The following is a 57,671-nucleotide window of genomic DNA, read 5'->3' on the forward strand; positions in this document are numbered from 1 at the left end:
TTCCTGCCCGCCGGGCCAGAATACCGTTACCGTGTTCTGGTCACTGTTGAACCCCATCCCGGGGACGGAAACATCATTGGCAACAATCATTCGCAGGTTTTTGCGCTGCATTTTATCCCTGGCATAGCGGGCAACGTCTGACGTTTCCGCGGCAAAGCCCACAGTAAAAGGCGCATCCGGGCGCGCGGCAATGGTCGCCAGAGTGTCCGGGTTGCGCACCAGTGAAAGCGCCATTGCCTCGCTGGATTTCTTTATCTTGTCACTGGCAAGGTTCTCTGGCCTGTAATCTGCCACCGCTGCGGTGGCAATAAACAGATCACAACCCTCATCAACAGCCCGGCAAGTGGCCTTCAGCATGTCCTCGGCGGTCACCACGTCACGCACCTCTACCCCTGCCGGAGCCGGCAAATTGACCGGCCCGCTGACCAGTACAACGCTGGCACCGGCATCCCGGGCGGCAACCGCCAGTGCATAGCCCATTTTGCCGGAACTGTGATTGCTGATATAGCGCACCGGGTCTATCGGCTCCCGTGTAGGGCCCGCAGTAATCACCACGCGCTTGCCTGCGAGTTTGCCAGTGTCAGGCTGTTTGTCGATAATCAGCCCGGCAATCACGGCAGCTTCAAGCATCCGGCCGGGGCCTTTGTCACCACAGGCCTGCTCGCCCTGGTCCGGGCCCCAGAGTGTAATTTGCGGGTCCTCTTCCAGCAGGCGAATGTTGCGCTGCGTTCGCCCGTTACTCCACATTGCCTGGTTCATGGCGGGCGCCACGGCAATAGGAGCCTCGGTTGCGCAGCAGACGGTGGTCAGCAGATCGTCCGCCATGCCCTGGGCCAGTCGGGCGATGAAATCCGCAGAGGCCGGGGCAATCACAACCTGATCAGCCCATTTGGCCAGTTCGATGTGACCCATGCCGGCTTCGGCCTCAGGATCCAGCAGGGAGGTACGTACCGCCTCACCGCTGAGCGCCTGAAACGTCAGCGGCGTAACGAAAGCTTCCGCGCCCCGGGTCATGACAACCTTTACTTCGTAGTCCGCCTTCTTCAGCAGGCGCACGAGCTCGGCACTTTTATAGGCCGCAATGCCACCGGTTATACCCAGCAGTATTTTTTTCGCCATAAAGGCTCCGTATCCACTTATTTTAAATGCTTACACGATAGCATGCTCTGGCAACGCCGGCAGCCTGTACGCAGCCTGGCACGTTTACCATTTGTTACTTTTTGGAGTAGTCTTTGTAACTTCCCGGGCGCCGGCAAAGAAAAACTGATACCGGTAGCACGCCCGTTCCCCCGGTTGCAGGATGCATCCGGATTCTGAAACCTGCTGCAAGGAAGCGACAATGACTCACCCCACCTGGCCCATGGACGAACGTCCCAGGGAACGATTACTGACGCACGGGGCCGAAAGCCTCTCGGACGCTGAACTGCTGGCCATCTTCCTGCGTACAGGCACCACCGGTATGCCGGTAATGGCGCTCTCGCGTTTCCTGCTGCAGGAGTTCTCCGGGTTGCGCGGGTTGCTAACCGCTTCCCGCAGGCAGTTCTGTGATGTAAAAGGCCTGGGTACCGCAAAGTATGCTCAGGTGCAGGCTGCCATGGAGATGGCCCGCCGGGTTATGGACGAACCTCTGCGCCAGGGTGATCCACTGCGATCACCGGAGGATACCCGCCGCTTTCTCACCAGCCGGTTGGGCACCTACCCCCACGAGGTTTTTGCCGGCCTTTTCCTGGACAACCGGCACCGGGTTATCCAGTATCGCGAATTGTTCAGGGGCACCATTGATGGCGCCGCCGTGTATCCGCGGGAAGTTGTGCGACAGGCCCTGGAAGATAATGCCGCCGCCGTTATTTTCGCCCATAATCATCCCTCCGGGGTGGCCGAGCCCAGCCAGGCGGACATTTCACTCACACGGCGCCTGAAAGAAGCGCTTGGGCTGGTGGATATCAGGGTTCTTGACCATATGGTTGTTGGCCACGGTGAGGTAATATCCCTCGCAGAACGCGGGTTGATGTAAGCTGTCACCGTCAGATGCGAGAAAACTGGCCAAATTCCCAACAATTTTTTGCGTTAGGGAACTGGTTCTGGTATAAAAGCGTCCCTTTCTGGCGGCGTCTGGCGAGCAGCGTTCAGTTTAGAGGCGCAAACAGGGGCGTAACCGTTCCTCGGCAACCAGAGACGCATTAAAATAGAATTCGCATTTATCAAGACCATTGCTCAGGTCGGAGGCAAGTATGTCCAGAGTTTGTCAGGTTACCGGTAAGCGTCCGGTCACCGGTAACAACGTATCCCACGCGATGAATCACACTCGTCGTCGTTTTCTGCCGAATCTGCAGAACCACCGTTTTTGGGTTGAAACCGAAAAGCGTTTCGTGAAGCTGCGCGTATCCACAAAGGGCATGCGCATCATCGACAAAAAAGGCATTGACGCTGTGCTGGCCGATCTTCGTGCCCGCGGCGAGAAAGTATAAGGAGCCGCATCATGCGCGAAAAAATCAAGCTGGTATCTTCAGCAGGCACTGGTCATTTCTACACGACCAAAAAGAACAAGCGTAATACACCGGAAAAAATCGCTATGAAAAAGTACGATCCGGTGGTTCGCAAGCACGTTGAGTACAAGGAAGCCAAGATCAAGTAATTCCTGATCGGCATCCACAAAAAAACCCGGCAACATGTCGGGTTTTTTTGTGGAATTTTTTAACCAATTCAGCAATACCTCAGAACTTCTCCAGGTACCCGTCCGGCAAAGCAATATCCATGGCAATCGGCAAATGGTCAGACATGGGATAACTCACCACCCCGGAGTTCCGTATCTCCAAACTCGGGCTCACCAGAATGTGATCAAGCGCTTTCTCCGGGCGCCAGCTCGGGAAACTGTGGGCAGTGTCCGGCAAAGGCACCAGGTCCGTCTCTTTCAGGGGCGTCTGGGTGAGCAACTGCTCCGCATGGGCGTTCATATCTCCCATCAGCACCACATGCCGGTATTTTGAAATCAACTCACTGATAAAGCCCAGTTGGCGCTGCTGCGCCGACTTGCTCAGGGAAAGGTGCATTATCACCAGAACAAGCGGGTCTTCTTTGGTGCCGTAGCGGGCAACAATGGCCCCTCTGCCAGGAACCCGCCCGGGCAATTTGTACTCTTTTACATCCAGAGGCCGGAACCGACTGAGCAAACCATTGCTGTGCTGGGCAATCTGCCCCAGATTACGGTTCAGTTGCTGATGCCAGTAGGGAATACCAGCTGCCTCGGCAAGATATTGCACCTGGTTGATATAACCGCTGCGCAGGCTACCACCATCACACTCCTGCAAGGCAATCACATCGTAGTTGCGAAGAAGCGTGGCTATTCTGTCAAGATTCTGGATGCGGTTCCGGTGGGGAAGAAAATGCTGCCAGCTTCGGGTCAGGTAGTGGCGATAGGAGGAGGTACTGATACCCACCTGAATGTTGAAGGTCAGCAGCCTGATATGGCGCTGAGGCTCAAACGCGGGCACATGCTCAAGGCCCGAGCTCGAGCCTTTCGACTCGCCCCGGGCGCTGATGATGCCATCTACCTGTTTTCTGAAGCGTTTATACATAGTGACTCTGCTGCAAGACCTCGCTTGGCAACGTTGAACCAAAACACACGGCCCAAAGCCTGGCGTTACTGCTGAGCAGCGTGTTCTTTCTCCACCAGATAATCCACAACCGCCAGCATGGCTTCCAGACTACCGGCCATAGAAGCGCTGACCGTGTACTTGCCATTTACCAGCATAGACGGTGTACCGGTAATGCGCGCGCCGCGGATTTTCGATTGCGCCTGTTGCATACGCGCATTCACACCGAAGCTTTTGAAATTATTCAGGAATTCGTCGCGATCAACACCATGATCGGCAACAAAATCCGCCAGGGACTCAGCATCATTCAGCGGCCGGCGCTGACCGGCCAGAGCCTCAAACAAGGGATCGTGCAGCTTTTCACGGGCATTCATGGCTTCCAGCGCGTAAAAAGCCCGTGCGTGTGGCTCCCAGGAGCGGCCCAGGGCCGCAGGGATGCGCACATAATCTACGTAATCCGGAGCTTTGCTTTCCCAGTCCTCGGCCAGCGGCTTGAAGTTGTAGCAATGCGGGCAGCCGTACCAGAACACCTCCGCCACCTCAATTTTTGAGCCGCTGTCGGTGCGCACAGGCGTATCCAGTTTCTTGTAATGCGTACCTTCCTTCCAGTCGGCAGCACCGGCCTGGCCGAATACTGCCAGAGCTACCACCAACAGGGTGACTGTTCTGAGCGCTCGAAACATGAGATATCTCCGGGTTTTATGAATGTCATTACAGGGGAATTATGACCCGCTGAACCAGAAAAGTTCCACCGTTCGTGGATTATATGATCGAAATAATCGAAAAACCCCGCTCGTGGCGGGGTTTTCGTCAGGTTCCGAACTGTTAAATCAGTTCAGACCGGAAATGTAGCTGGAAACCGCCTCAATCTCTGCGTCGGTCAGCCGGGTGGATACATCCACCATGATCGACGCATTGGCACTGTTAGCCCGGGTGCCGTCACGGTAGGCTTTCAGTTGCTTCGCCAGATACTCGGCGTTCTGACCGCCGAGATGCGGATAGCCTGCCGGCTCGTTACCCTTGCCCTGCGGGCTGTGGCAAGCCGCACAGGCCGGAACGCCGGAGGCCATATTGCCACCACGATAGAGCGCTGCACCTTTATCGACCAGATCAGGATCTGCCTGGCTGACCACCATCTCCTGCTGCGCAAAATAGGCGGCAAGATTTCGCAGGTCCTGCTCTGACATATTATCAAGCTGGCCGGTCATTTCCGGAATAGGGCGCGAATTGTTCTTGATGGCAACCAGCTGATCATACAGATATCTCTCTCCCAGCCCTGAAAGCTTGGGGTAAACCCCCATAATCGGCTTTGCCCCGCCCTGGCCATGACAGGCCTGACAGGCCGCTGCATTCTGTTTACCTGCTTCAGGATCTCCTGCTCCGTGCGCCATAGCTGCAAGGCCAACGCCAAAAACAACTCCTGCGATCAGTTTCTTCATGCTCGCTCCGCTTCTCTCATCTCGAAAATATTCTTGGTATACAGCCGGCAGGCGCTGACCAGTCACGCTCAAGACCCGGACTGACAGCGGTTACGCCAAGCGTACCGCCCGGAATTGGTGTAGCATTATACATTAATCCCTGATAACTGAAATCCAAAGGAATGCCAACCGCTGTGGACTCTGATCTGACTCAAAAAAGCATCTCATTTAACAGCGCCCGCTTTATGGTCAGCGCTCCCCGGCTGGAAGACTGTCCACCGGATACCGGCGCCGAAGTCGCCTTTGCAGGACGCTCCAACGCTGGCAAATCCAGTGCCCTTAATGCAATCACCGCAAACAGCAAGCTGGCCCGAACCAGTAAAACTCCCGGGCGCACACGCCTGATCAACTTTTTCTCCCTGAACCGTGAAAATGCCCGCCTGGTTGATCTGCCGGGGTACGGCTATGCAAAGGTATCCCGGGACATGAAAGACGACTGGCAAAAACATCTGGGGCACTACCTGAATGACCGCCGGTGCCTGCGTGGTCTGGTTCTGGTGATGGACATCCGCCACCCACTCACTGATTTCGACCAGATGATGGTGGAGTGGTGTGAGCATAACAAGCTGCCACTGATGATTTTGGCCACCAAAGCCGACAAACTGAAATTCGGGCAGGCGAAAAACAGCATGCTGGATATAGCTCGCCGACTGGAGAACTTCACCTGCGTGCAGCACTTGCTGATGTTCTCATCCACCTCCAAACGCGGCGTTGATGAGTGCCGGGCTGCGCTCATTGACTGGCTGGAAGCTGGCGCAGAAGAGCAGGCATAAAACAGCGGGAATAAAAGGAATGGCATAAAAAGCAAAAAACCGGCCTGCAAGAAAACAGGCCGGTGAAACGTCAGGGTTTGCGACGTGCTAAAACCTGAGGGTCCTCCAGGGAGACTCAGGAGGCGCCGGAAATGTCCGGATTGCCAGCGCCACTTCTTCTGACCACGGCAGACTGTAAAAGTTCCAGAAGCACCGGATTGCGATTCAACACACTCAGTTCACCGGCGCTTCCTGTTCACCTTCCTGCTCCGGCATTGTTGGCCGGTACTTCTCTCTCAGCTCCAGTACCTGCTCACGATAAGCCGGGGTCAGGTAGGGAATTTCCAGCGTAAGAACCTGATAAATGCCCTGCTTCAATTCCCGCAGGGTCAGGCAGGCGGATGCCTGTTCCGCATGGGCAGTTTTCAGAAACGCCATCCAGTTGGTAATGACCAGCCAGACATTCAACGACATGGCAGCCCTAAGGGATTCCGGTTGTGGCTCGATGATACCGCTATCAGCCAGTTTCTCGAAAATCAGGCTGATGGACGCCAGGCAACGGTTGGTAAATTCACGATAATCCTTGCGCAAGCGCGGATCCCGGTCCAACAGGTATTCCAGATCCCGGTGGAAAAAACGGTAGCTCCACAGGCCATCAAACACAGACTCCAGATAAAACGTCATATCCGCCAGCGTCATTGGCCGGTTTTCCGGGATGTCCAGATAGAAATCCACCAGTTTTTCGTACTCCTGGAATATCTCGTAGATGATGTCGGACTTGTTACGGAAATGGTAATAGAGATTGCCCGGCGATATCGCCAGGTTAGCAGCTATGTGGTTGGTTGTGACGTTGCGCTCACCCTGCTCATTAAATAGCTCAAGGCTCGCCAGCAGTATTTTGTCTCTGGTTTTCATAAGCTCATCGACGTTTGTTGTAGTACAGCTGACAGATGGCCTGATTCGCCATAAGGCCCGCTTGACTACCTAGAGTATATACTCTAATAATACCCCCAAGTGCAAATTGAGCGTTTTTTCGCCAATACCAGACAGCAGGCTGCCGGAGCATGATGACGGCGCCGGGGGGAGGATATTATGAGTGCCAGTGTTGTTCAGCTCACCGAGAGCAAAAAGCACATTCAGCATACCCACAGGGTGTTTGAGAACCAGAAGAAAGCCTTTTACGATAACCCGACACCGTCACTGGCCGAACGCCAGGAAAACCTCAATCGTCTCAAACAGGCGCTGCTCACCTACCAGGATCGCTTGGTGGAAGCCATTGACCGGGATTTCACATGCCGCTCCCGCGATGAATCCCTGATCGCCGAGGTCATGCCTTCAATCCAGGGCATCAACTATGCCCTGAAAAACCTGGCGGGCTGGATGAAGCCTTCCCGCCGGCACGTTTCCATACTGTTCCAGCCCGCCAGCAACAAGGTGTGCTATCAGCCCAAGGGTGTTGTGGGTGTGATCGTGCCCTGGAACTACCCGCTCTATCTGGCTGTCGGGCCTCTGGTTGCCTCGCTTTCGGCAGGTAACCGCACCATGATCAAGATGTCCGAGTTCACGCCTCATACATCAGCACTTTTCAAAGAGCTTATAGAGGCCACCTTCCCGGAGGACCTGGTATCGGTCATCAATGGCGAAGCCGATGTTGCCGCCGATTTTTCCGCACGGCCTTTCGACCATATGCTGTTCACCGGCTCTACCGCCGTGGGCAAGCTGGTAATGCGGGCAGCCTCCGAGAACCTGACCCCGGTCACTCTGGAACTGGGCGGCAAATCACCGGCTATTGTCTCCGCGGATGTTCCCATGGAAGACGCGGCGCAACGCATAGCCTTTGGCAAGGCGTTCAATGCTGGCCAGACCTGTGTGGCACCGGATTATGTGCTCTGCCCGGCTGACCGGACCCAGGCATTTGTCGACGAGTTCCGTGCCCGGTTTTCGGAAATGTACCCCTCCCTGCGGGATAACGACGACTATACGGCTATCATCAACGAGCGCCAGTACAACCGCCTGCAGGGCTACCTGGAGGACGCCAGGGCCAAGGGAGCGGAGCTTGTTGAGATCAATCCGGCAAACGAAAACATGGCCGATGGCACCCACAAGATTCCGCTGACTCTGGTACTTAAAACCACGCCGGACATGAAACTGATGCAGGAGGAGATCTTCGGCCCTATTCTCCCGGTTGTGAGTTACGGCAAGCTCGAGGAGGCGATCCAGTTTATTAACGACCGGCCTCGCCCCCTGGCCCTGTACTTTTTCGGCTACGACCGCGATCAGCAGAACCAGGTAATTGACAATACGCTCTCGGGAGGCATGTGCATCAACGATTCGCTGATGCACGTCGCCCAGGACGACCTGCCTTTTGGCGGCGTAGGCGACTCAGGCATGGGCCACTATCACGGCAAGGAAGGCTTCCTGACCTTCTCGCACCAGCGCGCGATTTTTGCCAAGCAGAAGTTCAACAGTGGTAAATATGTCTATCCTCCTTACGGAACATCGTTCCATAAAATGGTTTATAAATTCTTCATCCGCTAGGCATCCCATGCCTGGGCCGGGGCGCTCGCTCGTCCCGGCAATCGCCATAAACAGAACAACAGCGAGCCGCCTATGAGCAACCTACTCCCCCGACATGAAAATCAGGATGCAGCGTCCCTCAACCGTCGCAGTTTTCTGCGCACCGGCCTGGGTGGCGCGCTGTTTCTGGGCACCGTCAGTGTAACCGCCAGCCTCAGCGGCTGTGCCACAGCCCCTGCGGATCGGCTTGGCGCGGTTGAAACCCGGATGGACGCCAGTTACCGGTTCCGGTTTCTGACAGCCGACGACATCGACCTGTTCGAAGCCCTGCTTCCGGCCATTCTTGGCTCTGCACTCCCGGCGCAACCCAACGCCAGGCGCATGGCAATTGCCGGCACTGTCGAGCGCATTGACGCCGGTATTCACCAGTTCGGGCCGGCCAATCAGAAAGAGCTGCGGCAGTTGTTTGATCTTCTGAATTTCGGTCTTACCCGCATCACCATTGCGCGGGTCTGGTCACCCTGGCCACAGGTCTCCACAGAGCAGGCCAACGGGTTTCTGGAACGCTGGCGCTCAAGCGGTATCGGGCTATTCAACAATGGCTATATGGCTCTCACGAAAATCAGCAACGTGGCGTTCTATGGCTACCAGGAGAACTGGCATCTCTCCGGCTATCCAGGGCCACCCGACTGGGCCGTCCAGGCCCTGCCACAATTTCGCACCAGCTGATCTTCTACCCGTTTTCTTCAGTTTCTTTATACGGAGCCACCACCATGTCGTTAAATGATCGTATCGCCCGGGGTCTGGAATCCGGCTGGAAAGTGACCGATGGCGCAACGCTCACTGCAAACCACACCGCTGAAGCCGATGTGGTTATCGTTGGTACCGGAGCCGGCGGCGGCACTACTGCAGAAATTCTGGCGAAGCGTGGTCTTTCGGTCATTCTTGTTGAAGAAGGCCGCCTCTACTATCAGAAAGACTTCAAAATGGACGAACTCACGTCCTACGCAAACCTTTATCAGGAAGGTATGAGCCGGGTTACCAAAGATGGTGCCATTGCAATTCTGCAAGGGCGTTGCGTCGGTGGCTCAACCACCGTTAACTGGACCAGCAGCTTTCGCACTCCGGATGCCACTCTCAATTACTGGGGCCGACAATTCGGCCTGGAAGACCTGAGCCCCGATGCCATGGCACCCTGGTTCGCTGGTCGCGAAGAACGCCACTCCATGTCACCCTGGGACATGGCCCCCAATATCAACAACGATATATTGCGCCAGGGCTGTGAGAAGCTGGGCTTCAGCTGGCAGATTATTCCGCGCAATGTAAAAGGTTGCTGGAACCTGGGCTACTGCGGGGTAGGTTGCCCCACCAACGCCAAGCAGGGGGCATTGCTGACCACCATTCCCGGTGCGCTTGACCATCAGACTCACATGTACCACGGCCTGCGCGCAGACCGGTTAGTGATGAACCAGGACCGGATTGAGTCACTGCAGGCCACCGCCATGGCCAGCGATGGCATCACCCCGACCTCTGTTCAGGTTACGCTGAAAGCCAGGCATTTCGTGGTGGCCGCCAGCGCCATCGGTTCGCCGGGGCTGCTGCTGCGCTCCCGGCTGCCAGACCCTTATGAGCGGGTGGGCAAACGGTCGTTTATTCACCCGGTGAATGCCAGTGTCGCGAAAATGCCAAAGCTGGTGGACCCGTTCTACGGTGCCCCACAGTCCGTTTACTCCGATGAGTTCAACTTCAGCAGTGGCGTGGACGGTGATGTGGGCTACAAGCTGGAAGTACCGCCTTTGCACCCGGCCATGTCTGCCGGCGTTGTGCCGGGCCATGGCGACGCCCAGGTAAAAAACATGGCCAGCCTGCCCTGGATGCAGTCTGTAATTGCGCTGTTACGCGACGGTTTTCATGCGGACAGCCCGGGCGGTACCGTATCACTGCGGGATGATGGCAGCCCGGTGCTGGATTACCCGGTGACTGACTACCTCTGGCAAGGTCTCCGCAGGGCCTTTTATACCATGGCGGAAATCCAGTTTGCTGCCGGTGCACAGAGGGTTCGCCTGATGCACCTGGATTCCGACTGGTACTCCAGCTGGGCAGACGCAAAAGCTGCCATCGACGCCTTGCCCATGGAACTCCACCGGGTTCGCCTGTTTACCGCGCACCAGATGGGAGGCTGCGGCATGGGGAGTGATCCGAAACAATCCGTGGTCAACAGTTTCGGTGAGCATCATCACGTCAGCAATCTGAACATACACGACGCATCGATTTTCCCGACCAGTATCGGGGCCAACCCCCAGCTGTCGGTTTATGCACTGGCGGCCCGAAACAGCACGCGGCTGGCACAACGACTGAGAACCTGATGTTCTCCTGCAGGCAAGCACCGGCGCAACAGCGCCGTGCTCCGGGTTGGTCTTCAGCCGGTCTACAGAAACGGTGAAAATGCTGATACTCTGAGCGCCTGTTTCAAAAGGAGCTGTGCATGCCTAAAGTCATTTACCCTGGCACCTTCGACCCCATTACCAATGGCCACACGGACCTTATTGAACGGGCCAGTCGCATGTTTGATGAAGTGGTGGTTGCCGTTGCCTATAACTCGAAGAAGAAACCGTTGTTTGACCTGGATGAGCGCTGCGAACTGGTTCGACAGGCAACCAGTCACATTCCAAACGTCAGCGTGACCGGCTTCAGCTACCTGCTTGCCGATTTTGTCCGCGACCAGGGCGCCACTGTGATCATCCGTGGCCTGCGCGCCGTGTCGGATTTCGAGTATGAGTTTCAGCTTGCGGACATGAACCGGCGCCTGGCGCCGGAACTGGAAAGCGTGTTCCTGACACCCTCGAATCACCTCTCTTATATTTCCTCAAGCCTGATCCGGGAAATTGCGTCACTTGGCGGGGATGTATCCGAGTTCGTTGACCCTGTTGTGGAAGCGGCTCTGAAAGAAAAATTCAGCGAAGCCTGAAACCTCAGCCCCTCAGCCAGTGACAGAAAAGCCCCGTCCGGGGCTTTTCTGTTAACCCCACCGTTTAAAAAAGTGGAGGCAGTGGGATTTCCTGGCCATTCACCTGAATCACCAAATCGTTCAGCGTTGCTGCCAGTATTAGTCGTTCTCCCTCAGGCACCAGCAATCCCTGCTTGATCAGCGGCGCAAGCTGCAGGCGAACAGCGGGGTAATTTTCTGCCAATGCCAGAGGCACGCTCAGATCCATTGTCCCGGTCAGCCCCTGCATCACCATCAACATTTCGGCTTTCCGGGCTTGGTTCAATTCCGGATGGCTGAGCATCAGGCTGCCGCTAACCTTGCCCTCGGGCGTATTCAGGGTCAGTTCCGGGAGCCCCGCGGAAAACCCTGCCGCCACCAGGTCACGCATGGCTGTATTCACCTCTCCCATGGCCGCCATCTGCCGTTCAAACGCCTCCCGGCCACCCGCATCCGGTGACTGCACCATGCCCTGAAGCTCAGCCATGCTGGCGGTCAGCCGGCTCCAGCTTGAAACATCCAGGTTTTCCAGCGCAAAGACCAGTTTATGCGGCCCCCAGGCTTCGCCTTCAAAACGAACAGTCTCTGCTTCAACCGACAAGCGGGAATCCAGGCGCTGGCCGTCATCACGGGCCTCGGTGCTGCTTAGCGCTCGCAAGCCCTCTATGGTGGCCGCCGGCGCATCGGGGGATGCCAGGGCAAGAGAGGCGACAGAGGCCTCCATACTGCCTGTCCAGACATCACCATCCAGGTGAGTCATGCTCTGCTCTACACGAAAGTCGTTAACACGGATACTCATATCCGGGCCGGTGAGGCTGATCTGGGGCCACACAACCAGTGTTTCAGCCCGGGATCCGGTATCACTGACTTCAAGCCGGGCAACACCGCCGCTGGTTCTGAGTGTCTCTCCGCGCTCGGGATTGTCAATGGCGATGGCCGGGGCTTCCAGCTCAAGTGCAGCGGTACCCCAAAGCCGGGTTTCCAGAGTCAGCCTGGGCCGCTCCTGAAACCAGTCAGCGCCTTCCGGGGCCCAGCCGCCCACCGGTTTGAAGTCGATGAAACTACCGGTGATGCCATGGGTCACGTTGGCCCGATACGCGATCAGGTGAGTTTCACCGTTCTCGGGGTTGAGCACCCTTAGCGCGCCGGCCAGCTCCGATCCGAAAAAGCCCCGGCGGTACTCTTCGGTCTGCATCTTCAGGAAGGGCTGGGACTGGTTCAACTCATGGGTGACCTGCTGCCACTGTTGTTCGGTTACGTAACCTACCACCCAAGGCATTGCACCAGCGACAACCAGCACACCGGCGCCGGCAATGATCCACTTTGCTTTCAAGAATTCTCTCCATCTGAAAATATCAGGATTTACCCGTCAGGCGTTCAAGCAGCACCAGTTGCGAAGCGATCCGCTCCTCACCCTCCGCCGGCTGGTTCTGAATATAACCGCCATCCGGCTGTAGCATCCATGACTGGCAGTTGTCGGCAAGGTAAACGTCCAGGTCCTCACGCACCCGTGCAATCAGTTCCGGATCCTCAATGGGAAATGCTGTCTCGACCCGGCTCAGCAGATTACGTTCCATGCAATCTGCGCTTGAGCAATAGACCTCCGGTTTGTCATCGTTGCCAAAGTAGTAAGCCCGGGTATGTTCCAGAAAACGCCCGACGATGGAACGCACTCGAATGTTCTCCGAAAGACCGGGTACGCCAGGTCGCAGGCTGCAGATGCCACGAACAATAAGATCAACCTGCACCCCGGCCTGTGAGGCCTGGTAAAGAGCCTTTATCAGCCGGATTTCAGTCAGCGCGTTGATCTTGATTATGATGCGCCCCTTTTCACCCAGGCTGGCTTCACGCTCAATCAGGCTGAGTAATCGTTTGTGCAGCGTAAAGGGCGCATGGAACAGTTTCTTGATCTTCAGGGCCTTGCCCATGCCGGTTAGCTGCTGAAACAGCTTGTTGACGTCGTCACCAATGGATTCATCGCAGGTCATGAAGCTGTAATCGGTGTACAGCCGCGCGTTGACCGCATGATAATTGCCGGTTCCCAGATGCACATAACGGCGCAGGCGACCCTCCTCACGGCGCACAATCAGAATCATCTTGGCGTGGGTTTTATAGCCCACAACGCCGTACACCACGATCACACCGGCTTCCTGCAGCCGGCTGGCCAGCTCCAGGTTCTCCGCTTCACTGAAGCGCGCCCGCAGCTCGACCACCGCAGTGACTTCCTTGCCACGCCGGGCCGCATCCGCCAGAGCCTCAACAATCTCGGAATTGGCACCGGTACGGTAAAGGGTTTGCCGGATAGCCAGCACCTGCGGGTCTTTCGCGGCCTGGCGCAGCAAATCCACTACCGGACTGAAGTTCTGAAAAGGATGATGCAGAAGGATCGGCCGCTTTCGAATAGCGTCAAATATGGTTTCCTTGCTGCGAATCTGCCGGGGTATGGAGGGCGAGAAGCTGGAATAGGTCAGATCAGGACGATCCACCAGGCTGGTGACCGCCATCAGCCGGGTGAGATTCACCGGCCCGTTCACCTGGTACAGGTCTCTTTGCCCCAGACCAAACTCGGTCAGCAAAAACTGCACAAGCTCTTGCGGGCAGTTGTCGGCCACTTCCAGCCGCACGCCATCACCAAACCGGCGGCTGAGCAACTCGCCGCGCAGCGCGGAAGCCAGGTCTTCCAGATCGTCTTCCAGCTCGAGATCCGCGTTACGGGTAAGACGGAACTGATAACAGCCCTTGACCTCCATACCCGGGAACAGTTCATCGGCGTGGGCGTGAATCATGGAGGACAGAAAAACCAGATTCTCGCCTCCGTTGCAGATCTCATCCGGCAGCCGCACCAGCCTTGGCAATGAACGTGGTGCCGGCACTATGGCCATACCTGTCTCACGGCCAAAGGCGTCCTTGCCGTCCAGCTCGACAATAAAGTTGAGGCTTTTATTCACCAGGCGCGGGAACGGATGCGACGGGTCCAGCCCGATGGGGCTCACCACCGGCAGGATTTCCTCCTCGAAATACTTGCGTACCCACTCTGCCTGCTCCGGCGTCCATTCCCGGCGGCGCACAAAGTGAATACCCTCCTTTTCCATCTCCGGAATCAGGACATGGTTCAGGATGTCGTACTGCTCATCAATATATTCGTGGGCAACACGGCTGATTTCACTCAGCGCCTGTTCCGGCATGAGACCGTCAGCACCCAGGGTTTCGCGACCGTACTTCATCTGCTGGCGCAGGCCGGCCACCCGTATTTCAAAGAACTCATCCATGTTACTGCTGAAAATACAGCAGAAAATCAGCCGGTTGATCAGAGGGTGAGTTGTATCCAGCGCCTGTTTCAATACCCGGTAGTTGAACTGCAACTGGCTCAGTTCACGATTGAAGTAGTTTTCACTGGCGTCCAGATCGATCACTTCACCCACGGGCGGAATTTTTATTGGTGCAGGTACACTCCGCTCCCCGTGTGCGGTCAGATTTCTGGCGATTTCCGTTCTCATGGCGTTCCAATTCCTGTTTGATGTACCACCTGCAGACTACCGGCAGCGGCCCGTCCGCAAACGGCTTCAGCGCCGCTGATCCCGCATCAGGCGGGCCGCACGCACTGCGAAGTAGGTCAGGATTCCATCGGCACCGGCGCGGCGCATGGACATCAGGCTTTCCATGACCACGGTATCGCCGTCGAGCCAGCCGTTCTGCTCCGCTGCCATGTGCATGGCGTACTCACCACTGACCTGGTATACGAAGGTCGGCACCTGCAGTTCGGTTTTCACCCGATGCACAATATCGAGATATGGCATGCCGGGTTTGATCATCACCATGTCTGCACCTTCCGACAGATCCATCATCACTTCATGAATCGCCTCATTACTGTTGGCCGGGTCCATCTGGTAAGTGGCTTTATTGCCTTTGCCCAGGTTCGCGGCAGAACCGACCGCGTCGCGGAACGGACCATAATAACCGGATGCATACTTGGCAGAATAGGCCAGGATACGGGTGTTCACATGCCCGGCAGATTCCAGTGCATCACGGATAGCCGCAATCCGACCGTCCATCATATCGGAGGGCGCCACGACATCAGCACCCGCGTCTGCGTGAGACAGAGCCTGGTTCACCAGGGCCTCAACGGTGACATCGTTCAGTACATAACCATCGTTATCTATAATGCCATCCTGACCATGGGTGGTGAACGGGTCCAGCGCCACATCGGTAATAACGCCCAGCTCCGGGTAAGCCTTCTTCAGTGCCCGAACCGCACGCTGCGCCAGGCCGTCAGAGTCCCAGGCGCCGGAGCCGGAGAGGTTTTTCTTCTCCGCGGATACCACGGGGAACAGCGCTACCGCGGGGATACCCAGCTCCACCAGTTCAGCCGCCTGCTCAACCAGCAAATCAATGCTCAGGCGATCAACGCCAGGCATGGAGGGCACCTGTTCATGCTGCCCTTCGCCTTCAAGAACGAAAACCGGGTAAATCAGGTTATCCGGTGTGAGCTGGTTTTCCCTCACCAGCCGGCGGGAAAATTCGCTGGCCCGATTGCGGCGCAGACGGGTAGCGGGGAAAACGCGAGGGGTTGATAGCGGCACAGAAAACCTCCTGAATGGCACTGCAAAGGGTTGGACCTGAAATTCCGGCACTTATGGCGTCACCGTTTGCCCCATCATACACTGCCAGAGCCTCTGCTTGCAGGCTACCGGACGATACAGGTTGCAAGCCGGGGCGGCAGGTAATGCAAACCGGTCCGGCGGGGCCTCGGTGAGCCTTGCACTATTGAATGGAATCCAGCGCTTTGGCTCTGATGCGTTCGGTGTCGCTGAAATACTTTTCCCGCAGCCGTGCCAGGCTCTCTTCCCGTTCCGGCGCCGCCAGCCCGGATGTATTCAGCGCGTCCCGCTCCCTGGCGTACGACTGCCAGCGCCGGTTCCAGTCGCTCTGCTCGGCATCCAGTTCCTCCAGCTTGCGGGCAGCCTCATCGCCGAATGCCTGTTGGCGCCAGGAGCGCAAGGCTTCCGGATCCCCGGCCAATGCCTCTCGCGCCTGCTCATACCGGGCAAACTTGCGGGTTTCCTGCCGGGCCTTGCGCACAGGCTCAGGCAAAGCCCTTTCTGCAGCGGCCAGCGCTTCTTCCCGTTGCTGATCTGTCAGGTCGGGATTGCTGCCAATACGCCTTCTTTCCAGCTGGTAGCGATCTACAACCTCTTCATCAGCAAAGAAGGCCTCGACTGTATCCGCGTCCATCCAGGTTCTGCGCAGCGCCTGGATTTCCGCCATTCTGCGCTCCAGCTCACCTTGCTGCAAAACATCGGTATCGCCATAGGCGGCTTCCAGATCGGCCAGTGCAAGCTTGTAATCCAGATACCGGCCAAGCGTCTCAAGCGCCTGACTCCGGGCAGGTTCGTCCAGTACCGAGACTGCAAGCCGGATCCTGGCCAGCAGTTGTGCCAGTGTTTCTTCCCCCAAAGCAGACAGGTAGTACTCGAACAGCTGTCGCAGTTCGCTGGTGGGAACAAGATTGCCCAACCGGTCTGTTTTCGCCCAGCCTCCAGGCTCCGACGTTCCTTCAAGCGATGGCGGCCGCTGCTCCGGCACACCGGTCTCTGCGGACTGGCCAACCAGTTCCGAAGGCGCCGGCTGGCGCGGTTGCGAAAAACCGGTGTCACCGGTTCTGGCTTCCGCGGGGTGGCCCGAGGAACGGGTTGATGCCGGTTGCTCCTGAGCGCCATCGGCGAGCAGCCAGAGCGCAATTACAACTGCTATAATCACCGGTATTGTGAAGGAAAGTCTGGAAACAGGTTTCATATTGAGGGGTCAATCCGGCCATCGGTGACTTGAAAAAGAGCCCGGAAACGGGGATCAAGGCGTTCACACGGGCTATATTAGATACAAATGAGGCTTTTGACCGAGACTGACCGCAAAAAAACAGGCCGGGGTGTGCGCCCCGGCCAGTAAAACGATGCTCAGAGTGAGCGGTTGTTAAAGCCTGTTTCCACCTTGCGCGGAGAGTCGGCACGGAAAGCCGTCTCAATCTGCTGGATTTTTCCGCCCTGGCTCAGGAAGGCTTCGATATCCTGCTGCAATTGTGCTCGCACCCGTGCCCGGCCTGCGATTGAATGCGCATCGGCGTTGTCGTTGCTTTCGTTAACCCAGTTCCCGGATTGCTCCAGGTTGCTTTCGTCGAACTCACTCATAGTTTTCTCCATCAACGAAAACAGTGTTACAAATGCGGCCACTCCGTCGGGGGCCGCACTCCGTCTCGACCAACCGCTACTGCGGCAACGTCTTGGCGTCTTTATAATCTGCTTTTGAAGGCAGGGCTATTCCTGACAAGACTATTTTTGTAATTTTTTGTAACAGGGCATAAGCACCTGAATTTCAATTATAAAATATGGACAGGAAATCAGGATTCGCGTTGACACAAAGAATGAACAATGATTCAATTAATACAAGGAGCCGGCATGGCTTATCGTGAAACTGAAAAGATGCGGTTGCGAAAGGCGGCAGCTCGTCAGCGAATAGCTGAATGCACTTATCAATGTGTTGCGGAAGGCGGTTTTCGCAATGCAAAGATTACCCGCATCGCCCAGCGTGCGGGTGTCGCCACGGGAACGATCTATCGCCATTTCGAGTCAAAAGAGGACCTGTTTGCGGAAATATTTCGCAAAGCAACCCAGCGCGAAGTGGACAAGGTAGCCGAAGCCCTGGCCGTACCGGGCAACGCAACCACCCGGCTGGAAACGGCGTTGCGGCAATTTGCCGAGCGCGCACTTAAAGGCCCGGTTATGGCATGGTCATTGATTGCCGAACCGGTAGACCCGAAGGTTGAGGAAGAACGGCTGATCTACCGCAAAGCCTATGCCAACCTGTTTGAACAAGCGATCCGTGAGGGCATCGAAGAAGGGTGTATCCCGGATCAGGATGCCCGTCAGAGCAGTACCTGCCTGGTGGGCGCAATCGCGGAAAGCCTGGTCGGCCCGCTGTCACCGACTCAGACCAACCAGGAAATCGCGGACAAAACCGACAACCATGACCCGCTGGTCAACACCATCATCCGCTTCTGCATACAGGGGTTGACCGGCACCAGGAGGTAGCTATGAACGCGCCGCAACCAAAGCCAGGAATACCCGCAACCGAACATGGTGACCGCTATCTGGCGGTCACCCACGAAGTGATCAACCAGCCACCAGCACTGGAAAACTACAACCTGTACGAACAGGATATTGCACTCCGGGAAGCAGTAAAGCGCGAGGGCGCCGCAAAATCCGAAAGCGACCTGAACGCTTTCGGGGCCCATGCCGGCAAGGCGTCAACCATTGATTTGGGCTTTCGAGCCAATACCAACAAGCCCGAATTCAATACCCACGACCGCTTCGGCCATCGTATCGATGAGGTAGACTTCCACCCCTCGTATCACGAACTGATGCGCATTGCCTTTGAAAACGGCCTACACAGCAGCCCATGGACCAACCCGGGCGCAGGCGCGCATGTAACCCGCGCGGCAAAATACTACATGCACTCCCAGGTGGAAGCGGCACACTGCTGCCCGGTTACCATGACCTTCGCCGCCATACCCTCCATCCGCAAGCAGCCGGAGGTGGCATCGCTCTGGGAGTCCCGGGTACTGGCCAACAGCTACGACGCCCGCAACGTCCCGGACACCCAGAAAAGCTCAGTCACCATCGGCATGGCGATGACCGAAAAACAGGGCGGCAGCGATGTGCGCTCCAACAGCACCCTCGCCTACCCGGTCGGGGACGGCGGTTCTGGCCAGGCTTACGAACTGGTCGGGCACAAATGGTTTGTCTCCGCCCCCATGTGTGATGCTTTTCTGGTACTGGCCCAGGCACCCGGCGGATTATCCTGCTTCCTGATGCCACGCTGGCGCCCGGATGGCACAAAAAATCCCTGGCAGATACAGCGCCTGAAAAACAAAATGGGCAACGTCGCCAACGCCTCCAGCGAAGTGGAACTGCGCGGCGCACTGGCCTGGATGATCGGTGAAGAAGGCCGTGGCGTGCCCACTATCATAGAAATGGTCGCCATGACCCGCTTCGACTGCATGATCGGCAGCTCCGCCGGCATGCGCCAGGCCGTGGCCCAGGCCACCCACCACTGCCGCCACCGCAGCGCCTTCGGCAGCCGCCTCAGCGAGCAGCCTCTGATGCAAAACGTGCTTGCCGACCTGGCCCTGGAAAACGAAGCCGCCCTCGCCTACACCATGCGAGTGGCCCGCGCCCTCGACAACCAGAACCAGGAACACGAACGCCTGCTGGCCCGCCTGGCCACACCCGTGGGCAAATACTGGATCTGCAAACGCACACCCAACCACGCTTACGAATCCATGGAATGCATCGGCGGCAGTGGCGTAATGGAAGACTGCATCATGCCCCGCCTGTTCCGGGAATCGCCGGTGAACGCCATCTGGGAAGGCAGCGGCAACGTCCAGTGCCTGGACACCCTGCGCGCCATCCAGAAAGAACCGGAAACCCTCGACGCCTTCTTCCGGGAAGCCGCCGAGGCCAAAGGCGCAGACCGCCGCTTTGACCAGTTCCTGGCGCAACTGCAAAACGACTTCGCCGACATCAGCGATTTCCAGTACCGCGCCCGCAACCTGGTGGACCGCATGGCGCTGGTCATGCAAGCCTCCCTGCTGCTGCGCAACGGCGACAAGGCCGTAGCTGACGCCTTCTGCGCCTCACGGCTGGAATCCAGCGGAGGCATGAACTACGGCAACCTGCCCTCGGGCATTGATGCTGCGGCTATTATCAAGCGGGCAACGCCTGTAGTAGGCTAGCGTTTGTGTCCACCAAGGCATCAAGATATAAGCTTGGTGGACTCCACTTGAATTGTTCGCGAACCGGCGGATGGAAGGCTGTTCAAAACTGTGCGGAGCCATGGATGGCGGAGCCCAAGCGCCACAGGGATGTGCCGCAAGGAGCGTGTTTTGAACAGCCTTCCATCCGTCGGTTCCAGCACCAATGCCGGATCCCCTATGTCTGAAGCTCTGAGAAAACTACTCAAAGAAGGCAACGCGCCCCAACAAAACACCGCGATTACACCCCACGTAGGCATACTCACCCTGCACTTCCAGCTCTACGGCTGCGAAGACCTCAAAGCCAAACGCAAAGTCTTTACCCCACTACGGGCCATATGGGGCAGGGAGCCCGACCTGGCCGTGGCGGAAACTGCCGATCTCGAAGCCCTGGATTGCGCCACCTGGACAATCGCCGCCCTAGGCACCTCCTCACAACTGATCACCCAACGCCTCGACCAGATCGAAAAAGCCATCGAAGAACGAATCGATGCAGCCATACTCGACATTCACCGGGAGATTCTCTGATAACGCTCTGTAGCGCATCACTGCCTCAGTCCGTATACTACTGCACCTCAGGGATGCCAGTGTGCCTGCAAGCGACAGGTAACAAGTAACCAAAGCCGGACTCAGCCTCCGGCGGTATCCGTAGGGCATCCGGACCTGCCCTTCGGATGACCACTGAAAGCGTGTGGTACCTATGACCGGCAAGAAAAAATCCGCCCAGGCTTCGGTTGAAGCCATGTACCGCGTGTTCACCGTGCCCGAGGCACCGGAGTCCACGCTCAGTCGGATTGACCAGAATATATCCAGCAATCTTGCAGGCTTCCTGCAGGAACACATTGTTGCGGTTGAACGGGACCTTGCAGACGTCGAGAAAAACTTCTCCGACTACGCCATCCCCGAAAAGCCCGTATTCGTTTCCGAACAGGCCCAGTTCCTCCTGGACAAACTGGTCGCCAACTCCGTTCATACCGCCTCACCCGCTTTTATTGGCCACATGACTTCAGCGCTGCCCTACTTCATGCTGCCGCTGTCGAAAATCATGATCGCCCTGAACCAGAACCTGGTAAAAACCGAAACCTCCAAGGCCTTTACACCCATGGAGCGGCAGGTTCTCGGCATGATCCACCGGCTGGTGTACCAGGAAGACGGTGCCTTTTACCGGAAGTGGATGCACGACCCCCGCCATGCCCTCGGTGCCATGTGCTCCGGTGGCACCGTGGCCAACCTGACCGCACTCTGGGTGGCCCGCAACCGTGCCTTTCCCGCCGAAGGCAGCTTCCGCGGCCTGCACCAGGAAGGCCTGTTCCGCGCATTAAAATATTACGGCTACGAAGGCGCCGCCATCGTGGTGTCGCGCCGTGGTCATTATTCTCTGGGCAAAGCGGCCGACGTGCTGGGCCTGGGCCGGGAATCCCTGGTGGCGGTGGATACCGACGACAGCAACCGGATCCAGACCGACGCCCTGCGCGACAAGTGCCTGCAACTGCAGAAACAGAAAATCAAGGTTATGGCGATTTGCGGCATAGCCGGCACCACCGAGACAGGCAACGTAGACCCCCTGGACGCCATGGCGGATATCGCAAGAGAATTCGGTGCCCACTTCCACGTGGATGCGGCCTGGGGCGGGCCTACGCTGTTCTCCAGAACCTACCGCCACCTGCTGCGGGGCATAGAGAAGGCCGATTCAGTTACTTTCGATGCCCACAAACAGCTGTACGTGCCCATGGGCGCCGGGCTGGTTGTGTTCAAAGACCCGAGCCTGGCCAACGCGGTTGAGCACCACGCCCAATACATCATTCGCAAAGGATCCCGTGACCTGGGCACCACCACGCTTGAGGGCTCACGCCCCGGCATGTCCATGCTGATCCATTCCGGCCTGAAGATCCTGGCCCGGGAAGGCTACGAAATTCTGATTGACCAGGGCATCGAGAAAGCAGCTACCTTCGCCGACATGATTGAGGGGGAACCGGATTTTGAGCTGGTTACCCGGCCCGAGCTGAACATTCTCACTTACCGCTACTGTCCGGAAAACGTGCAGCAAGCCCTGGCTCTGGCGGACCCGTTGCAGGCGGAAAAACTCAACGCCTGCCTGAACCAAATCACCAAGTTTATTCAGAAAACCCAGCGGGAGCGCGGCAAGGCGTTTGTTTCAAGAACCCGGCTGGAGCCCGCCCGCTACTACAACTTCCCGTGCATTGTGTTCCGGGTTGTTCTGGCGAACCCGCTGACCACGCCGAAGATCCTGGCGGACATTCTGGAAGAGCAGCGTGAGCTTTCAGGGGAAGAAGGCATTCAGGACGAAATCAGGATATTGCTTCAGATGGCAGATGTGGTGCTGAAGCAGCATGAGCAGGGTCAAAAGCAAGCCTGACCTATTGGAACTACCCTTCAGGAACCGCAAGGGAGGGGATCAGGCTTCCAAAACACGCTGTAAATACATCCCTGTACGCTCGGCTCCGCCATCCATGGCTCCGCACGGTTTTGGAAGCCTGATCCCCTCCCTCGCTCCGTGCTAGCCTCTAACTGCCACTTACAAAAAGCTTACTCAGTAAAGCGCCTCTTCGTCATCCAGCACTTCGTCAATAATTTCCAGGAACATGCGATCCGCTTCGCTCCACTTCTCCGGAATACGGATAGTGGTGTTGGCGCTGATCTCCCGGGCGATCAGTTCGTCGGAATCGGGCTGCGACCGATACTTCCGGGCAATGTCGATGGACTTTACCGCAATCGTCGGATCACTCAGCACCTTCTTGATGAACACTCGCAGCTCATCAATTACCCTGGCCTGACGGCTTTCAATTGGTGTACTCATACCTCACCCTCCGGGCAAATGAATTTTACATACGCACAGTATGAACAAACCCGTGCGTTACAACCAGCCAGCGCGTTAAACGAAGATTCCGCGCAACGTGAAGAACAGAGTAGCCGCCATAACGGCTGACGCAGGCACGGTGATAATCCAGGCCGCTGCTATGCGTACCAGATGCGAGCGCTTGACCATTTCCTCTTTGTAGATCTTCTTCAAACGCTTGCGGTCCGATTTCGTCAGGGGTACATGCTTCTTTTTCTTGGCACGCTTGAGGAGTTTTTCCATTTCCTCAACGGAAGCATTGCGGAAATCGTCAAGGAAGGGTTTGAGGCGCTCCTGATCGTCCTCGTCACGCTCCTCCATAATCTTGTGCAACTGGGTGGCGTAATTGGATTTCAGGTATTCGCGCAGGAAGCCAACACCAAATACGCCGCCAATGGCAATGTGGGTCGAGCTCACCGGCAGGCCCAGTTGCGAAGCCAGAATGACTGTTAATGCCGCAGAAAGGGCAATACAAAAGGCACGGGTTTTATCCAGTTCGGTAATCTCGCTGCCCACGGTTTTAATCAGGCGCGGGCCGAACAACATAAGACCGACTGTCAAACCCAGAGCGCCAATCATCATAACCCACAGGGGTATGCTCGAAGCGGTCGCGACGCCACCATTTGCCAAGGCATCATTGATCGCTGCAAGCGGGCCAATGGCGTTAGCCACGTCATTTGCACCGTGGGCGAAGCTCAGCAGGGCAGCAGCGAAGATCAGCGGCCAGGTGAACAGGGTGTTGACCCCGTCTGCGCTGTTTTCCATGGTAGCGGCGCGGCGTATGGCAAGGGCCCGCACAACAAAGAACGCTACTACGGCCGCAACCAGGCCAACCAGGGATGCCTCAAAGAAATCGACCATGACGATTTTCTTTACGCCCTTGATCATCAGGTAGGTGCCGAACGCCCAGGCCATAATGGCAACAAGCCAGGGCACAAACGTTCGGGCAGCGGGTACTACATTTTTCCGGTATAGCACCGTCTTGTTGATGATGAACAACAAAAGAGCCGCAACCGCGCCACCCATTACCGGCGAAATAACCCAACTGCCAGCAATCTTGCCCATGACGGCCCAGTCTGCAATACCCCAGCCGCCGGCTGCGACGCCTGCTCCAAGTACGCCACCCACAATGGAGTGCGTGGTCGATACAGGCGCGCCCATCCAGGTCGCCAGGTTGAGCCAGAGTGCACCCGCCAGCAAAGCGGCAGTCATCAGCCAGACAAACTCGCGACTTTCATCCAGCCGTGTTGGATCAATAATCCCTCCCTTGATGGTAGAGACCACATCGCCACCGGCAATGAGCGCACCGGAGGACTCAAAAACACCGGCCAGAATGACCGCTGCACCCAGAGACAGGGCGCCGGAACCGACAGCCGGGCCGACGTTGTTGGCAACGTCGTTGGCACCTATGTTGATAGCCATATAGCCACCAATAACGGCAGCGGCCATGAGCAGCGTGCCATTCGGCATGCCCTCACTGAAGGCGCCCACCACCAGCCAGATGCCCAGTAAAAACAACAGGCTGAATCCGATCCGGTATCGTTCCGTAGAGTCGCTGGTCAGCAGGGTATCCAGAAATCCGCTTGAACGGGCCATAACAGAAAAGGTCTCATTTGGTCTGAATGGAGAACGTACCGTTGTGCTGCGCGCAACTATAAGTTTTTTGCCCTGAAAATGAAACTAATGTGCGACACAACGACAGGATCACACAATGCACCTGCAATGGATGCATGCATGCCGTTTTCTGATTCATAATAAACGCAAAACCAGAGCGCTACGCAGGCGTTCTGCATATCGGGACAGGGCCACCATGAGCAGAGATTCCTCTTCGGGCTACCAGGCCGCGCGGGAACGTGAAGATGCCCAGGTTTCACTGGTGCTAACCTGGCTGTCGCTGGCGGCAATCCTGTGCCTTCTGGGCATTGGCTCAAAAGCCTGGCATTCCGGCCATAGCACCCACGCCCTGATCCTCTGGTTTTTTATCCTTCCGATCGTGGTCAATATGGTCTGGTTCGCCTTTTCAGGCAACCGTGATATACAAAAAGCCGGGCTTCTGGTCACTGTCAGCGTGCTTTTTACCTACCTGATAGCTTCCGGTGGAGAAGGCAACACCGGTCCTCTGTGGTTCTACGTGTTCCCGCCCCTGCTGTTTTTCCTGACCAGCCTGAAAACCGGTACCATGATCCTTCTGCTGGTGTACCTGATTGCGCTCATTGTGTTCCAGTTTCCTGAGCTGCCCTTTGTATTTGCCGAGTACGAGAGCGACTTCAAAGTTCGTTTTTTCGCAACGCTGACCTTTGAATCGATTTTCTGTTTCGTACTGGAGGCCAGCCGGCTGAAGGCCCGCAACGAGCTCCTGGACCTGGCTCTGACTCACGAACACGCGGCCAAAACCGATGAGCTTACCGGGCTTTCCAACCGCCGGGACATGTTGAACCGGTTATCCGGGGAATTTTCACGGTACCAGCGTTCCGGGCATCATTTTTCCATCGTTCTGATTGATCTGGATCTGTTCAAGACGATCAATGATCAGTTTGGCCACAACACCGGGGATGCGGTTCTGATGCAATTTGCCGAACTGGTGCAGACCGTCATCCGCCAGACGGATATTGCGGCTCGCTGGGGCGGGGAGGAGTTTCTGCTACTGCTGCCGGATACCTCCCTGCTTCCGGCACTGAAACTGGCCGAGCGCTTGCGCAGCGAAGTGGCAGGGAACAGTTTCCGATTTCAGGGGCAGGACTTACCCGTCACCATGAGTGCCGGAGTTTGCTCTATCGCTCAGGTCAACTCCATCGACAGTATGCTCAGGCAGGCAGACCTTCAGCTCTACAGCGCCAAGGGGGCAGGCCGCAACCGGATTGCCCCCAGAGTGCGAAGCCAGGCTACAGCCACCCACAGCGAATCAAACACTTGATGTCATCTGTTCTCGCCGCTATTGTCCAGCGCCACAGGACTCTTTTGGTGCAATAAAAGGCAACTTGAATGACAGATATCAGAATTCTGGTAGGCAGCGTATACGGTGGGGCACTGCTGACCGCCAGGGCCATCAGGCAGGCCCTGGAAAACGAAGGCTATTGCGTGCAGGTTCTGGAAAACCCGGTGCTGGACGATATAACCTCCGACGACTCGCCCTTGCTGGTTTGTACGTCCACCACCGGCCAGGGAGAAGTTCCCGGCAACCTGCTGCCCTTTTATGTAGCCCTGCGAGAGCAGCTGCCACAACAACCAGGACGCCCCTTCGGCATTATTGTTCTGGGAGACAGTTCCTATGGCGACACCTTTTGCGGTGCAGGCACACTGATGGAAGAAGCGCTCTATGAAACCGCGGCCCGCAAGGTGGGAGACACCCTGCGCATTGACGCACTGGAAACCCAGGAACCGGAAAGTGAAGCTTTGCCCTGGGTACGTGAATGGATAGCCGCTGTATCAATCTGAGTCCCACTTGAGAGGCTCTTGGCGAGCGCGCATACTGCTGCGGACAACAACCATGACAAGCGGTGAATGGTGACAAGGTTCCAAGGGTCTCGTGTTCTGGCAGTGCTGATGCTGCTTCTGCCCCTGGCGTTTGGCAGCCGTGGCGCCGAGACATTCCGCTTTCCCGATATCGAATTTCTGCGGGTGCCGCCTGGTGTGCACCTGTCCCCCAGCGAAGTTATAGCCTCCGATGATTGGCTGCCGCTCGGGAACAGCAGCCCGAATTTCGGTTACACCCGGGATACTGTCTGGTTCCGCTTTGACGTTCCTGCAAATCGCCAGGCAGATTTACTGGAAGTTGCCTACTCCCAGCTTGACTACATTTCGTTCTACCTGCTTGATAGTGGCGAGCTTGTGGACACCGTCACTACAGGTGACCGGTATCCGTTCGCCCAGCGCCCGGTACTGAATCGCCATTTTCTGTTCCCGTTCAACCCGGATGGCGGCAAGAACCGGGAAATTCTTCTGGAAATCCGCACCGAAGGCACGCTTCAGGCGCCCATGAGCCTCTGGAATACCCGGGCTTTCTTTGCACATGCCTCGGTTGAAGAACAGTTGCACGCGGTTTATTACGGCATACTGATCAGCGTTATTTTCTTTAACCTGTTCGTCTTTTTTGCCCTGCGAGAGCCTGTTTACCTGCTTTACGTGCTGTCAACGCTGGGCTACCTGCTGCTGATCAGCAACCTGAACGGCACTGCGTTCCAGCTACTGTGGCCCGAGAGCCCGGAAATACAGAACCGCGCTATGCTGTTCACAGTACCTCTGGCGGTGGTGTTCACGCTGCTGTTTTCACGCTCCTTTCTCAAGCTTGAACAAACTGCTCCAAACCTCAACCGCATTGTACTTGGCTTTATTGCAGCGAACGCCCTCGTGGCGGTTGTAACCGGCATTATTGATTACAGTAACGCCATCCGGATCACCGTTGCCATGGCCATCCCGAGCACCTTGCTGCTCACCGTCATCGGCCCCCTGCAATGGATGCGGGGCAAGCCACAGGCCAGCTACTACACCATAGCCTGGGGCGCACTGTCTCTTGGCAGCGCCATCACGGCAGCCAACAAGTACGGCATGCTTCCCAATAATTTTATTACCACTTACGGCATGGAGATTGGCTCCGCGTTTGAAGCCATGCTGTTGGCTCTGGCTCTGGCTGCCCGGATTTACCAGGAGCGCCAGGAAAAAGTGGAAGCCCGGGAAGCAGAGCTTGCGGCCATAGCGGCCAGACGCTCAGCGGAACTGAAACTGATCGAGAACGCCCTGCACAACACTCTCACCGGCCTCCCCAATCGCGCCAGTTTTGAAATGCATGTGAATGACCTGATCCACCAGGCACCGCACACACGACACGGCATTGTCGTCATCCACATGAACAACCTGCAGTCTGTAACCAAAACCCTGGGGCACCAGAACACGGATCGAATACTGGAGCGGGTCTCGCAGAACCTGAACGCCATTATTGGAAAGCTCCCCGGCATTATTCCTCTGGGGCAGCACAATGGGCGCAGTTTTTTTGTCGCCTGTCTTGATCCGGAGACCTTCGCCTTTGTGGTGAATGCAAACCTCACAGAAAACGCAGGCCGATCCGTGATGCGAGCGCTGGAAGCCGTACGCCGACCGGTGGATTATCTGGGTATGCAGATACCGCTTGGCGCCCAGCTTGGCATCGCTGTCTCACCAGCCCATGGCACGGACGCCACCTCTTTGATTCGCAGAGCCTCAATAGCAGAAAGCTCCGAACGCGCGAAAGAACGCGGAATGGCGTACTACAAACCATCCCGGGACTCCTACAGCGCCGGCAGGCTCACAATGGTTTCGAAGTTACAGCAAGCTCTGGCAAACAACGAGCTCGAACTCCACCTGCAGCCCAAGCTGAATCTCGCAAGCGGTCAGGTAGCCGGGCTGGAAGTACTTATACGCTGGCCTGCGCGTCAACCCTCCGTGTGTGCGGACGAGTTCATTATGCTGGCCGAGCAAACCGGACTGATCAAACCCCTGACCCGCTGGGTACTGGAACGTTCATTGCAGATTCGAAGCTGCCTGCTGGAACACGGGCATGTTCTCGATCTTTCGCTGAATATCTCACCCGCCAACCTACGGGAACCGGATTTTCCGGATTTCGTAAACAGAACGATGAACGCGCACCCGGGGCACGTGGGCGCTGTTATTTTCGAGGTTACGGAAACATCGATGATGCAGGATCCCGCCAATGCCCTGACAGCACTTAACTCACTGGCAAACGCAGGCATTCCGGTTTCCATTGACGATTTCGGATCCGGCTACTCGTCGCTCTCCTACATCAAGCAGCTACCGGCGAGTGAAATCAAGATTGACCGGTCGCTGATTACTGACCTGGTTACCGGGGAAGAGGACCGGGTTATCGTCCAGACCACTATCAACATGTGTCATAGCCTCGGCTACCGGGTTGTAGCCGAGGGCGTGGAAGACGAAGCCACTGCCAGCCTGCTCAAAGGAATGGGCTGCGACATGATTCAGGGTTACCTGCTGAGCCGGCCTCTGCCGCTCGAGCAGATGCTGGTCTGGCTCGCTCAAAGGCAGGAAACGGCCGTCAAACAACAACTGCCCGGGTAACCATCAACAGTCATCAACGCTGGCGAATCAACGCTTCCTGTGTTGTGGATGCAACCAGAACGCCTTTCTGATTGAAAAAATTGCCGCGATTAAAGCCGCGCCCGGACGACGCGCTGGGGCTGTCTTTATCATAAAGCAGCCAGTCTTCCATACGAAAATCCCGGTGAAACCAGATGGCATGGTCCAGGCTCGCAATCTGCAGCCCCTTGTTCATGAACGACACGCCGTGGGGGTTAAGGGACGTTCCCAGGAATGAAAAATCCGACGCATAGGTAAGCAGGCAGCGGTGCAGAACCGGATCATCCGGCAGTGGTCCCAGAGCACGAATCCAGCTTTGCTTGCAGGGCGGGCGCTTTTCAGGCTGAAGCGGATTTACCGGGTTCACCGGGCGAATTTCAATGGGGCGGTCACGGGTCATGATCTCGCGCAATTTCTCCGGCACCTGTGGCGCCATCAGCTTGCCCCATTCCTGCTCGGAGCGCAGGGTTTCCGGGTCTGGCGCATCGGGCATCTCCGCCTGGTGCTCGAACCCCTCCTCAGCAACATGAAAGGACATGGAGCCGGTCAGAATTTCCTTGCCGTCCTGGCGGGCGATCACCCTGCGAACAGAAAAACTGCGGCCATCGCGCACCCGCTGAACTTCATAATCAATGGGCATATGCTGGTTGCCAGGGCGCAAAAAATAAGCATGCATCGAGTGGCAGAGACGGTCTTCAACCGTATGACTGGCTGCCATCAGCGCCTGCCCGAGAACCTGGCCCCCGAATACGTGGGGAAACCCAAGGTCCTCGCTGTCGCCCCGATAGTGATCTCCGCCAGCGGGGGCCAGATACAACAACTCCACCAGTCTTTTTGTAACATCAAGCATGCCTGCTCCTGTTTATTCGTTAGCACACGAACAGGTTTCTACCGCAAGCGGAGGAAGTTCGCAACGAAAAGCTGCCCGGACCCGCCCCTGTTGGGACAGCACAGGCGGGCCGAATCCGCTCAGATACTGCAACATTGCCTGTCGGAGACAGGCTATTCAGGAATGAATGGGTGGTACGATTTTGGACAGCGCCTGTTTTTCCAAGGCAAACCGACCGGTAACGGCAAACCCCAGCACTTCGCCGTCGGCATTTTTGAACAGGGTTTTTACGTGGCTGCCATCCTGCTCGGTTTCCCAGTACCCCTCCGCATCGGATGGTGGCGGGCAAACCGCTGCCGGGCAACAGGGGGTTTTAACCATCACCGGCATGGTGCCGTAGGTCACTTCAGTGGGCACACCGGTCAGGGTTTTTGCCAGGGCGCGGGCACAGGCCATTAGCGGCAGAACATAGAGCAGCACATGGCCATCCACCTCGGCGCAATCCCCCAGGGCATAGACATCCTGGGCCGAGGTTTCCAGCAGCCTGTTCACCTTGATTCCGCGACCCGTATCGATTCCGGCAGCACGGGCCAGTTGTATACGGGGGCGCAGACCGACGGCTGATATCACGATATCCGCCTGCAGTTTTTCACCATTCGCCAAAAACAGGGTTACGCCCGTTTCTGCCGGCTCAATGCGCTCAACAAGAGTCTCCAGGTGGAAGTTCACACCCAGCGCTTCCATCTCTTGCTGCACCGCGTCGGCAGCAACGGCCGGCAGCAGGCTCGGCATGACAGCGTCAGAAGGGGCAATCACCTCTACCTCGTAGCCGCCATTACGCAGATCGTTCGCAAACTCACAACCAATAAGCCCCGCGCCCATAATGGCTACCCGGCTACCCGGCTTCAATGCCTTGCGAAACACACGGTAATCCCCCAGATCGTTAATGGGAAAGACCCGTTCCTGACCGTCGCCGGGTATGGTCAGGCGAATCACATCTGCGCCCCAGGCCAGTACCAGCTTGCTGTAAGACAGGCTGTCGTCGCCCAGCAATAACCTGTGGCCTTCGGTATCTATACCGGTCACGGTTGTAAAGGTCCGCAGCTCCAGATTGAGCTGCTCTGCCATGGTTTCTGTGCCCGCCTGGGCCAGGCCTTCCGCATCCTTACCCTTGGTAAGGCCGGTGGACAGCATGGGTTTGGAGTAGCTGACGCCGTCATCGGCGGTCACCATCACGATCCGGGCGTCTTTGTCCTGCTTGCGGATTTCCCGGGCCAGGGAATAACCGGCCAAACCCGTTCCGACAATAACGATGGGGTGCTGCTCTGTCATAACCATGCTCCGTTCGGGCTCAGCCGATCTCGATCATTTCAAAATCTTCCTTGCCCACTCCACAATCGGGGCAAACCCAGTCTTCCGGTACATCGTCCCATGAGGTGCCTGGCTCGATACCATCCTCGGGCCAGCCCTCTGCTTCATCATAAATCAGACCACATACCACACACTGCCACTTCTTCATAAAACCTATCTCCACCACATTTTGTGGCCGCAATGTTAATTGTCGAACAATACATCAATCAAGCATTTTCCACAAACCTGCTCCAAAGCCTGTTATGCCATGTTTTTTTGTCTGCATTGCAACACAATGATACCCGGCACTCGCGGATTGACCAATGCCAGCGCAGACGCAGCCATCCGGCATTTTCTGCCAATCCCCCGACACACCCCCCCTCCCCACTGCCAGCCCTCTCCGGTATAATCGCCGGTTTTACGACAGGACCGACCGTTATGACCGATACCGTCGCCGAAATGAATCAGGTTATGGCCGAAGCTGACTGCCTGGTTGATGAGCAACAGGTACAGACTGCAATCCGCAACCTTGCCAGCGACATCAGCGACCGCCTTAAGGACAGCAACCCACTGCTGTTTTGTGTCATGAATGGTGGCCTGATCTTTACCGGGCAGCTTCTGCCCCGGCTGAACTTCCCCGTGCAGGCGGAATATCTTCATGCAACGCGCTATCGGCAGGAGACTACCGGCGGCATCCTGGAGTGGAAGCTTCAGCCCGAAGCCGATATGAAAGGCCGGGTTGTGCTGATTGTTGACGACATTCTTGATGAAGGCACAACCCTCTGCGCCATCGCAGACTATTGCATGGCCCATGGCGCAAAAGAAGTCCTGACGGCGGTGCTGGTGGACAAACAACACGATCGCAAGGCCCGCCCGGATCTCAAGGCTGATTTCACCGGGCTAAAGGTGGAAGACCGCTTTCTGTTTGGCTATGGCATGGACTACAAAGGGTACTGGCGAAATGCCCCCGGAATTTACGCGGTCAAAGGCCTCTGATATCGGTACGCTGACGGACAACCCCCACCTGGTCATCCCGCCGACTGACTGGTATCAGTCGCTTGCCGCTGCCGGGCTACGCAACCCGGAGGTTCTTGGACCGGCGCGTTACTGGCTTCAGGTGGAAGGTTCCTTTACCCGGGCTTTGCAGAACCGGTGCACGAGTTCGTTTCACGTGGAAGTGCACCGTGAAGGCTTTACCACACCCACCCTTGAAGAAGCCCGGCGCCTTGGCGTATCTCCGCGCCAGCAGGCGTGGATTCGTGAAGTGCGCCTGTGCGGTGACGGCACGCCCTGGGTTCTGGCTCGCACCGTCATCCCCCTTGCCTGCCTGACTGGCGAAGGCAGGCGTCTTCTGCATCTTGGTAACAAGCCGTTGGGCGCCTATCTGTTCAGCAGCCGCAACTGGCAACGGGGGCCGATTGAAACCGGGCTCTGTCACCGCCCGAACCGGGGCCGGCCAGCATCCGGCAGGCCGGAGATTGCCCGCCGCTCCCTGTTCAGCAACAAAAAAAGTGCGCTGCTGGTGGGCGAATACCTGCTTCCGGTGCTATACCGCCAGAGCTGACCGGCCACCCAGACGCACCCGGCTTTCACCCCTGCCCGCCCACTGGCTATAATCCCTGCACGTTCGTTTTCCACTCATTCTTTTCCCATGCCCAAAGGGATAGCCCCATGCTGCCTGAAGCCGTGCCAGAACACATACGGAGCCGACTGACCGATTACGCACAACTGCTGCGCATCAACCGCCCTATCGGCACCCTGCTCCTGCTATGGCCCACTTACTGGGCGCTCTGGCTTGCCGGTGATGGCAGCCCCGGCATTGGCAATGTCATCATTTTTACTCTCGGCGTGTTCTTCATGCGCGCCGCCGGTTGCGCCATCAACGACTTTGCCGACCGGGACTGGGACAGGCACGTAAAGCGCACCAGGGACCGCCCGCTGACCACGGGCCGGGTAAACCCCTGGGAAGCCGTCGCCCTGTTTGCCGGGCTGTGTATTGTGTCGTTTCTCATGGTGGTGCTGTTTACCAACACCCTTACACTCTACCTGTCTTTTGGCGGTGCATTGCTGGCATTTATCTACCCCTTCACCAAGCGTTACACCCACCTGCCCCAGCTCTTTCTCGGTGCCGCTTTCTCCTGGGCTATCCCCATGGCATGGGCTGCCGAGGCTGGCGAGGCTGGCGAGCTCAACCAGGTCACCTGGCTGCTGTTCACTGCCAACGTGCTCTGGACCGTGGCTTACGACACTTTCTATGCCATGGTTGATCGCGACGACGACCTGAAAGTGGGCATTAAATCCACAGCCATTCTTTTCGGCGATGCTGACCGCGCCATCATCGGCGCGCTTCAGGCTATGGTGGTGCTTATCCTGATCATCGTCGGCAACCGTTACGAGCTGGGAAGTTTCTACTACCTGGGGCTGGTCGCCATGGCCTGCCTGTTTACCTACCAGCAATACCTGGCCAAAGACCGGGAGCGTGATGGCTGTTTCAAGGCCTTTCTGAACAATAACTGGGCCGGGTTTGCGGTGTTTACCGGGCTGGTTATCGACCTGCTAATCTCGTGAGAAGGCGGTAGATGCACAATGTTTGCAACGGCGGAACTCCAAACCTCGAAGGCCTGGAAGCAATAAGTCAGAGCCTGTCACACAGCTGTAACACTTGGGCGTTTTAATGGTCCAGCAACACATCATGGTCTGAAACAGGTTACAGAATATGTCCGGTAAAACCGTGCTGATTGTCGATGACGAACCCGCTATCCGCGAGATGATTGCTGTTGCGCTGGAGATGGCTGATTACCAGTGCCTGGAAGCCGGTGATGCCTGTGAGGCCCATGCGCTGATTATCGACCGGCAACCCGACATTATCCTGCTGGACTGGATGCTTCCGGGTACCAGCGGTATCGAACTGGCAAGACGGCTGAAAAAAGAAGAAACCACCGCCAACATACCCATCATCATGCTCACCGCCAAAGTGGAGGAAGACAATAAAATCCGTGGTCTGGAGGTTGGTGCTGATGATTACATCACCAAACCCTTCAGCCCGAGAGAGCTTGTCGCGCGCCTGAAAGCCGTACTGCGCCGGGCAACCCCTCTCGGCATCGACGACCCCATTGAGGTGGACGGTCTGGCACTCGACCCTGCCAGCCATCGCGTCACGGCAAACGACTCCCCTCTGAACATAGGGCCCACGGAGTACCGCCTACTGCAATTTTTCATGACCCACCAGGAGCGGGTTTACACGCGCTCCCAGCTGCTGGATCAGGTGTGGGGCGGCAATGTTTATGTTGAGGAGCGAACGGTTGATGTGCATATCCGGCGGCTGCGCAAGGCTCTGGGGGAGCGCCACGATTATCTGATCCAGACCGTAAGAGGCGCTGGCTACCGCTTCTCTGCCAAGCCCGTATGACCGCAGCCCGGCAGACGCTGCCGGTGCAAAACAAGGCAGATCCTTATGCAGCCAAAATGGTCGAAACACCTTTATTACACCCTTGCGGGCCTCGCAGGCACAACGCTTGCCGGCCTGTATCTGGGGTATCCCCTGTACGGGCTGATCGCGGGCCTGGGGCTTTACCTGCTGTGGACGCTCCACCAGACCCGCCGCCTGGCGAAATGGCTGGCGGAACCGGAGATTGCCGGCGAGGCTCCACAGAGCCTGGGGCTCTGGGGCGATCTGTTCGAAAGGCTGCATAAGCTGAACCAGAATAATCTGCAGATCCGGGATCGCCTGCGAGCACGAATCGACCGCATACAGGAGTCCACCAATTCCATGCGTGACGGCGTTATCATGACCGACGCGCAAGGCGCCATGGAGTGGTGGAACGGCTCGGCAGAGCACCTGCTGGGTTTTCGCCGGAATACAGATCAGGGCCAGTACATCTACAACCTGATCCGCACGCCCGCGTTCAAATCCTATTTTGACGCCAGGGATTACCGTGAACCTCTGGAACTGAATTCACCTGCCAAACCACACATACATCTGCAAATCGAGATCAGCCTGTTCGGAGATGACGACCGGCTCATTGTGGCCAAAGATGTGACGCGCCTGCACCAGCTGGAGCTTATGCGCCGGGATTTTGTCAGTAACGTATCCCATGAAATGCGGACACCGTTGACCGTCATCAGCGGTTACCTGGAAACACTTGTGGATAATGCCGACGACCTGCCTGCCAAATGGCAAAGGGCCATTAAAACCATGGCGACCCAGGCTTTGCGCATGGAAACGCTGATTGCCGACCTCATCCTTTTGTCCCGGATCGAGACGGGTGAGCAGGAAGACACGAATACGCCAACAGACATTAACACCCTGATTGGCCAGATCTGCCAGGATGCCAGAACACTCAGCGGGGACAGACAGCACGAGATCCTTGTTAACGCAACCGCCTCTAAGATGCTGAAAGGAGATGAAAGCCAGCTACGCAGTGCCTTCTCCAACCTGGTATTCAATGCGGTTAAATACACTCCGGCCCAGGGACGGATCACTGTATCCTGGTACACCGACGCTGACGGCGGGCACCTCTCGGTAAAAGACACGGGGGCAGGCATCGATCAGGTACATATCCCCCGGCTGACCGAGCGTTTCTATCGTGCCGACCCCAGCCGACACAAAGATACCGGCGGTACCGGGCTAGGCCTGGCCATCGTCAAGCATGTTCTGATCAATCACGATGGTCACCTGGAAATACGCAGCAAACCCGGCAAAGGCAGTGAGTTTGTCTGCCACTTCCCGGCAGAGCGACTGGTGGAGGCGCATCCCGGGTAAAAGCTACATGGCAGAAGCAGATTTACAGAAGGCGCGCCGGACGAGAGGTTAAAGAACTGTCACACCTGCAGGGTTGGGAAACTGTTTCACCAGCCTGAAAACGCGCTAACATGGGGCTGGTTTTGTCCGTACCCCCTTACCCAGACCGAGGTTCCGCGTGCTGAACGAGCTTGCAAGGATTCTACCCAACCGGCACACAGCGTGCCGTCTCGCTGTTTCCACCCTTCTGGTTACTTTGTCGTTACCTGCAATGGCTGAGGGAATGGCAGAGAGAATGATGGAGAGCGACACACAGCCCAACGCGCCCAGCGGCTTTGAAGAGTGCAAGCTGCAATTGCAGGAAAAGGCCATTGCTGCCGGGGTCAGTGCTGAAACCGCTCAGGAAGTGATGTCAAAGGTCAGGCACGTAGACCGGGTTATCGAACTGGACCGCAGGCAACCCGAGTTCACCACCACCTTTGCAGACTACCTGAACCGCCGGGTTAATGAAGCCAGAGTGACCAAGGGCCGTGAGCTGATCAAGGAACACAGCGCACTACTGGAACGGGTTACCGAGGCAACCGGTGTGCCGGCACCTTACCTTGTCGCCTTCTGGGGGCTGGAAACCAACTTCGGCAGCTATTTCGGCAAAATGTCTGTGCCGGACTCACTGACGACCCTGGCTTGCGATGCCCGCCGCAGCACGTTTTTTACCGAGCAGCTGATTGCCGCATTGCGCATTATAGATGAAGGCGCCATTCCGGTAGAACAAATGGAAGGGTCCTGGGCCGGCGCCATGGGCCACGTGCAGTTCATGCCCACCGTCTTTCTCAAGCACGCAGTAGACGCCGATGGTGATGGCCGTCGCGACCTGTGGAACAGCCTGCCAGACGCCATGATGTCCGCCGGCAGGTTCCTTCAGTCCATGAACTGGGACGGAGACTACCGCTGGGGCCGTGAAGTGCTGTTGCCGGACAACTTTGACTACTCGCTCGCCGACGGCCGGCGCCTTGCACTGAGCAAATGGCGGGAACTGGGCATCACCGATGCTTTCGGAAACCCCCTTGCCCGGGAAGACATTGATGCTGCATTGGTTGTCCCTGCCGGCCACCGCGGACCGGCGTTTCTTGCCTATCACAACTTCAAGGTGATCATGGGCTGGAACCGTTCGGAGTTTTACGCTATTGCCGTCGGTCATCTGGCTGACCGTATTGCGGGCGCAGGAAAGCTGCAGAACCCGCCACCGGAAGATACACCTGCACTTTCAAGAGACACAATTATCCAACTTCAGACGGCTCTCAATGAACGTGGCTACGATGCCGGCAAGCCCGACGGTATTACCGGGTCCGCAACCCGTTCCGCAATCCGCAGGTTTCAGCATGATGAGGGACTGATCGCCGATGGTTTCCCGGGGCAGGAACTGCTTGATCGACTGGGGGTAAGAAGCTGAAGACTGTCAGTTTTCTTTACAGATCAAAAAATAACCAGCTGTAACCGACTGTTCTTAAAGGTTATTCACAGTTGGCATGAAACTAGCTTTATCGTAGCAGCTGACGACACAAAATGAATTGTGTTATTCCACTGTTAAAGTTAGGAGTTATGCCATGAAGATGTTGGCGAAGGGATCCTTTGGTGCGCTGTTGCTGACAGCGGCTATGAGTGTAGCGGCGTTTCCGGTTAACGTAACGTCGATTGCCGGTACATTTGAGAACACACTAAAAAGCGATGGCAACGTTGCTTCGGGAGACGGAACAAGCCTTATTGAATGGGGTGATTTCGGCCAGCTCAAGAAGCAAAGCAGTCTTGAGTTTTCAGGCGCAAATCCATTGCCAGTAATCCCTGATAATAGTCCATTTGAACTCGGTACTCTGACTCACACCAATAATAAGATTTCAGGCCCGGCCCTGACTTCTACCGATCTAGCGGTTACTCTTGGATTTTCGGCTTTTGGAGACTCTGGAGGAGGCGAGGGTACATTCGTATTTGCTCACAACGAAACGCCAAACAACGCATGCCTGGGATTCGTAGTATTTGGTGCCTGCATTGGCTTCCCTATCGGCAACGTTGACGATACGATTACGCTCTTTGATACAACGGTTTCCAGTTCAAGCTTCATACTCGGTGGCTTTGAATATTCTTTGGAACTGATTGGATTTAGCGGCACGGAAGTTGTGAGCACCCCGGAAAAAAGTATAAGGGACTACGATCTTCTTGCAAAACTGAATGCAACAGCAGTTCCCGTCCCAGAGCCTGGCACTATCGCCCTGCTCGGCCTGGGCCTGGCAGGCCTCGGCATGGCACGTCGCCGCAAAGCCGCTTGATTGGCTGACCCGCTAGCAGAAGCCCTATAACCCTGTCGCGCTCAAAGCCCGAACCTGACACCCCGCGCTTTCAAAAAGCCCGGGGTGTCAGTTTTTTTAACACCTCCTTTTTTTATCAACCCTTGCTTTCCGTGATCTGAATCCCCAAACCGCGCATAATACTCAACACCATTTTCTACTCTTGCGGAATTCATGGACTCAATCACTCAAGCCGCCCTTGGCGCCTCAATCGCAGGCCTGGTGGCGGGTAAAACTTTCGGGCGATCGGCTCTGCTCACCGGCGCGTTACTGGGTACGCTTCCCGACCTTGATGTGCTGATTGATTATGGAACGGCGGTGGCTAACTTTACCCAGCACCGGGGCTTCAGCCATTCTCTTTTCGTGCTTGCACCTGTGTCCCTGCTGCTTGCGACCTTGCTCTGGCGCTGGAAGCCGGAGCCGGGGTTCCAGCGCTGGTTGTTGCTAACCGCGCTGGTACTCCTGACACACCCGCTGCTGGATACCTTCACCACCTACGGCACGCAACTCTTCTGGCCAACTGGCAGGCCCCTTGCGATAAGCAGCATTTTCATTATTGACCCACTGTATACGCTCCCTCTGCTGGCCGGCTGCATCGTCTTTCTGCTGCGCCCTCCGGCACAGCGGGCCGTGGCGGCTGGCCTGGTTCTGTCCAGCGTGTATCTTGGCTGGTCGTTTGTGGCTCAGCAGGTCATTACCGAACGGGTGCAGCCCGCACTCGCAAAAGCAGGTCTGGCTGACGCCGAACTGCTGGTACAACCCATGCCCTTCAACACGGTACTTTGGCGCGCCACCGCCATTACGGATCGGCAGCGGGTTGAAATTGTGACCGGCTTTCTGGATGACGACACGCCCCTGACCCTTGAATACTTCCCGCGCCAGCCAGAACTGGCAAGAGCCGTCTCACAACTTCCCGAAGCCCGACGCCTGGAATGGTTTACCCGGGGCTTTCTCGATTACAGGGCAAGCAACGGTAAAATCACGGCAACCGATATTCGCCTGGGCATTCCCGGAGCACACCCGTTTACCTTTGTTCTGGCCAGTGAGCGGGGTGGTAAGCTGATACCGGGCAATGGCGAACGTGCGCCCCGGCCCACCATGAACACAGGCGCCTTGCCATTGCTATGGGCTCGCGCAACAGGCGCCATTCCGGTGCTGTGCCTTTCCAGCCTGGCGGTGCCTGCGCCTGGCGAGGAGTGCTGACCCCATGCGCCTTGATCAGTTTATCGCCACCAGCTCACCCCTTTCACGTAAAGAGGCCAGGCGTGCCATACATGCCGGTGGCGTAGAAGTTAACGGTGAAGTCTGGAAAGAAACGGGCAAACACGTGCCAGCAGGCGCTCAGGTTATGCTGGAGGGCGCGCAACTGACCCTACCGGGCGAGCGCTACCTGATGCTCCATAAACCTGAGGGTGTGGTCAGCGCGACCCGCGACAGTGAGTATCCAACCGCACTGGATCTGCTGCCAGCAGAGCTGACCCGCAATCTTCACATCGCCGGCCGGCTGGACGCCGACACTACTGGCTTGCTGCTGCTGACAACTGACGGGCAATGGTCCCACAGGATCACTTCACCGAGAGTAGAGTGCCCTAAAACCTACAGGGTAAGCCTGAGCACGCCGGTTTCAGATTCCGCCATCAAAACCCTGGAAAAGGGCGTTTTGCTTAATAACGACCCGAAGCCCACAAAGCCTGCCCAGGTAAGGGTTCTGGGGCAAAGGTTGATTGAGTTAACCATTTCAGAAGGGCGCTACCACCAGGTCAAACGCATGCTGGCTGCGGTGGGTAATCATGTGGAGGCCCTGCACAGACAGAGCATAGGCGATATAATCCTTGACCCTGCACTGGGGCCCGGAGCCTATCGAGAGCTGACCGAACAGGAAATTGCTTCGGCAGGCTGAGTTCAGGTACGTTCGAAGCGCTGTGCCTTCAGGTTTTTACGCACGGCACCAGCTTCAAACACTTCCCCGTTCATGGCGATATAGACGCCAGGCGGCAAAAGCTGAACCGCCGCCCAGGCAAAACCCATGTTGAAGACCGCATCGCTGCGACGCATTCGCGCCGGCTGCATGGCGCCCGTAAGAACAATGGTTTTGTCAGTCACTGAGGACAACACCTGCGCGGTTTCCGCCATGGTGTCCGTACCGTGGGTAATCAGTATTCGGCGGCCATCACAGTTTTTGACCGCCGCAAGAACTTTTGCACGATCTTCGTCCGTCATTTCCAGACTGTCTTTGCGCAACAACCCCTGCAGCTCGTAACCGTTGTGGATATTCGACTCTGCGAGCAGTTCCGGCACCAGTGATTCACCAATTTCAAACTCACTGTTGGCGTCAAAATACACCTTGTCGATGGTACCACCGGTGGTAAAAATCCGGATCATGAACTGCCTGTCCTTTTTCATGTGCCCGTCAATGCGTTGCGTCAACGCGCTGCGGGTTCCGTGCGTATTCTATTTCAATGCAGCCGTCGTGCTGTGAACCACCGCATTGTAGGCAGCATTCTTTTCCTGCGCGTATTGCCGCGCCGCTTTGGCCACCTGGCCCTGGTCACCGGTATCCAGCCAGCGTTTGATGCGCCCTGCGTCCCCCATGGGTGAACGGGTACCCAAAGAATCCAGGAGAACCGTAACCACCTGCTTGCCGTTCATTTCCGAAATCATCACCAGGCAACGCCCGGCCTCCGAGAGGTAGCCGGTTTTGCTCAGCCCCACGCCCCAGCTATTACGGTGCACCAAAGCATTGGTGTTACCGAACGACAAGCTGTAACGGGGGTTACGGAAATGGCCGCGAAAATAGCCGGTTGTGGAATACTCCCGGATTTCCGGGTATTCCGCCGCCGCATTGACAAGCCTCACCAGATCCCCGGCGGTTGAGACATTCTCCGCCGAAAGGCCAGTCGGATCCACGAAGCGGGTACCCACCATACCAAGCGTTTTTGCCCTGGCATTCATGGCATCAATAAATGCGTCGAAGCCTCCGGGGTGGCTGCGGGCCAGGGTATAGGCTGCAAAGTTCTCAGATGACATAAGCGCAATACGCAGCACATCTGCGCGGCGCATTTTCGAGCCAATCCGGATACGGCTGTATGCATTGGCAGCCGCCGGCGTATGGCGCTTCCGGAAAACCAGCCATTCGTTCAAGGGTGCACCGGATTCCAGAACCACCAGAGCCGTCATCACTTTGGTGATGGACGCAATGGGCACAGAGCGGTCGGAATTTTTGCCAAAAACGAGGTCGTTGCTGCCAGCCAGGGCAACGGCGGCATTCACGGACGCCAGGTTCGGGCCCTGTGTGGACTTTTTAAGCTCAGGGGTGTTTGTCTGGTGTGCATTTGCCAGCAATGGCAGGCAAAAGACCAGCCACAACACCATCTTCGCCATAATCGTTTTGTGCATTTACTACACTCTGTGCTTCTGTGCTTATGGATTCAGGGCAGATCAGTGACCGCACCGGTGGATGCAGAGCTTACCGTACGGGCATACCTGGCAAGCACGCCACGGGTAAACCGGGGCTGGGGAGCCACCCAGGCTTTGCGCCGGCGCTCCAGCTCTTGTGCGGACACGTCCAACTCCATGGTGTTAGCCACTGCATCAATGGTTATTGTATCGCCATCCTCAACCAGCGCAATGGGGCCACCCTCGGCCGCTTCCGGAGTAATGTGGCCAACCACAAAACCGTGACTGCCGCCAGAGAAACGACCGTCGGTAATCAGGGCGACGTCGTTGCCAAGCCCCTTACCCATGATTGCCGAGGTCGGGGTGAGCATTTCACGCATGCCCGGGCCACCTTTCGGGCCCTCATAGCGGATCACCAGTACATCACCGGCAACCACGGTACCGTCAATAATTCGTTCCTGGGCTTCCTCTTCGGAATGAAATACCCGGGCACGACCCGTGAAGTGTGTTCCTTCCTTGCCGGTGATCTTGGCCACAGCGCCATCCGGCGCAAGATTGCCGTAAAGAATGCGCAAATGGCTGTCTGCCTTGATAGGGTTATCAAAGGCATGAATGATATCCTGGGCCTCAGGATAAGGCGCAACCGGGGCCAGGTTTTCTGCCAGTGTCTGCCCGGTCACCGTCAGACAATCACCGTGCAACAATCCACGTTCCAGCAACATTTTCATCAGGGGCTGAATACCACCGATTGCGACCAGTTCCGACATCATGTACTGCCCGCTCGGGCGCAGATCTGCCAGCACGGGTACGCGCTTCCCGATATCGACAAAATCATCCAGGCTCAGTTCCACACCAACCGTGCTGGCCATCGCCAGGAGATGAAGGACGGCGTTGGTCGAACCGCCCAGGGCAATAACAACCGTGATGGCATTTTCAAAGGCCTCACGGGTCATGATGTCCGAGGGCTTGATATCCTTCTCCAGAAGATTAAGAACTGCGGCACCTGCAGCACGGCAGTCGTCAGTTTTGGTAGCGGAAACCGCGTTCTGCGCTGAGCTGCCGGGCAGGCTCATGCCCATGGCCTCAATCGCAGAAGCCATGGTGTTTGCGGTATACATGCCGCCACAGGAACCGGGGCCGGGAATGGCCGTTTCCTCGATCTGCTTTACCTCTATCAGATCAAGATCGCCGCGGGCGTGCGCTCCCACGGCCTCAAACACGGAGACGATGTCTGTATGGTTTTTCCCGGGCATAATGGTGCCGCCATACACAAAGACCGAAGGCCGGTTGAGGCGGGCCAGCCCCATCATGCAGCCAGGCATGTTCTTGTCGCAGCCACCGATAGCCACAAGGCCGTCAAAACCTTCACAACCGGCCACGGTTTCTATGGAATCGGCGATCACTTCCCGGGACACCAGGGAGTACTTCATACCCAAAGTACCATTGGCAATGCCGTCGGACACGGTGATGGTGTTGAAAATCAGCGCCTTACCGCCGGCCGCATCGGCACCGGCAGAAGAGGCCTCCGCCAGTTCGTTGATGTGCATATTGCAGGGCGTCAGATTGCTCCAGGTGGAGGCAATACCAATCTGGGGTTTGCGGAAATCCTCATCGGTAAAGCCAACCGCCCGCAGCATGGCCCGGCTGGCAGACTTGCCAATGCCGTCCACAACGGGGGCAGAATAGCGGCGGCGCTTGTCATCACTCATTGCTCTCTCCCACGAATTTTCACAACCCATTGTAATTATCGGCAGCCGGGCTGGATGACCTGCATCAAGCCCCCTGTTGCCGGTGTGCCATACACTTGCTGAAAAACAATCAAGCCGTGGAGGCTCGCCATGTCATCATCCATCCCGCCATCAGCGGTTTGCACCGACTACGAACGTTGGCGTCGCGGCTATGGTGTTATCCAGCACACCGATGCCACCTGCGACCAGGTGCAGGCCCTTGCTTCGGCTCTTGTCGCCGCTGGCCACCAGCCAGACGAAGCAACAGTTTACCGCAAGCTGGCCGATCTTGACCGGTTGACCAGCGCCGGTATGTGGCTGGTTGTACACATGACTTACGCAAACCGCGTTGACAGCTCCGGTGCCCCACTGACAGCCCGGGATTTCAAATACAAACCGGAGGGCCATACCGGTGGTGCCCTGAACATGGTACCCGCCTACGCAGCTTACCTGGCACTCAACAACCTGACTGGCAAAACCCGGAGCTGGCTCATGGGCCAGGGACACTGTGTAGCCGCCATCGACGGATTGAATGTGCTGACCGGCAACCTTCATCCCGAACAGCAAGAACGCTACACGGGAACGGACGGCCTGTCACGGATGGTAGCGGATTTTTACAGCTACCGGCAAAAGCCGGACGGCAGCACGGCAGCGCCACTGGGCAGCCACGTTAACCCCTACACAGCGGGTGGCATTATTGAAGGTGGCTATTTAGGCTTCGCCGAGCTTCAGTATGCCCATATGCCACTGCCCGGCGAATCCCTTGTGGCCTTTCTTTCAGACGGGGCTGCTGAAGAGCAAAGGGGCAGTGACTGGATCCCCCGCTGGTGGCGGGCCGAGGACTGCGGCCTGGTAACACCGGTAATGATTGCCAACGGCCGCCGCATTGAACAACGTACAGAGCTTGGCTCCCGTGAAGGCCTGGAGCGGTTCGCGGCTCACCTCGAGGCCCGGGGGTTCGATCCGGTCAGGTTTGATGGTCGTGACCCTGCTGCGTTTGTCTGTGTACTGATGGAGATGGAGCATTCCCTGCAGAGCCGGAGTGATCGCGCCCTGGCAGGTGAACTCGGGTACCCGGTCCGCATTCCTTACGGTATTGCCGAAACCGTGAAAGGCTTCGGTTTTTATGGCGCCGGCCGGAACTCTGCTCACAACCTGCCATTGCCAGGAAATCCACGCATGGATATACGTGCCCGGGAACTGTTCCGGGAACACGCATCCCGACTCTGGGTAGCTCCCGACGTGCTTGCAGACAGCGTAAAGCGGCTCAAAGAACACGACCAACAGGCACGGCCACTTGAGCGCGACCATCCACTCGCCAGGCGTAACCCGCCAGACCCGGTTGTGCCGGCCCTGACGGCTCGCCACGATCAGCTTTCGCCGATGCTGGCGGTGGACAACTTCTTCCGGGCGCTGGTCGCGCAAAACCCTGACCTGAGAGCCCGGGTGGGAAATCCGGACGAACTTGCCAGCAATCGCCTGACAGGTTTGCTGGAAGATCTGAAACACCGGGTGAACGACCCCGAAGATTCATCAGAATCGATACACGGGAAGATAATCACCGTGCTGAATGAGGAGGCCGTCATTTCTGCCTGCCTGGCGAACAAGGCAGGCCTAAACCTGGTTGCCAGCTACGAGGCATTCTGCGTGAAAATGCTCGGCGCAATCCGCCAGGAACTGATTTTTGCGCGCCACCAGAAAGCCGTTGGCCGGCCCGCCCGCTGGCTTGGCCTTCTGGTTATTGCCACATCCCATACCTGGGAGAATGGCAAGAACGAACAGTCCCACCAGGACACCACCTTCTGTGAAAGCCTGCTGGGGGAAATGAGCGATGTTTCCCGGGTCCTCTTTCCGGCCGATTACAACAGTACCCTGGCGGTTCTGCCCTCAGTCTTTACGGAACGGGGAACGATCAGTTGCATGGTGATTCCCAAACGGGAGCGGCCCTGCGTATTTGACGCCCGCGAAGCGGAGGCGCTTGCCCGGCACGGTGCCCTGGTTGTTGATGAAGATACCTCCGGGGGCGAGCCCATACTGCTCATTGCCAACGGTGCCTACCAGCTTTCCGAGGCTATCCGCGCTTGCGACCGCCTGCGCGAGACGGGCACCTCGTTCCGCCTGGTCTATGTACAGGAGCCGGGGCGATTCCGGGCGCCCAGGGATATGCTGGAGGCGGAGATCTGCCTGTCAGATCTGGAGCGGGAACGTATATTCCCGAGCCGGTTGCACCGGAGAGTCGCACTGACCCACATGCGACCGGAGGTGTTCCGGGGGCACCTGCACCCGCTCTTTCCGGACCCTGCTCACAGCAGGGTGCTGGGCTATATTAACCGCGGAGGTACATTGAACGAGGCCGGCATGCTGTTCACGAATCGCTGTTCCTGGGCTCATACACTGACGGCCTGCGCCAGCGTTCTGGAAAAACCACCCGGGGAGTGGCTGTCCAGCGCCGAACTGGCTGCCGTAGAGGGCCGCGGCGACCCTGCCATGATCACACGCGGCCTGTCCTGACCATCAGAAGGAAACCGGCTCCACTCGGCGGTTACCCACACCGGGCCAGACTCTCCGGCTCGCGCTGCGGACGGAATTAGGACTCGCGTGGGTCGGTTTCGGCCACCCAGGGATGAGACTTGTGGCTGTCGCGAAAGGCAATCAGACTTTCAATGCCGGTGAAGTCCACAAGGTCGCGAAAATCCAGCCAGTCCACCAGGCAATAGAGGCAGATGGCCGGGTAATTCCACTCCTCGAACTGCCCGTCTTCCACCTGGGCCGCGAGGGTGCGCAGGGTTGTCATGATGCGCTCGCGCTGCAAATCAAAAAACATAACCCCCGGAGTGTCCACATCAAGGCCGGAACGCCTGGCCAGCAGCAGGATAACCGCGGAGTCGTTGGCGCCGTCAATCAGGGTAAGCTGGTTCTGCTGGTCCCAGGTAAGGGGGTCCCTGCCCTGTTTGGCACTGATATAGCGGGAAATAATCCGGGAGTCATAAATTTCCTGGCCATCACTTTCCAGTACAGGTATTTTCAGCGCAGGATTGGTACGCCTGATTTCGTCCCGGTCTTCGCCGTAAATATCAAGGTTCACAAAATCGTAGGGTTCCTCGTCCAGCAGAATGCGGATGCGCCGAACGAAAGGCGAAGTAGTTGATCCAATCAGCTTCATAAACTCTCCGGTTATATCACCCAGTAATGCTCTGTGCCCAATTGGAAATGTACCATATCACTGCCCGGATGCAGGAAAATGGGCCCCTGCTAACGAAAAAAAGGCAGCCGAAGCTGCCTTTTTTGGCGGTTATTGCTCTATCCCTGGGGATTAGATAGCAGTAACGTTCTCCGCCTGGGGACCTTTCTGGCCCTGGGTAACGGTGAACTCAACTTGCTGGCCTTCTGCCAGAGTTTTGAAACCGCTGCCCTGAATAGCGCTGTAGTGAACAAAAACGTCCGGGCCGCCTTCACGAGTGATAAAGCCAAAGCCTTTTGCTTCGTTGAAGAACTTAACAGTACCGGTAGTAGTAGACATACTTAAACTTCCTGAAATCAATCATATTATCTGCTGCCACTCACTGAATGTGTATGGTCAGCGTTTTGCGGAAATACAGAACTCGCGGAATCAAAAACAGGACGGTCACTACTAACTGCGGAGTACGTCTTATTCATGAAATGCTTTGCTGAATCTTTCCTTCACAAAACACTCTACTCTGGAATTGCGGGCTTGCCAAGTACATTTAAAACAATTCATGTAGGTAGTGATACCAACTCAGCTTTTCACCAGACCAAAGGTGTAAATACCCAGCGCCGTCATCAAAATGGAGCCAGCAACATGAACGAGAATGCCGGTAATGGCCAACGTCCATTTACCCTCCTGAATCGCGGCGAGCATTTCCAGGGAGAAAGTGGAAAAGGTGGTCAGCGCGCCGCATAAACCGGTAATCGCGAACAACCGCCACTCGGGCGCCAGGGCGCTTCCCTGGCTGAAATACCCGATCAGCAAGCCTACCAGCCAGCCTCCGCCCAGGTTGGCTGCGAGGGTTCCCAGCGGAATCGCATGATAACTGGAGTTCAGCCAGAGACCGAGCAGCCAGCGCAGGTTAGCGCCAATAACGGCACCCGCGCTGACTGCAAGGAACGCTAACCACATAATCAGTGGCCTGACCGGTTACGCAGCATTGTGATCAATTACGGTTTCCTTGTTGCGGGCAAGCGCATCAAACGGGAAGTCGTCAACGGTGAGCATCTCCAGAACCACCGCTTCGTACTTCCGCATGAACTCTGCTTCTTCCCTGGTGTATATGCCTGCCTCCAGTGCCGCTTCGAAGCGCTCTTCCGGATGCAACGCGGTGATGGGCAGTTCACCCTTGGCGTATGCCTTGGTTGCTTTGCGGTAGAGCTGCTCGGCTTTGTCGTAGTCTTTCAGCAGATCGTTATAGCGCGCCACCGGGTTTTCCACTGTGCCGTCACCCTCGGTAGTCCATGTGCTGGCAAGCAGCTTGTGCCGAATGGGGGTGTCGGTGGAAATGAACCGGGCCAGTTTACGCGCCAGATCGTCATGGGGGTTATTCCGGCGCCGGCCCAGGGGCAGGGTGACCGCACGAAGAACCAAGGCTGCGGCGCGATTCGGCAGGTTCTGCAGGAAAGCATCCAGTGCTTCTTCGGTACGATGCAGCAGCAATTCAAGGCTGTACTGCATCACTTCCTTTTCACCTTCCACCGGCTGGGTTTCGTGCCAGTTTTTCAGCACCATGGAGGCAAGGTAGAGATTGGACAACATGTCACCGAGCCGCGCCGAGATCAGCTCGCGCATCTTGAGATCACTGCCAAGGGTGGTCATGGCAGCATCCGAACACAGCCCGAAAGCTGCACTGAAGCGAGCCACAGCCTGGGCATACTTGCGGCTGGCGCTATCGAACGGAACGTCTGCCCGGCCAAGGCCAAGCGCCTGGGTAAAGGCCCGCGCTGCGTTGCCGAAAATCAGGCCCGCGTGCCCAAAGAAGGCTTCGTCGAACGCATCGATATCATCGTTATCCTTGGCAGCCAGTTCCTTGAGCACATAGGGATGACAACGGATGGCCCCCTGACCGAAGATCATCAGGCTGCGGGTCATGATGTTGGCACCTTCCACGGTGATGGAGACCGCAGAACCACTGAAACCTATGCCAAGATAGTTGCGCGGGCCCAGAGTCACCGTTTTACCGCCGTGCACGTCCATGGCATCTGTCAGAATGCTGCGCTGGAACTCGGTCAGGTGATACTTGAGAATCGCCGAAGGTACGGCAGGTTTCTCGCCCTTGTCGATCATATTGGCGGTATGGTTAACCGCTGCCTGGGCAATGTAAGTCTTGGCGGCAATTCGGGCCAGGGGCTCCTGAACCCCTTCCATGTCTGCCACCGGGGTATTGAACTGACGACGGATACGGGTGAAGCCACCGGCCGTGCCCACTGCATAGGCAGCTGCGCCGGCGGCACCCGAAGGCAGCGTGATGCAACGGCCAACCGACAGACATTCAACCAGCATACGCCAGCCCTGCCCGGCCATATCCAGACCGCCAATAATGTAATCCAGGGGTATGAATACGTCCTTGCCGATAATCGGGCCGTTCAGGAAGGGACTGCCGATAGGGCAATGACGGCGACCGATTTCCATGCCTTTGGTATCCCGTGGGATCAGCGCACAGGTAATACCGTAATCTTTGGTGTCGCCAAGCAGTCCGTCCGGATCAAACATGCGGAAAGCCAGGCCAACCACCGTTGCGATGGGGGCCAGGGTAATCCAGCGCTTTTCAAAATTCAGTTTTATACCGACAACCTCCTTGCCGTCGATTTCCTGCTTGCAAACGATGCCTGTATCCGGCAGCGAGGTTGCATCCGAGCCTGCCCGGGGCCCGGTCAGGCCGAAACAGGGAATCTCACGACCATCGGCCAGGCGGGGCAAGTAGTGGTTTTTCTGCTCTTCAGTTCCGTATTTTACCAGCAACTCACCCGGGCCCAGGGAGTTAGGGACCCCCACAGAGACCATCAACATCTCGTTGGCGGCGATCTTCTGCAGCACAGCGGTTTGAGCTTTGGCCGAGAAACCGAGACCACCATATTCCTTGGGGATGATCATTCCAAAGAACTTTTCCTTCTTGAGAAAATCCCATAGTTCTTTCGGAAGATCGGCGCGTTCTACGGCAACATCCCAGGCGTCACACATGGAAATTGCCTGAACACACTGGTTATCCACGAATGCCTGTTCTTCCTCGGAGAGGCCGGTGTGGCGGTTGATCAGCAGGTTGTGCCAGTCCGGCTGCCCGGTAAACAGCTCGCCGTCCCAGCCAACGGTTCCGGCTTCCAGTGCCACCTTCTCGGTGTCCGACACCCTGGGCGCAACCTTTTTGAACATGGCAAACACCCGTGGCGTCAGCCACCCCTGCCGGAGCCCGGGCAATCCTGCAGCTGCAGTCGCCGCCGTGCCGATAAAGAGGATCAGCGCCAACCAGCCCGATGCAAAGATCATTGACAGAACGCCAATCACGACCATGACACCGATAGCCGGTTTGGCCCCGGATTCGCGCCGCATGACAATCAGCAAACCTGCCAGCGCCGCCAGAAACAGAATAAAAGTCATCATAGGTTCTCTCTGTCATCCATGGATAAAAGCTACAAAATGTTACGTTTACGGTATCGTATCAGATGATCGCTGACCAGCAGCTTCAGCGGCATCCGCGGGTGAACGGCATCGCAAAAACCAGCCTTATGCCGTAACGATAACCCGGATTCCTTCCAAAGCCAGGGTGGCGTGCCCGATGGCTTCACGGGCAGCTTTCAGCTGGTTGCGGAAGAAATCAATTTCCTCCTCGCGAATGGCCGGATTCACTTTTTTCAGGGCCTCGAGCCTGCGGATCTCCGGCTCGAAACTTGCCGCCAACCGCTCCAGTGCCTTTTGCTTCATAGGTTCCAGATGCGGCGCAGACAAGCGCTCCACGTGGTCCACCATGGTTTCGACCTGGGGACGAATCTGTGGCACAACGGCCTGAGCCGTGCGTCTGCGAATGTTTGAACACAGATCGTTCAAGCGATCATGGGGCAGTGCCGCTGAGAGTTCTTTACCGTTCACATCCACCAGCAGCCGCAAAGGCGAAACCGGCAGATAGCGGGTCAGTTGCAGGGCTTCGGGTGCCGGACAGTGCACTGTAAACAGCGCCTCCATAAGCAGAGTGCCGGCTGGCAATGCCTTCACCGACAGGCTGGCCAGCGCGGCCTTGCCCAGCCCGGAACTGGTTACCGAGTCCATCACGCCGGTTACCATCGGGTGTTCCCAGCTCATAAAAGCGATGTCTTCACGCTCCAGGGCATGCCGGCGATCCCAGGTAACGGTTATACCGTCCTCCGGCAGCTCAGCCACATGGCCGGCCTGGTATTGCTCGCCGGGGCGCAGAATATCGGCATGTTCAGAGTGGTCTTCGACATCCACTCCAAGAATGTCGAAAGCTTCCATCATGTAATCCCGAACCTGGGCCGAGCCTTCTTCCTCTTCAATGCGGGCAATCAGCGCATCGGCTATTTCGGGACGGCAGGAGTTAAGCTCAATCAGTGCATCGCGACCGTTCTGCAACAGGGTTTTCAGGCGAAGGGTCTCGGCAGCCGAGGTTTCAACCAGGCTATCCAGCACAGACAAGTCACCTTCCATGGCGCTTCTCCATTGATCACTGACCGTTTCCTGCACCGCAACACCAACGGCGCAGCTTTCAGAAAACGCGTTCAGGCCTTCCTCGAACCAGCGGTACTGAACCTCCTGCGAGGTATTCCGGAGATAGGGGATATGAATGTCGACGGTTTCTGTCTGGCCAATACGGTCAAGCCGCCCGATACGCTGCTCGAGCAGGTCAGGGTTGGCGGGCAGATCAAACAGCACCAGATGATGTGCAAACTGGAAGTTACGGCCTTCACTGCCAATCTCGGAGCAAATCAGTGCCTGGGCGCCCTGTTCATCATCGGCAAAATAGGCGGCAGCGCGGTCTCGCTCCACCAGGTTCAGATGCTCATGGAATGCGGCGCTGCGAATGCCGGCGCGCAACTGAAGGTAATGTTCCAGCGCCATAGCGGTTTCGGCCAGGGCGCAAATTACCACCACTTTGGCGGGGCGCAAGCTCACCAGCTTTTTCTCCAGCCAGTTAACTCGCGGATCATCCGCCAGCCACTGTTCCTCGGGCACGGATTGCTCGGGAGCTAACCCGGAGTAACCAAACGCCTGGTTCTGATACATGCCCGGGCAATCAAGGGGAACCGCATGGGGCCGGCGCTCGGGAAAACCCTGAATAGCCGCCCGGGTATTCCGGAACAGAACCCGCCCGGTGCCGTGGCGGTCCAGCAGCGCATCAATAATGGACTGGCGTGGCGAAGCCTCTTTCAGCAATTTTTCCAGCTCGTCCCCGAGCCAGGCTTCCAGGGCCTTGCGGTCATCCTCATGGATTTCCGAACCCTCATCCTGCAAACGCCGCACCACGCTGTTAATTGCTTCGTACTGTTGCTCTTCTTGCTGAAATGCCTGCAAATCGTGAAACCGCGCCGGGTCAAGCAGCCTTAGCCGGGCAAAGTGGCTGGCAACGCCCACCTGTTCTGGGGTTGCGGTCAGTAACAGCAAACCTTTGCTAACCGCAGACAGCTCCTCCACCAGCAGGTATTCCGGGCTGGCATTTTCGGGGCTCCAGGCCAGGTGATGGGCCTCATCCACAATCATCAGATCCCAACCCGCTTTCAAAGCGTCGTTTCTGGCTTTCCCGTTGTTCACCAGAAAATCGAGACTGCATAGCACCAGCTGGTCGCTTTCAAAAGGATTGACGGCTGCATCGTCCCCAAAAATATGAGTCATCAGCACATCAACATCGTCCTCACTGTCTTTGAGGGCGTCATAGCGGCCTTGGTCGACAATCGAGAAGCGCAGATTGAAGCGCCGCAGCATTTCCACAAGCCACTGGTGAATCAGTGAATCGGGCACAACAATCAGCGCCCGACGGGCCCGACCGGTCTGCAGCTGATAATGCAGAATAAGGCCGGCCTCAATGGTTTTACCCAGGCCAACTTCATCTGCCAGAAGCACCCTTGGCGCATGGCGCCTGGCCACTTCGTGGGCAATGTAGATCTGGTGCTGCAAATGTTGTGTGCGGGCACCAATCAGCCCCTGGGCGGGAGACGCCCGTAACCGGTCCATATGCTGGAGTGTTGCGAAACGCAGACGAAAAGCACCATTGCGATCAAACTGACCGGCAAACAGACGCTGGTGGGGAGCGGAGAAATTGACCGAACCGGCAAGTTTTACCTCGGAGATTTGCTCAATGTCCCCGCCAGGCTCTTCACTGCTACTGGCCTCAGCGTGATACAGCAGCACGCCCCCCAGATCCTCCACTGCACGCACGATATAGGTGCTGCCATCAAAGGTTTCGATTTCTTCGCCAATCTGGTAAACGATGCGGGATAAGGGTGCATTATCAATGGCGTACGTGCGCTCTTCATCCGCTGCGGGAAACCCGAGGGTAACCCGGCGTCCGGACATATCCGTAACTATGCCAAGCCCGAGCGCAGTATCACTGTGGCTGACCCAGCGCTGACCAATAACAAATTCCGATGCGTCCAAAAAACCTCCAGACTCGTTAATTTCGTGTTGCGCCGTTCTCGCGCACCCAATAGGCGGTTGCGCCGCACACCGCAGCGGGAACCACCACAAGATTCAAAACCGGCACCATGGCTGCCAGAGCCACCGGCAGCCCGAAGCCCAGTGCAGACAGCCGGGTATCGGCAAGCAACCGGCGCAGTGCCTTGAAGCTCACTTTGTGATTGTCGGCGGGGTAATCCACATACTGCAGAGCCATCATCCAGCTGTTAAACAGAAACCAGAGCACTGCTGCAACCAGGTTAACCACCGGAATCAGGCCAATGATAAACAGGCCTGTGGCCCGGGGCAGGTAATAGAGGATCTTCTGCACTTCGCGCCAGAGCGCCCGGGGGATGTCCTTGATGATGGCAGCCCAGCCGTCATCGGGGCTCACTTCCTGGCCGGTAAGATGTTTTTCGGTGAGCTCCGCCAGATAACCGTAAAAAGGAGAACCAATCAGGTTTGCAACAATCACAAAGCCATACGCAAGCATCAACAGGATAACGGCACCGTATAAGGTCCAGAACAGCCAGTCCAGTGCCTGTAACCAGGCCCAGTCGGGCAGCCAGGCCATTGCGGAAGCAATCAGTACCCCAAAGAGCTCTGCCAGAAAATAGAACAGCAGCCCGAAAAGCAGAATGTTGATAACAAGCGGAATAACGACAAACAAGCGGAGGCCTGGCTGGCGAATCAGACGAAAGCCTTCACCCAGATAGCCCAGTCCACGAAAAAAATTTCCTCTGAGCATTGCCGATCAGTCCTCCGCTTCAATGACAGTGACGGGGCGCAAAGCATATCATGTTGAAAACCTCCACACAGCCAGAGAACCCTGACGGAATTCATCAATGGCAATACTGAAACATCAACTCACCAGGCTGCTGCACTTTCGGCCGCTATGGCGCTTCATCCTGCTGCTGTCGGTAGCCGCCATTGGTTTTCTGGCCACGACAGACACCAATTACCCGATCCCGTCTGCTCCCAGCGACAAAGTGAACCACCTGATTGCTTTTATTGAGCTCACAATCGTTACACGCCTCGCCTGGCCGCAACTCCACGCCGTGTGGTTCGCGCCGGCCCTGCTGGGTTTCGGTCTGGCCATTGAACTGGTGCAGGCAACCCTGCCTTACCGGGATTTCTCCCTGGCCGACGTGGCGGCAGACGGGGCAGGAATAGTCATCGGACTCCTTCCCTGGCCCGGCCTACGTAAAATCACAAGTCGGGACTTGAGAGATTCGCCCGAATCCGTGTGAGATATCTCGCACAAATCTGTGAGATTGTGCGGTAATTTATCGTGCGTCGCATCTCCAGCCACCGGCCAACATGTCCTAACTGACTGATATGATTAACTTCCATTAACCTGACAAAAGCCAAACTCCGGCCAGGCACACATGGGTCACACGCGCCGACAAACTCGATTGGTATAGTGAGCCTGTCAGGAATGACCGGGAATAAGGACGAAGCACTGGATGCACTCCTGCATGGAAAAGCAGGGAGAGGCAAGGACACAGGGATACCCGGCTTAAGGGACAACTATTCGGATCGCCGGCTCGGAAGCCGGCACCAGGGAGTGGCACAAGGATTCGCAACACGGCTGTTGCACTCAGCGCAAGGATGCGCCAACCTGTTCCGGTGAAAGGGCGACTTCAGGGTTGCCCTTTTTTATTTGTGCCGGATTTCCGCATACCCTCCCCTCAAACCGGGCCAAAAACAGCAGGAAAACTGCACATCCGTTATACTGCCGCCTCATTCCGGCAAGCAATTGAGCCCTGAAATGGCAAGCAGACCTGATACCGACAACTACCTGTCCCTGTTCCTGAACAACACTCCCCTGCTGGACGTGCGGGCGCCTGTGGAATTCACCAGAGGCAGCTTCCCGGGCGCTGAAAACGCACCTCTGATGAATGATGAAGAACGGCATCGTGTCGGTATCTGCTACAAGGAAAAAGGCCAGGAGGAAGCCATCCGGCTCGGCCACCAACTGGTTTCCGGAGACGTTAAAGCCCGGCGCATTGAAGCCTGGAAACGCTTTGCAACACGGCACCCCGAAGGATACCTGTTCTGTTTTCGTGGGGGCTTGCGCTCGAGACTGACGCAGCAGTGGATCAGAGAGGCCGGTATCGACTACCCCCTGGTGAAGGGCGGCTACAAAGCGTTGCGCCGGTTTCTTCTCGACAGCCTCGATAATCTTGTTGAATCCAGTGATTTCCGTATCATCAGCGGGCGCACAGGGACAGGCAAGACCCGCGTACTTCAGCAGCTGCCAAACCCGGTGGACCTGGAAAAGCTGGCAAACCACAGGGGGTCCAGTTTTGGCCGCCAGGTAACACCGCAGCCATCACAGATAGATTTTGAAAACCGCCTCGCGGTCGCCATGCTAAAAGCCCATCACCTGAACATCGGCCCTGTTTATCTGGAAGATGAAAGCCGGCTGGTTGGTCGCTGTGCCTTGCCAGAGGTACTCAAACAAAAGATGGCCCATGCCCCCTTGCTCATTCTTGAGCAACCACTTGACGACCGTATCTGCATCATTCGGCAGGATTATGTGGAAAGCATGTCGGCGGATTACATGAGGCGGGATGGCGAAGAAGCTGGCTGGCTGAATTTTCGCGACTACCTGCTCGGGGCTCTGGACCGCATTAGCAAGCGCCTGGGCGGGGAGCGTCACCGCCAGTTGCACCACCTGATGAAAGAGGCACTGGCACTGCAGGAAAGCACGGGCAATGCAGAAGGCCACAATGCCTGGATCCAGGCGCTTTTGCAGGACTATTACGACCCGATGTACGATTACCAGCTCCGCCAGAAGCAAGGGCAAATCCTAGTCCGCGGAGGCCCGGATGCTGTAATTGAGTGGGCCAAAGCCAATACTGCTGCGTAGATGCGACATGTTTCAACCAGGCTCACATATACCCTCATCGTTTTGTCTGCTATATAAACTGCTGAGCCCACCCGGTTGTCTCGGTTCTGTAATCACGATGTAACACCTAAGAAAACAGGAATCTACAAGGAGTCCCTATGGAAGACCTATTGAGCGCTGACGGACGCGCCTCTGAATACGTCGACCAGGCCATTGCCCTGGTAATGACCTACGCGCCGAAAGTTTTGCTGGCCATCATCACACTGATCGTCGGTATGTGGCTGATCAACCGCTTTGTGAAAGTGCTGGACTCAAAGCTTGGCAAGAAAGATCCCACCCTGAACAAATTTCTTTGCGGGCTGCTCAGTGCCGTTCTGAAAGTTCTCCTGCTGATTTCTGTTGCCTCCATGGTAGGCATTGCGACTACCTCCTTTATTGCCATTATTGGTGCTGCCGGCCTGGCGGTTGGCCTCGCACTGCAGGGCAGCCTCGGAAACTTTGCCGGGGGCGTGCTGATTCTGATTTTCAAGCCGTTCAAGGTAGGTGATGTTATCGAAGCTCAGGGGTTTCTGGGTTCGGTGCGCGAAATCAGTATTCTCTACACCATTGTTGACACCTTCGATAACCGTCGCGTGGTGATTCCCAACGGCGAGCTGTCCAATGCAAGCCTGATCAATATGAGCGTTTACGAAACCCGCCGCTGCGACATGTCCTTTGGCATCGGCTACGACGACGACATTGACAAGGCCAAAGCCATCTGCAAACGCCTGATCGAAGAAGATGAACGTGCCCTGAAAGATCCCGTGCCCCTCATTGTTGTTGGAGGCCTGGGTGACAGTTCCGTAGATCTGACGGTACGCGCATGGACCAAAGCAGGCGACTTATGGCCCTTCTACTGGGATATGCAGGAAAGGGTGAAAAAAGCGTTTGATGCGGAAGGTATCTCCATTCCCTTTCCCCAGCGCGATGTACATATGTACAAAACCGAGTGAAATAGCAATCCGTATCCCATAGATACAACCCGTTACTCGCAATTGGCACAACCTCAGCTAAGCTGACCATAATGGTGGGGTCTGATAACCCCGCCAGAAGGTCGCCGGAGCATGGCAACCACTGGGTTAACCGCTCCGGGTTGCTGTCATTGCTGGTAGGAGGCTGTCACTATGCCGATACAGCAGTTAAAAGAATTTCTGGATGAGGCAAATGTGGAATACATGTGCCTCACTCACCCCCCCGCGTTTACCGCTCAGGAGCTTGCTCACCATGTGAAAATCGCGGGTGACAAGGTGGTCAAAACCGTCATTATCGAACTGGATGGAAAAATGGCCATGCTGGTTATGCCGGCTACCTGGCGCGTTCGCTGGGAGAGCCTTTCCCGCATTCTGGATACTGACTTTGTCGATCTTGCCGACGAACAGGAGTTCCAGGACCGGTTTCCCAACTGCGAAGTCGGCGCCATGCCGCCCTTCGGCAACCTGTTCGGCATGACCGTGTATTGTGCCGAACCGCTGACCGAGCAGTCCGAACTGGCTTTTGCCGCAGGCAGTCACACCGAAACCGTGCATATGAAAACACGGGATTTCCTGAACCTGGTTCAACCCATGGTGCTCCATCGGGGCTTCATCAAGCCCGGCACCCAGAAGCCTGCCTGGTTGCTGAAAGACCGTCGCCAGCCCGGGGCGGAATCAAAACAACCTGCATCCGGACTGGTTGGCTGATGGCGTTTTCATAACCGGC

The 57,671-nt window shown here is 56.8% G+C and carries 53 protein-coding genes (1 of these 53 running past the window's edge); 29 read left to right on the forward strand and 24 right to left on the reverse strand.

The window, feature by feature from the left end:
- A protein-coding gene (coaBC, locus tag CDH48_RS12035) for a bifunctional phosphopantothenoylcysteine decarboxylase/phosphopantothenate--cysteine ligase CoaBC (protein WP_100688987.1) crosses the window boundary here: on the reverse strand, positions 1-1,119 show its 5' portion. The gene continues 78 nt to the left of window position 1, outside the view; the window shows 1,119 of its 1,197 coding nt (coding positions 1-1,119); it begins with the start codon at positions 1,117-1,119; the stop codon falls past the left edge of the window.
- Positions 1,120-1,339: 220 nt separating this feature from the next.
- On the opposite strand from coaBC, the gene radC reads away from it, so the two are divergent.
- The 3 genes from radC (at position 1,340) to rpmG (ending at position 2,635) form a co-directional block, all read left to right on the forward strand.
- Entirely contained in the window at positions 1,340-2,014 is a 675-nt protein-coding gene (gene radC, locus CDH48_RS12040; protein ID WP_100688988.1) for a RadC family protein, read from the forward strand.
- 217 nt (positions 2,015-2,231) lie between these two features.
- Positions 2,232-2,468 carry a 50S ribosomal protein L28 gene (gene rpmB, locus CDH48_RS12045; RefSeq protein ID WP_058091504.1) on the forward strand — a complete coding sequence of 79 codons (237 nt, stop codon included), beginning with the start codon at positions 2,232-2,234 and terminating at the stop codon, positions 2,466-2,468.
- Positions 2,469-2,479: 11 nt separating this feature from the next.
- Positions 2,480-2,635 carry a 50S ribosomal protein L33 gene (rpmG, locus tag CDH48_RS12050; protein WP_091701227.1) on the forward strand — a complete coding sequence of 52 codons (156 nt, stop codon included), beginning with the start codon at positions 2,480-2,482 and terminating at the stop codon, positions 2,633-2,635.
- A gap of 79 nt (positions 2,636-2,714) precedes the next feature.
- Here the strand turns inward: rpmG and CDH48_RS12055 are convergent, their stop codons facing one another.
- The 3 genes from CDH48_RS12055 to CDH48_RS12065 all read right to left on the reverse strand — a co-directional run bounded on the left by CDH48_RS12055 (position 2,715) and on the right by CDH48_RS12065 (position 5,032).
- The gene (locus CDH48_RS12055) at positions 2,715-3,575 is read right to left on the reverse strand and encodes an endonuclease/exonuclease/phosphatase family protein (RefSeq protein WP_100688989.1); all 861 of its coding nucleotides are present in this window, start codon (positions 3,573-3,575) and stop codon (positions 2,715-2,717) included.
- Positions 3,576-3,640: 65 nt separating this feature from the next.
- On the reverse strand, positions 3,641-4,276 hold the full coding sequence (locus CDH48_RS12060; RefSeq protein ID WP_100688990.1) for a thiol:disulfide interchange protein DsbA/DsbL: 636 nt from the start codon (positions 4,274-4,276) through the stop codon (positions 3,641-3,643).
- A gap of 147 nt (positions 4,277-4,423) precedes the next feature.
- Entirely contained in the window at positions 4,424-5,032 is a 609-nt protein-coding gene (locus CDH48_RS12065) for a c-type cytochrome (RefSeq protein ID WP_100688991.1), read from the reverse strand.
- 173 nt (positions 5,033-5,205) lie between these two features.
- Here CDH48_RS12065 and yihA point away from each other — a divergent pair, with 173 nt between their 5' ends.
- Positions 5,206-5,844, forward strand: a complete 639-nt coding sequence (yihA, locus tag CDH48_RS12070; protein WP_100688992.1) for a ribosome biogenesis GTP-binding protein YihA/YsxC — start codon at positions 5,206-5,208, stop codon at positions 5,842-5,844.
- Between the two features lie 213 nt (positions 5,845-6,057).
- Here yihA and CDH48_RS12075 read toward each other — a convergent pair whose 3' ends face one another.
- Positions 6,058-6,738 (reverse strand): TetR/AcrR family transcriptional regulator, encoded by a 681-nt coding sequence (locus tag CDH48_RS12075; protein WP_100688993.1) that lies wholly within the window; start codon positions 6,736-6,738, stop codon positions 6,058-6,060.
- A 177-nt stretch (positions 6,739-6,915) separates the two neighbouring features.
- Here CDH48_RS12075 and CDH48_RS12080 point away from each other — a divergent pair, with 177 nt between their 5' ends.
- The 4 genes from CDH48_RS12080 to coaD all read left to right on the forward strand — a co-directional run bounded on the left by CDH48_RS12080 (position 6,916) and on the right by coaD (position 11,308).
- Positions 6,916-8,361, forward strand: coding sequence for a coniferyl aldehyde dehydrogenase (locus CDH48_RS12080; RefSeq protein WP_100688994.1), 1,446 nt, complete (start codon positions 6,916-6,918; stop codon positions 8,359-8,361).
- A 72-nt stretch (positions 8,362-8,433) separates the two neighbouring features.
- Complete coding sequence (locus CDH48_RS12085) at positions 8,434-9,069, forward strand: hypothetical protein (RefSeq protein WP_100688995.1); 636 nt, start codon at positions 8,434-8,436, stop codon at positions 9,067-9,069.
- Positions 9,070-9,113: 44 nt separating this feature from the next.
- On the forward strand, positions 9,114-10,706 hold the full coding sequence (locus CDH48_RS12090; RefSeq protein WP_100688996.1) for a GMC family oxidoreductase: 1,593 nt from the start codon (positions 9,114-9,116) through the stop codon (positions 10,704-10,706).
- A 119-nt stretch (positions 10,707-10,825) separates the two neighbouring features.
- The gene (gene coaD, locus CDH48_RS12095) at positions 10,826-11,308 is read left to right on the forward strand and encodes a pantetheine-phosphate adenylyltransferase (protein ID WP_100688997.1); all 483 of its coding nucleotides are present in this window, start codon (positions 10,826-10,828) and stop codon (positions 11,306-11,308) included.
- 64 nt (positions 11,309-11,372) lie between these two features.
- Here the strand turns inward: coaD and CDH48_RS12100 are convergent, their stop codons facing one another.
- The 5 genes from CDH48_RS12100 to CDH48_RS12120 all read right to left on the reverse strand — a co-directional run bounded on the left by CDH48_RS12100 (position 11,373) and on the right by CDH48_RS12120 (position 17,508).
- The gene (locus CDH48_RS12100) at positions 11,373-12,659 is read right to left on the reverse strand and encodes a DUF945 family protein (protein WP_100688998.1); all 1,287 of its coding nucleotides are present in this window, start codon (positions 12,657-12,659) and stop codon (positions 11,373-11,375) included.
- Positions 12,660-12,681: 22 nt separating this feature from the next.
- Positions 12,682-14,823 carry a polyphosphate kinase 1 gene (ppk1, locus tag CDH48_RS12105; RefSeq protein ID WP_100688999.1) on the reverse strand — a complete coding sequence of 714 codons (2,142 nt, stop codon included), beginning with the start codon at positions 14,821-14,823 and terminating at the stop codon, positions 12,682-12,684.
- A gap of 66 nt (positions 14,824-14,889) precedes the next feature.
- Positions 14,890-15,906 (reverse strand): porphobilinogen synthase, encoded by a 1,017-nt coding sequence (hemB, locus tag CDH48_RS12110; RefSeq protein ID WP_100689000.1) that lies wholly within the window; start codon positions 15,904-15,906, stop codon positions 14,890-14,892.
- 181 nt (positions 15,907-16,087) lie between these two features.
- Complete coding sequence (locus CDH48_RS12115; RefSeq protein ID WP_100689001.1) at positions 16,088-17,119, reverse strand: lipase secretion chaperone; 1,032 nt, start codon at positions 17,117-17,119, stop codon at positions 16,088-16,090.
- Between the two features lie 158 nt (positions 17,120-17,277).
- Positions 17,278-17,508 carry a hypothetical protein gene (locus tag CDH48_RS12120; protein WP_100689066.1) on the reverse strand — a complete coding sequence of 77 codons (231 nt, stop codon included), beginning with the start codon at positions 17,506-17,508 and terminating at the stop codon, positions 17,278-17,280.
- Positions 17,509-17,775: 267 nt separating this feature from the next.
- On the opposite strand from CDH48_RS12120, the gene CDH48_RS12125 reads away from it, so the two are divergent.
- The 4 genes from CDH48_RS12125 to panP all read left to right on the forward strand — a co-directional run bounded on the left by CDH48_RS12125 (position 17,776) and on the right by panP (position 22,506).
- Positions 17,776-18,408: a TetR/AcrR family transcriptional regulator gene (locus CDH48_RS12125; protein ID WP_100689002.1), complete on the forward strand. Its 633-nt coding sequence runs from the start codon at positions 17,776-17,778 to the stop codon at positions 18,406-18,408.
- A gap of 2 nt (positions 18,409-18,410) precedes the next feature.
- Positions 18,411-20,111 carry an isovaleryl-CoA dehydrogenase gene (locus CDH48_RS12130; RefSeq protein WP_100689003.1) on the forward strand — a complete coding sequence of 567 codons (1,701 nt, stop codon included), beginning with the start codon at positions 18,411-18,413 and terminating at the stop codon, positions 20,109-20,111.
- A gap of 198 nt (positions 20,112-20,309) precedes the next feature.
- Positions 20,310-20,657, forward strand: coding sequence for a DUF503 domain-containing protein (locus tag CDH48_RS12135; protein WP_100689004.1), 348 nt, complete (start codon positions 20,310-20,312; stop codon positions 20,655-20,657).
- 172 nt (positions 20,658-20,829) lie between these two features.
- Positions 20,830-22,506 carry a pyridoxal-dependent aspartate 1-decarboxylase PanP gene (gene panP, locus CDH48_RS12140; RefSeq protein ID WP_100689005.1) on the forward strand — a complete coding sequence of 559 codons (1,677 nt, stop codon included), beginning with the start codon at positions 20,830-20,832 and terminating at the stop codon, positions 22,504-22,506.
- A gap of 174 nt (positions 22,507-22,680) precedes the next feature.
- Here the strand turns inward: panP and CDH48_RS12145 are convergent, their stop codons facing one another.
- Both CDH48_RS12145 and CDH48_RS12150 read right to left on the reverse strand, forming a co-directional pair.
- The gene (locus CDH48_RS12145; RefSeq protein ID WP_100689006.1) at positions 22,681-22,947 is read right to left on the reverse strand and encodes a hypothetical protein; all 267 of its coding nucleotides are present in this window, start codon (positions 22,945-22,947) and stop codon (positions 22,681-22,683) included.
- Positions 22,948-23,022: 75 nt separating this feature from the next.
- Positions 23,023-24,582 carry an inorganic phosphate transporter gene (locus CDH48_RS12150; protein WP_100689007.1) on the reverse strand — a complete coding sequence of 520 codons (1,560 nt, stop codon included), beginning with the start codon at positions 24,580-24,582 and terminating at the stop codon, positions 23,023-23,025.
- 214 nt (positions 24,583-24,796) lie between these two features.
- On the opposite strand from CDH48_RS12150, the gene CDH48_RS12155 reads away from it, so the two are divergent.
- The 3 genes from CDH48_RS12155 (at position 24,797) to CDH48_RS12165 (ending at position 29,052) form a co-directional block, all read left to right on the forward strand.
- Entirely contained in the window at positions 24,797-25,900 is a 1,104-nt protein-coding gene (locus CDH48_RS12155) for a GGDEF domain-containing protein (RefSeq protein WP_100689067.1), read from the forward strand.
- Positions 25,901-25,968: 68 nt separating this feature from the next.
- Complete coding sequence (locus CDH48_RS12160) at positions 25,969-26,421, forward strand: flavodoxin (protein ID WP_100689008.1); 453 nt, start codon at positions 25,969-25,971, stop codon at positions 26,419-26,421.
- A 66-nt stretch (positions 26,422-26,487) separates the two neighbouring features.
- Complete coding sequence (locus CDH48_RS12165) at positions 26,488-29,052, forward strand: EAL domain-containing protein (protein WP_100689009.1); 2,565 nt, start codon at positions 26,488-26,490, stop codon at positions 29,050-29,052.
- Between the two features lie 13 nt (positions 29,053-29,065).
- On the opposite strand, the gene CDH48_RS12170 is transcribed toward CDH48_RS12165, so the two are convergent.
- From CDH48_RS12170 to CDH48_RS12180, 3 genes are all read right to left on the reverse strand, one after another.
- Entirely contained in the window at positions 29,066-29,920 is an 855-nt protein-coding gene (locus CDH48_RS12170) for an acyl-CoA thioesterase (RefSeq protein ID WP_100689010.1), read from the reverse strand.
- Between the two features lie 156 nt (positions 29,921-30,076).
- Complete coding sequence (locus tag CDH48_RS12175) at positions 30,077-31,231, reverse strand: NAD(P)/FAD-dependent oxidoreductase (RefSeq protein ID WP_100689011.1); 1,155 nt, start codon at positions 31,229-31,231, stop codon at positions 30,077-30,079.
- Positions 31,232-31,250: 19 nt separating this feature from the next.
- Entirely contained in the window at positions 31,251-31,418 is a 168-nt protein-coding gene (locus CDH48_RS12180; protein ID WP_100689012.1) for a rubredoxin, read from the reverse strand.
- 269 nt (positions 31,419-31,687) lie between these two features.
- On the opposite strand from CDH48_RS12180, the gene CDH48_RS12185 reads away from it, so the two are divergent.
- The 9 genes from CDH48_RS12185 (at position 31,688) to CDH48_RS12225 (ending at position 40,229) form a co-directional block, all read left to right on the forward strand.
- Complete coding sequence (locus CDH48_RS12185) at positions 31,688-32,245, forward strand: hypoxanthine-guanine phosphoribosyltransferase (RefSeq protein WP_100689013.1); 558 nt, start codon at positions 31,688-31,690, stop codon at positions 32,243-32,245.
- A complete protein-coding gene (locus CDH48_RS12190; protein ID WP_100689014.1) occupies positions 32,211-32,813 on the forward strand; it encodes a chorismate--pyruvate lyase family protein in 603 nt (200 codons plus the stop codon). The genes CDH48_RS12185 and CDH48_RS12190 overlap by 35 nt, the downstream gene beginning before the upstream one ends.
- A 107-nt stretch (positions 32,814-32,920) precedes the next feature.
- The gene (gene ubiA, locus CDH48_RS12195; protein ID WP_100689015.1) at positions 32,921-33,817 is read left to right on the forward strand and encodes a 4-hydroxybenzoate octaprenyltransferase; all 897 of its coding nucleotides are present in this window, start codon (positions 32,921-32,923) and stop codon (positions 33,815-33,817) included.
- Positions 33,818-33,965: 148 nt separating this feature from the next.
- The gene (gene phoB, locus CDH48_RS12200) at positions 33,966-34,658 is read left to right on the forward strand and encodes a phosphate regulon transcriptional regulator PhoB (RefSeq protein WP_100689016.1); all 693 of its coding nucleotides are present in this window, start codon (positions 33,966-33,968) and stop codon (positions 34,656-34,658) included.
- Positions 34,659-34,703: 45 nt separating this feature from the next.
- Positions 34,704-36,011 carry a phosphate regulon sensor histidine kinase PhoR gene (phoR, locus tag CDH48_RS12205; protein WP_100689017.1) on the forward strand — a complete coding sequence of 436 codons (1,308 nt, stop codon included), beginning with the start codon at positions 34,704-34,706 and terminating at the stop codon, positions 36,009-36,011.
- A 262-nt stretch (positions 36,012-36,273) separates the two neighbouring features.
- Positions 36,274-37,440, forward strand: coding sequence for a lytic murein transglycosylase (locus tag CDH48_RS12210; protein ID WP_227521067.1), 1,167 nt, complete (start codon positions 36,274-36,276; stop codon positions 37,438-37,440).
- Positions 37,441-37,594: 154 nt separating this feature from the next.
- Complete coding sequence (locus CDH48_RS12215) at positions 37,595-38,311, forward strand: THxN family PEP-CTERM protein (protein ID WP_100689019.1); 717 nt, start codon at positions 37,595-37,597, stop codon at positions 38,309-38,311.
- A 192-nt stretch (positions 38,312-38,503) separates the two neighbouring features.
- Positions 38,504-39,532 (forward strand): metal-dependent hydrolase, encoded by a 1,029-nt coding sequence (locus tag CDH48_RS12220; RefSeq protein WP_100689020.1) that lies wholly within the window; start codon positions 38,504-38,506, stop codon positions 39,530-39,532.
- A gap of 4 nt (positions 39,533-39,536) precedes the next feature.
- Positions 39,537-40,229 (forward strand): pseudouridine synthase, encoded by a 693-nt coding sequence (locus CDH48_RS12225; protein WP_100689021.1) that lies wholly within the window; start codon positions 39,537-39,539, stop codon positions 40,227-40,229.
- Positions 40,230-40,231: 2 nt separating this feature from the next.
- Here CDH48_RS12225 and CDH48_RS12230 read toward each other — a convergent pair whose 3' ends face one another.
- The 3 genes from CDH48_RS12230 to ilvD all read right to left on the reverse strand — a co-directional run bounded on the left by CDH48_RS12230 (position 40,232) and on the right by ilvD (position 43,434).
- Positions 40,232-40,711: an asparaginase domain-containing protein gene (locus tag CDH48_RS12230; protein ID WP_100689068.1), complete on the reverse strand. Its 480-nt coding sequence runs from the start codon at positions 40,709-40,711 to the stop codon at positions 40,232-40,234.
- 69 nt (positions 40,712-40,780) lie between these two features.
- Positions 40,781-41,725, reverse strand: coding sequence for a D-alanyl-D-alanine endopeptidase (pbpG, locus tag CDH48_RS12235; protein WP_227521068.1), 945 nt, complete (start codon positions 41,723-41,725; stop codon positions 40,781-40,783).
- Positions 41,726-41,757: 32 nt separating this feature from the next.
- Positions 41,758-43,434, reverse strand: a complete 1,677-nt coding sequence (ilvD, locus tag CDH48_RS12240) for a dihydroxy-acid dehydratase (RefSeq protein ID WP_100689022.1) — start codon at positions 43,432-43,434, stop codon at positions 41,758-41,760.
- A 129-nt stretch (positions 43,435-43,563) separates the two neighbouring features.
- Between ilvD and CDH48_RS12245 the strand changes: the two genes are divergently transcribed.
- Complete coding sequence (locus CDH48_RS12245) at positions 43,564-45,963, forward strand: phosphoketolase family protein (protein ID WP_100689023.1); 2,400 nt, start codon at positions 43,564-43,566, stop codon at positions 45,961-45,963.
- Between the two features lie 76 nt (positions 45,964-46,039).
- Here CDH48_RS12245 and CDH48_RS12250 read toward each other — a convergent pair whose 3' ends face one another.
- The 6 genes from CDH48_RS12250 to cysZ form a co-directional block, all read right to left on the reverse strand.
- The gene (locus CDH48_RS12250) at positions 46,040-46,615 is read right to left on the reverse strand and encodes a glutathione S-transferase family protein (protein WP_100689024.1); all 576 of its coding nucleotides are present in this window, start codon (positions 46,613-46,615) and stop codon (positions 46,040-46,042) included.
- A gap of 150 nt (positions 46,616-46,765) precedes the next feature.
- Positions 46,766-46,972 carry a cold-shock protein gene (locus CDH48_RS12255; protein WP_007154967.1) on the reverse strand — a complete coding sequence of 69 codons (207 nt, stop codon included), beginning with the start codon at positions 46,970-46,972 and terminating at the stop codon, positions 46,766-46,768.
- Positions 46,973-47,209: 237 nt separating this feature from the next.
- Complete coding sequence (crcB, locus tag CDH48_RS12260; protein ID WP_100689025.1) at positions 47,210-47,590, reverse strand: fluoride efflux transporter CrcB; 381 nt, start codon at positions 47,588-47,590, stop codon at positions 47,210-47,212.
- 18 nt (positions 47,591-47,608) lie between these two features.
- Positions 47,609-50,059: an acyl-CoA dehydrogenase gene (locus tag CDH48_RS12265; RefSeq protein WP_100689026.1), complete on the reverse strand. Its 2,451-nt coding sequence runs from the start codon at positions 50,057-50,059 to the stop codon at positions 47,609-47,611.
- 123 nt (positions 50,060-50,182) lie between these two features.
- Entirely contained in the window at positions 50,183-53,062 is a 2,880-nt protein-coding gene (gene rapA / locus CDH48_RS12270) for an RNA polymerase-associated protein RapA (protein ID WP_100689027.1), read from the reverse strand.
- 16 nt (positions 53,063-53,078) lie between these two features.
- Positions 53,079-53,828 carry a sulfate transporter CysZ gene (cysZ, locus tag CDH48_RS12275; RefSeq protein ID WP_100689028.1) on the reverse strand — a complete coding sequence of 250 codons (750 nt, stop codon included), beginning with the start codon at positions 53,826-53,828 and terminating at the stop codon, positions 53,079-53,081.
- A 97-nt stretch (positions 53,829-53,925) separates the two neighbouring features.
- Between cysZ and CDH48_RS12280 the strand changes: the two genes are divergently transcribed.
- The 4 genes from CDH48_RS12280 (at position 53,926) to CDH48_RS12295 (ending at position 57,652) form a co-directional block, all read left to right on the forward strand.
- Entirely contained in the window at positions 53,926-54,330 is a 405-nt protein-coding gene (locus CDH48_RS12280) for a VanZ family protein (protein WP_100689029.1), read from the forward strand.
- Positions 54,331-54,851: 521 nt separating this feature from the next.
- Complete coding sequence (gene mnmH, locus CDH48_RS12285) at positions 54,852-55,955, forward strand: tRNA 2-selenouridine(34) synthase MnmH (protein WP_100689030.1); 1,104 nt, start codon at positions 54,852-54,854, stop codon at positions 55,953-55,955.
- Positions 55,956-56,092: 137 nt separating this feature from the next.
- Positions 56,093-56,926, forward strand: coding sequence for a mechanosensitive ion channel family protein (locus CDH48_RS12290; protein ID WP_100689031.1), 834 nt, complete (start codon positions 56,093-56,095; stop codon positions 56,924-56,926).
- 171 nt (positions 56,927-57,097) lie between these two features.
- On the forward strand, positions 57,098-57,652 hold the full coding sequence (locus tag CDH48_RS12295; RefSeq protein WP_100689032.1) for an aminoacyl-tRNA deacylase: 555 nt from the start codon (positions 57,098-57,100) through the stop codon (positions 57,650-57,652).
- Positions 57,653-57,671 lie beyond the last annotated feature (19 nt).

The organism is Marinobacter aromaticivorans, from assembly GCF_002806975.1.
Taxonomy (GTDB): Bacteria; Pseudomonadota; Gammaproteobacteria; order Pseudomonadales; family Oleiphilaceae; genus Marinobacter; species Marinobacter aromaticivorans.

Coding starts and splice junctions, on each gene's coding strand:
- CDH48_RS12295 (WP_100689032.1), top strand. CDS start 57,098: ATGCCGATACAGCAGTTAAAAGAATTTCTGGATGAGGCAAATGTGGAA.
- CDH48_RS12230 (WP_100689068.1), bottom strand. CDS start 40,711: ATGATCCGGATTTTTACCACCGGTGGTACCATCGACAAGGTGTATTTT.
- CDH48_RS12135 (WP_100689004.1), top strand. CDS start 20,310: ATGTCTGAAGCTCTGAGAAAACTACTCAAAGAAGGCAACGCGCCCCAA.
- CDH48_RS12290 (WP_100689031.1), top strand. CDS start 56,093: ATGGAAGACCTATTGAGCGCTGACGGACGCGCCTCTGAATACGTCGAC.
- CDH48_RS12085 (WP_100688995.1), top strand. CDS start 8,434: ATGAGCAACCTACTCCCCCGACATGAAAATCAGGATGCAGCGTCCCTC.
- CDH48_RS12170 (WP_100689010.1), bottom strand. CDS start 29,920: ATGCTTGATGTTACAAAAAGACTGGTGGAGTTGTTGTATCTGGCCCCC.
- coaD (WP_100688997.1), top strand. CDS start 10,826: ATGCCTAAAGTCATTTACCCTGGCACCTTCGACCCCATTACCAATGGC.
- CDH48_RS12185 (WP_100689013.1), top strand. CDS start 31,688: ATGACCGATACCGTCGCCGAAATGAATCAGGTTATGGCCGAAGCTGAC.
- CDH48_RS12250 (WP_100689024.1), bottom strand. CDS start 46,615: ATGAAGCTGATTGGATCAACTACTTCGCCTTTCGTTCGGCGCATCCGC.
- CDH48_RS12155 (WP_100689067.1), top strand. CDS start 24,797: ATGAGCAGAGATTCCTCTTCGGGCTACCAGGCCGCGCGGGAACGTGAA.
- radC (WP_100688988.1), top strand. CDS start 1,340: ATGACTCACCCCACCTGGCCCATGGACGAACGTCCCAGGGAACGATTA.
- rpmG (WP_091701227.1), top strand. CDS start 2,480: ATGCGCGAAAAAATCAAGCTGGTATCTTCAGCAGGCACTGGTCATTTC.
- CDH48_RS12175 (WP_100689011.1), bottom strand. CDS start 31,231: ATGACAGAGCAGCACCCCATCGTTATTGTCGGAACGGGTTTGGCCGGT.
- panP (WP_100689005.1), top strand. CDS start 20,830: ATGACCGGCAAGAAAAAATCCGCCCAGGCTTCGGTTGAAGCCATGTAC.
- CDH48_RS12180 (WP_100689012.1), bottom strand. CDS start 31,418: ATGAAGAAGTGGCAGTGTGTGGTATGTGGTCTGATTTATGATGAAGCA.
- pbpG (WP_227521068.1), bottom strand. CDS start 41,725: ATGCACAAAACGATTATGGCGAAGATGGTGTTGTGGCTGGTCTTTTGC.
- phoB (WP_100689016.1), top strand. CDS start 33,966: ATGTCCGGTAAAACCGTGCTGATTGTCGATGACGAACCCGCTATCCGC.
- CDH48_RS12245 (WP_100689023.1), top strand. CDS start 43,564: ATGTCATCATCCATCCCGCCATCAGCGGTTTGCACCGACTACGAACGT.
- CDH48_RS12165 (WP_100689009.1), top strand. CDS start 26,488: ATGGTGACAAGGTTCCAAGGGTCTCGTGTTCTGGCAGTGCTGATGCTG.
- mnmH (WP_100689030.1), top strand. CDS start 54,852: ATGGCAAGCAGACCTGATACCGACAACTACCTGTCCCTGTTCCTGAAC.
- CDH48_RS12255 (WP_007154967.1), bottom strand. CDS start 46,972: ATGTCTACTACTACCGGTACTGTTAAGTTCTTCAACGAAGCAAAAGGC.
- CDH48_RS12065 (WP_100688991.1), bottom strand. CDS start 5,032: ATGAAGAAACTGATCGCAGGAGTTGTTTTTGGCGTTGGCCTTGCAGCT.
- CDH48_RS12215 (WP_100689019.1), top strand. CDS start 37,595: ATGAAGATGTTGGCGAAGGGATCCTTTGGTGCGCTGTTGCTGACAGCG.
- CDH48_RS12115 (WP_100689001.1), bottom strand. CDS start 17,119: ATGAAACCTGTTTCCAGACTTTCCTTCACAATACCGGTGATTATAGCA.
- CDH48_RS12160 (WP_100689008.1), top strand. CDS start 25,969: ATGACAGATATCAGAATTCTGGTAGGCAGCGTATACGGTGGGGCACTG.
- CDH48_RS12265 (WP_100689026.1), bottom strand. CDS start 50,059: ATGATGACTTTTATTCTGTTTCTGGCGGCGCTGGCAGGTTTGCTGATT.
- CDH48_RS12075 (WP_100688993.1), bottom strand. CDS start 6,738: ATGAAAACCAGAGACAAAATACTGCTGGCGAGCCTTGAGCTATTTAAT.
- CDH48_RS12150 (WP_100689007.1), bottom strand. CDS start 24,582: ATGGCCCGTTCAAGCGGATTTCTGGATACCCTGCTGACCAGCGACTCT.
- CDH48_RS12280 (WP_100689029.1), top strand. CDS start 53,926: ATGGCAATACTGAAACATCAACTCACCAGGCTGCTGCACTTTCGGCCG.
- CDH48_RS12120 (WP_100689066.1), bottom strand. CDS start 17,508: ATGAGTGAGTTCGACGAAAGCAACCTGGAGCAATCCGGGAACTGGGTT.
- cysZ (WP_100689028.1), bottom strand. CDS start 53,828: ATGCTCAGAGGAAATTTTTTTCGTGGACTGGGCTATCTGGGTGAAGGC.
- phoR (WP_100689017.1), top strand. CDS start 34,704: ATGCAGCCAAAATGGTCGAAACACCTTTATTACACCCTTGCGGGCCTC.
- CDH48_RS12225 (WP_100689021.1), top strand. CDS start 39,537: ATGCGCCTTGATCAGTTTATCGCCACCAGCTCACCCCTTTCACGTAAA.
- CDH48_RS12210 (WP_227521067.1), top strand. CDS start 36,274: ATGGCAGAGAGAATGATGGAGAGCGACACACAGCCCAACGCGCCCAGC.
- CDH48_RS12080 (WP_100688994.1), top strand. CDS start 6,916: ATGAGTGCCAGTGTTGTTCAGCTCACCGAGAGCAAAAAGCACATTCAG.
- crcB (WP_100689025.1), bottom strand. CDS start 47,590: ATGTGGTTAGCGTTCCTTGCAGTCAGCGCGGGTGCCGTTATTGGCGCT.
- CDH48_RS12125 (WP_100689002.1), top strand. CDS start 17,776: ATGGCTTATCGTGAAACTGAAAAGATGCGGTTGCGAAAGGCGGCAGCT.
- ubiA (WP_100689015.1), top strand. CDS start 32,921: ATGCTGCCTGAAGCCGTGCCAGAACACATACGGAGCCGACTGACCGAT.
- CDH48_RS12145 (WP_100689006.1), bottom strand. CDS start 22,947: ATGAGTACACCAATTGAAAGCCGTCAGGCCAGGGTAATTGATGAGCTG.
- CDH48_RS12220 (WP_100689020.1), top strand. CDS start 38,504: ATGGACTCAATCACTCAAGCCGCCCTTGGCGCCTCAATCGCAGGCCTG.
- CDH48_RS12060 (WP_100688990.1), bottom strand. CDS start 4,276: ATGTTTCGAGCGCTCAGAACAGTCACCCTGTTGGTGGTAGCTCTGGCA.
- CDH48_RS12190 (WP_100689014.1), top strand. CDS start 32,211: ATGCCCCCGGAATTTACGCGGTCAAAGGCCTCTGATATCGGTACGCTG.
- CDH48_RS12090 (WP_100688996.1), top strand. CDS start 9,114: ATGTCGTTAAATGATCGTATCGCCCGGGGTCTGGAATCCGGCTGGAAA.
- ppk1 (WP_100688999.1), bottom strand. CDS start 14,823: ATGAGAACGGAAATCGCCAGAAATCTGACCGCACACGGGGAGCGGAGT.
- ilvD (WP_100689022.1), bottom strand. CDS start 43,434: ATGAGTGATGACAAGCGCCGCCGCTATTCTGCCCCCGTTGTGGACGGC.
- CDH48_RS12130 (WP_100689003.1), top strand. CDS start 18,411: ATGAACGCGCCGCAACCAAAGCCAGGAATACCCGCAACCGAACATGGT.
- CDH48_RS12055 (WP_100688989.1), bottom strand. CDS start 3,575: ATGTATAAACGCTTCAGAAAACAGGTAGATGGCATCATCAGCGCCCGG.
- rpmB (WP_058091504.1), top strand. CDS start 2,232: ATGTCCAGAGTTTGTCAGGTTACCGGTAAGCGTCCGGTCACCGGTAAC.